The sequence below is a fragment of the Rhodococcus sp. NPDC057135 genome (genome assembly GCF_042670865.1).
In the GTDB taxonomy this organism is placed as follows: Bacteria; Actinomycetota; Actinomycetes; order Mycobacteriales; family Mycobacteriaceae; genus Rhodococcus_F.
This window is the reverse complement of sequence record NZ_JBHUUU010000007.1, coordinates 57,408-114,545: the sequence shown is the minus strand read 5'-3', so window position 1 is coordinate 114,545 and position 57,138 is coordinate 57,408. Positions and strand designations below refer to the sequence as shown.

Sequence of the window (57,138 nt, the reverse complement as noted above, 5' to 3'; positions counted from 1 at the left end):
TTGACCCAGGACGGCTCAGGGTGTTCTTCCTCTGACCTTCATTCTGCGTGCCTGGGAGCTTCACATGACACACGCCGCGCTGTCCGCTCGTATGGACGGACTCCGTAGTTCTGCAATTCGCGATCTACTCACCCTGACTGCCCGACCCGACGTCATCAGTTTGGCCGGCGGGCTACCCGACCCTGATTTCATTCCGCGGGAACGAATCTCGAAGGCAGCACACGACGCACTCGGTGACCCCTCGTCCGTCCAGTACGGCGAGACCTCTGGCCTGCGGCGCCTTCGTGAGGTGATCGCCGAGCGCGAATCCACGAAAATCGGACGATCACTCGACGCGTCCGAAGTTGTGATCACACACGGTTCTCAGCAAGGTCTGAGCTTGCTCGCGCAGGTGCTCCTCGACGTCGGTGACGTCGTGGTCGTGGAGGAACCGGCGTATACCGGTGCGCTGCAGGTCTTTCGGACGGCGCAGGCCCGTCTCGTTCCGGTCCGGCTGGACGAGGACGGGATGGACACCGCCGCGCTCGAGGCGAAACTCGACGCCGGTCTTCGGCCCAAAGTTGTTCACACCGTGAGTAACTTCCACAATCCGCGCGGCGCGGTGCTCTCCGCGCAGCGCCGAACGCACCTGGCTGCGCTGGCCGACCGATACGGATTCTGGGTCCTCGAGGACGACCCGTACGGCGAGCTGTACTTCGGCGACCAACCGCCCGCGCCGCTGGCTGCACTGTCGGACAAGGTGATTCGGCTGTCCAGTGCCTCCAAGGTGTTGGCGCCGGCGCTACGCGTCGGCTGGCTGCACGGCGATAGGCGAGTCTGCGAGGCCGTCGAACTGATCAAGCAAGGCGCTGATCTGTGCGGTTCTTCGCTCACCCAGCAGATCGCCGCTGACCTCTTCTCCGACCGCGAGTGGCTCGACGCGCATCTCGACAAGCTCCGGGCGGGGTACGGAGCCAGAGCGAACGCAATGGTCACGGCCGCCGAGACGGAATTGGGTGGTCGTGCACGCTTTTCCGAGGTCCGCGGCGGCATGTTCTGCTGGATGGATTTTCTCGACGACGTCGATACCACCGAACTCCTGGGGGTCGCACTGAAATACGGAGTCGCTTTTGTCCCAGGTTCGGCGTTCGCAGTCGAAGCGGACCTCAGCCGAAGCGCTCGACTGTGTTTCGCGACGTATCCCGAAGCCGTGCTGGTCGATGCCGTCGGCAGGCTCCGGGACAGTGTCAGCGCAGGTACAGCCTGACCTTGTCGATCGTGTTGCGGAGCAGATCGATCTCCGTGCTCGACGGTGGGGTGGTGACGGTGACGTGGTCGGCGACGGCCAGGTCCCATCCCGTCGACTCCCGTACCTGATCGACAGAGATTCCCTCGTGGACGCTGGTCAACTCCAGTTCGCCGCCGGGGCCCTGGTGTGTCAGGACGCCGAGGTTGGTGAATACCTTGGTCACTCCTGCACCTGCCGGCATGATGCCCTTTCCGCTGGCGAGGGCGCGGGCGGGGCTCGGTGAGGTGCAGAAGTCGAGCTCGGCCGGAAAGGAACTGAGGTCATGGCGACGCATCACGACGAAGATTTCGGCGGCGTTCGCAATGATCTCGACAGCCCCGCCCGCTCCGGGCAGTCTGACCGTCGGATTCTTCCAGTCGCCGATGAAACTCGTGTTCAGACTCCCCGTTCGATCGATTTGAGCGGCCCCGAGAAATCCGACGTCGACGTTGCCACCTTGCAGCACATAGCCGAAGAGCGCGGCCATACTCAGCACGGATTCGGCACCGGAGACAACCACGGAGTCGGCGATACCCTCGGCCATGGCTGACGGGTGCGCGCCGCACACCCCGGACTCGTAGATCAGCTCGACGTCCGGATTCGACGTGTGCCTCGCGAGATCGACTGCGAGCGTGGGTAGCCCAACTCCGGCAAAGACTCGGCGCTTACCGGCCAATTCGCGCGCCGCGACGGCGACGATGGTTTCGGTGGAGGTGGTAGCCCCGGTGTCGATCGTGGTGGTCATAGCCTGCTCCCGTAGTCGACTGGTGTGGAGAGTTTTGATCCGACCTCGAGATCGGTCCAGTAGTCTGCTCCGAGTTTGGCGAGATACTCGCTGTGACTGTCGAGTGCGTACACCCAATCGTCGAGCCAATCTCTCAGCCGTGAAGGATCTTTGGAAATTTCGGTCCAGCGTCGGTAGAAGCCGCAATCGCGGTCGTAGTATCCCTGTGCGTACGACGGGTGCGCGCCGCGTGGGCAGACGACAACCGCGTCGACTGCGTGCGAGGGAATCAGAGTTCGGCTGGGGTCGGACCTGATGACCTCGTCGTCGACCAGTTCTTCGACAACGACGATCGCCTTCTTCGCGGCGTACACGGCTTCTTGCTGCACCCCGGCGATGCCCCAGATCTGTGCGTTCCCGGACGCGTCCGCTCGCTGTGCACCGATGATCGTCACATCCGGATTCAGTGGCGGCACAACGTAGACGCTCCCGCCGCCGTACGGGTCGTCGACGAGTCTCAGTTGTGGGTTGAGCGCGGGCAGATCACTCCCGGCGTACGACCGTAGCGGGAAGAAGGGAAGCCTGGCGGCTCCAGCCTGATACCGGCAGACCATGCCGTAGTGGCTGTATTCCTCGACCTCGAGGGGGATCGGGTCCTGGTTCTCGATGCGTCTGCGTAACTCGTACAGAGAGCCTGCGGACCCGCTGGCGAAGAACGAAGCAACCAGCTTTCGGACGCAGCCGGCGGCGACGAGCTGATCGGAAACGATGTCCGGCGTCATCCGGCACAGCGTGAGGTCCTTCCTGCCCTGCCGGATGATCTCGTGTGCCGCGGCAAAGGGAATGAGATGCGAAAATCCTTCCAGCGCAACAGTCATGCCGTCTCCGACGTATCGACCGATGGCCTCTTTCATCGAGAGGGTCTTGTCCACGTGTGTACCTCTTCTTGTTCTCTCGCGCACTCGGTCGGTTTCGGAAACTTGACAGGGTCGGCCGGCGTGGCGCAACAATGTCGGGTGGAAATTCATCAGATCAACGCATTTCTCGCGGTGGCTGAGGAGCTACATTTCGGCCGTGCGGCGCAGCGGCTTCGGATAGCGCAGCCGCCACTGAGTCGAACGATCAGGCAATTCGAGAAACAGCTCGGTTCACCGTTGTTCGATCGAAGTACTCGAACTGTGCGGTTGACTGCTGCCGGCGAAGCGCTGCTGCTTCCGGCGCGCGAGATACTGGACGCGTGCCGGATGGCCGAGATCGCGGTGTCCGCGGCAGGCAAGGGAACGACTGGTCGCGTTCGCTTGGGTTTTGCGGGTACCTCGTCGCATCTGCTCGTCGGGCGGTGGGCGAAATTGGTGAGAAAGACGAATCCCGGTATCGAATTCGTGCTCGACAGTTCCGCTTTCGCGAACGAGGCGTTGTTGATGTTGCTCGATCGACGACTCGACATCGGGATGGTGCGGTGGACCGTCCCACCGCTCGGGATCACGTCGAGGTTGATCGCCGAGGAGGATTTTCTGGTTGCCATGTCGAAAGACCACCCGTTGGCGTCGAGGGACTCGGTTCGGTTGATCGAATTGGAGTCCGAGAATTGGGTGACGCTTCCGGCGGAACCGGGGTCGATTCTGCGGGAATCTCTGCTCACTGCGTCGAAGAACGCAGGGTTCCTCGCCCGAATCGTGCAGACGGCTCCGGATTCGATGTCGTTGATCGCGCTGGTGTCCGCGGAAATCGGATGCTCGTTGACCATCTCCTCGGTAGCCCGGAGCATCGTGAACCCGGATGTGGTCTTTGTTCCCGTCATGGATCCACCTCCTCCTCTTCAACTGCGTATCGCCTGGCGAGAGGGAGACGACAGACCTGCTCTTCTCGAAGTGTTGAAATTGTCCGAGCAGGCGCTGCCGTCGCTGGCTTAGACGGTTGCCCGACCTGAAGTAATTTCACCCGCTTCGGATTTCGGCGAATTCGCAGTATCGGCAAGGGTGTTCTCGAGTTCGAGTTCGTCGTAATCCGCCTGCTCGGCCGTCGAGAGTTCGCTTGCGTTGTATCCGGTTCTGCGGAGTAGGAGAAGGGTGCAGATCAGCGAGACAAGTGCGTACAGCCCGGACACGATCGCGACCCCGACGATGTTGCCGGACGTGTTGAGCATCCACTGTGCCAGTACCGGAGTTCCGCCGCCGACGATGAGGGAACACAGTTGGTACGCCGTCGACAGGCCGGTGTAACGGATGTTGGCGGGGAAGGCCCGAGCGAGAACGCCGGCGATGGCGCCGTAGAACATCGAGTGCGGGATCGTGGCCAGACACATTGCGACGACTGCGATGGTGAAGTTCCCGGTTCTGATGGCGAAGAACATCGCGGGCATGAGAACGAACTCCGGTATCACCATCAGACACATGGCTTTTCGCATGTCGATCTTGGAGACCAGGACGGCGCCGAACGGTTGGACGATGAACTGCACGACAAGCGCGATCGCGATGGCAGCGAGGAAGGTTCCTCGGTCGTATCCGAGTTCTTTCGTAGCCCAGGACAATGCGAAGGTGTTCTTGAAGTAGGTGACCTGTGCGAGGGGGAGTGCGCCGGCGCCGAGGAGAACCAGTACCCAATGCTTGCGCAACACTTCGGCGAGCGGAAGTTTGACGACCTTCTTGCGGGCGAGAACGGCCTTCATCTCGTCGGACTCTTCGAGTTTGAGGCGAATGATCATCCCGAGAATGACCAGGCCTGCCGAAACGAGAAATGGGATTCGCCAGCCGTAGAGGAGGAATGACGGCGTCGGCATCGAAGACAGCAGGAAGAATGCGATGGTGGCCAACAGATTTCCCGCGGGGGAGCCCTGTTGAGCGAACGCGGAGTAGAGGATGCTCTTGCCCTTCGGCGCGTTCTCGCTGGCGATGAGTACCGCGCCACCCCACTCACCACCGACCGCCACTCCTTGGATGACACGAAGGGTGACCAGGCCGATCGGCGCCCAGATCCCTACCTGTGCGTAGGTGGGGAGGAGTCCGATGCCGACGGTGGCGACGCCCATCATCATCAAGGTGATGACCAGAGTGTTCTTGCGTCCGATCCGGTCGCCGAGGTGACCGAAGATGATCCCGCCGATCGGCCGGGCGAGGAAGCCCGCCCACAGAGTGATGAAGGCGAGGAGCGTTCCGACTCCGCTCGGGAGAGTGTCGGAGAAGAAGATGTCGCCGAATACCAAGGCAGCCGCAGTGCCGTAGATGTAGAAGTCGTACCACTCGATAGTGGTTCCGATGAACGAAGCGATACCGGCTCTTCGTGCCTTGGCGTTGATCTCCTCGGAACTGCGAGTGGGTGAACTCATGCGTGGCGACCTTTCTCTGCATCATTCGCGGCGCCGAAACGTGGCGCGCCTGAATGAGATTCGCAGAGTGGTGTAGGTCACGTCCAATACCAAGTTGGTCGCCTATTGATACCTCTGGAGTATCAATAGGCGACCAGGATCAGCTCTTCCGGTATTGAAGACGCCTGGCGGGTGAGCCGGTGTCAGCCCGGGAGATCGGAGTGATTACTCGGACCAGTTGTACGTCCTCTCGACGGCCTTGTTCCACTCCGCGTACAGCCGTGCCCGTTCGGACTCGTTCATCGCCGGTTCCCACGTCTGGCCGACGGCCCAGTTGTTGCGGATGTCTTCGGTGTCCGCCCAATAGCCGATGGCAAGGCCCGCTGCATATGCAGCGCCGAGTGCTGTTGTTTCGTTGACCACCGGGCGGATGACGGGAACTCCGAGGATGTCCGACTGGAACTGCATCAGGGTTTCGTTGACCACCATGCCGCCGTCGACCTTCAGGGCGGACAGTTCGACGCCCGAATCCGCACGCATGGCGTCGATGACCTCGCGGGTTTGGTATGCCGTCGCCTCGAGTGCCGCGCGGGCAAGGTGTCCCTTGTTGACGAAGCGCGTGAGGCCGACGATGACGCCGCGTGCGTCCGGTCGCCACCGAGGTGCGAACAGTCCCGAGAACGCGGGCACGAAGTAGGCGCCGCCGTTGTCGTCGACACTTGCGGCGAGCGGCTCGATGTCCTTGGCGTTCTGAATGATTCCGAGATTGTCCCGAAGCCACTGGACCAACGATCCCGTCACGGCGACGGAACCTTCGAGTGCGTAGACGGCAGGGGCTTCGCCGAGTTTGTAGCAGACGGTCGTCAGTAGTCCGTGCTTGCTGTGAACCGGCTTCGTTCCCGTGTTGAGAAGCATGAAATTGCCGGTGCCGTAGGTGTTCTTGGCTTCACCCTCGGAGAGGCAGGCCTGACCGAAGGTCGCTGCCTGTTGGTCACCGAGAATTCCGGCGACCGGTACGCCGGCGAGATTGCCGCGAGCGCGGCCGGTGCCGTACACCTCGGAAGAACTACGGATTTCCGGGAGCATCGACATCGGGATTCCGAAGTCCGCACAGATCTGTTCGTCCCACTGGAGGGTCTCGAGATCCATGAGCATCGTGCGTGACGCATTGGTGACATCTGTCACGTGAACACCCTCGGTCAAATTCCACACGATCCACGTGTCGACAGTGCCGAAGCACAGTTCCCCGGCCTCTGCTTTGTCTCTCGCTCCGTCGACGTTGTCGAGAATCCAGCGGATCTTCGGCCCGGCGAAGTAGGTCGAGAGCGGTAGTCCGGTCTTGTCTCGATACTTGTCCGGCCCCTCGTCTCCGCCCAGCTCGACGCACAGTTGATCGGTGCGCGTGTCCTGCCACACGATCGCGTTGTAGACCGGCTTGCCCGTCGAACGCTCCCAAACGACGGTCGTCTCACGCTGATTCGTGATTCCGACGGCAGCGATGTCGGCGCGCGTGAGATCGACCTTCGCGAGCGCTCCGGCGACCACCTCCCGGGTGTTGATCCACAGCGCCACCGGGTCGTGCTCGACCCAACCGGCGCGCGGGAAAATCTGTTCGTGTTCTTTCTGCGCAACGCTCACCACGGCGCCGTCGTGATCGAAGATCATGCAGCGGCTCGACGTGGTGCCTTGGTCGATGGCGGCGATGTATTGATTCACTGTGCTCCTAGGTTCGGGCGCGTTCGCAGTAATCCGTGCGCTGTCGCAGTATGTGGATCAAGCTACTAGCCTGTAAACGGATTCGTCGTCGACTTACAGGAGACCGGGTTGAGTAAGCAGCAAGGTGCGCAGTTTCTCGGCCCGCAGCAGCGTGAAGCTGCTTGGGAACAACTTCAGACCGAGCAATTCGACGTCGTCGTGGTCGGTGGCGGTGTGGTCGGTGTCGGAGCTGCTCTCGATGCGGCAACCCGCGGACTCAAGGTTGCGTTGGTCGAGGCCCGTGACTACGCATCCGGCACGTCCAGTCGCTCGTCGAAGATGTTCCACGGCGGTCTCCGCTATCTCGAGCAACTCGAATTCGGCCTCGTTCGTGAGGCGTTGCGTGAGCGCGAACTCTCGCTGACCACGCTGGCGCCGCACCTGGTCAAGCCCCTGAAGTTCCTCTTCCCCTTGGCTCACCGCGTGTGGGAACGCCCGTACATGGCCGCGGGAATCTTCCTCTACGACCGGATGGGTGGCGCAAAGTCGGTCCCCTCCCAGAAGCACCTGACCCGGGCGGGCGCGCTGCGCATGTCGCCGAGCCTCAAACGCAGTTCGCTGACCGGTGGCATCCAGTACTACGACACGGTCGTCGACGATGCTCGGCACACCATGACCGTCGCACGCACCGCTGCACATTACGGCGCAGTCGTTCGAACGTCGACGCAGGTCGTGGGCTTTCTGCGCGAGGCGGACCGGGTCTCGGGAGTTCGTGTTCGCGACTGCGAAGACGGACGTACCGCCGAGGTCAAGGGGCATGTCGTCATCAACGCGACCGGTGTCTGGACGGACGAGATCCAAGCGCTCTCACGTCAGCGCGGACGGTTCCGGGTGCGGGCCTCGAAGGGCGTACACATCGTCGTCCCGCGCGATCGCATCGTCAGTGAAGCCGCCATCATCCTACGTACCGAGAAGTCGGTGCTGTTCGTCATTCCCTGGGGCAGTCACTGGATCATCGGAACCACCGACACCGACTGGAACTTGGATCTCGCCCACCCCGCGGCAACCAAAGCAGATATCGACTACATCCTCGGCCATGTGAACTCCGTCCTGGTCACGCCGTTGACGCACTCCGACATCGACGGTGTGTACGCCGGTCTGCGTCCGCTGCTCGCCGGTGAAAGCGACGAGACGTCGAAGCTTTCGCGCGAGCACGCTGTCGCCCGGGTGGCTCCCGGCCTGGTCGCCATCGCCGGAGGAAAGTACACGACGTATCGGGTGATGGCGGAAGACGCCGTCGACGTGGCTGCAGAAGACATTCCGGCGCGAGTGGCGTCGTCGATCACGGAGAAGGTACCGCTCGTCGGTGCCGACGGATACTTCGCACTGGTCAACCAGACGATGCAATTGGGTGAGCAGTACGGCTTGCATCCGTATCGCGTCAAGCACCTGCTCGACCGGTACGGGTCGCTCATCACCGAGGTCCTCGAACTCGGCCGGCAGACGCCGGAGTTGTTGCAGCCCATCACGGATGCGCCCGACTACCTACAGGTCGAAGCTGTGTACGCGGCTGCAGCCGAGGGGGCACTGCACCTCGACGACATCCTGGCCCGCCGCATGCGCATCGCCATCGAATATCCGCATCGCGGTATCAACTGCGCGCAGCAGGTCGCCGGCTTGGTGGCCCCGATTCTCGGTTGGGATGCCGCCACCGTCGAACGCGAGGTCGACACGTATCGAGCGCGCGTCGAAGCGGAAATCGAGTCTCAGACCCAACCGGACGACGAGTCGGCCGACGCCTTGCGCGCCGCAGCGCCGGAGTCGAGGGCCGAGATCCTCGAGCCTGTCGTCGTGGTGCCGGATCGGGTTTGAGTCGCCTGTCGTTTGTTCTCGGTCCGCCGTGGGTAGACGGGTGTCGAATCACCACCCGTGTCAGCACAGACCGGTCGAGCGTCGCCCAGGAGGATCCCAATGTTCGGTAATCGGTCGCGATCTGCTGAGGAACACATAGCTACCGGCTATCTGGTCACTCATCTGTGCGGGGCGATGGTGGGGCTGCAGCTCTCGCGGTCGCTCTCGGACTCGTACGGCGCCTGGGCTGACGGTGAGCTGGATTCGTTGCCGGGCGAGCTCGAGTACGAGATCGAACAGCTGCTCCAACTGATCGAGGACACGCAGGGCATATCGCTGCCGCGGTACTCGAAGATCGACGCGACGGTCAATCGGATCAGACGTCTCGTCCACGTCGACGCCATCTGGCGCAACCGCCTCGTGAAGTTGGCAACACTCGAGATCATGCGGACCGCTCTGTGTGGCAAGAGTGCGATGTGGGAGGTCCTGCGAGACATTCCGGCCGGGGAGACGGAGGAGCAGTACCGCGAGCTCAACGACCTGGTATCCAAGCAGATCACCACCGTGACGGCTCTGCATCACCGCGCAGCCACGGAAGCTTTTCAGGGGACGGACGGCCGGGAATCGGCGAGCGGCGGCGACCCCATCCGGTCGAGTAAGTAAGGTTTGTACCGTTCGATGAAGAATTCGATGAACGGTAGACCCCGAGGTGTATGGAGATGGCTGAGCGCGACCAAGCACTGACAGATCCCAAGGCAGTGTTCGCGGCGTTGGCGGAGATCCTGTACTCCGCAACAGAGAGCGCCGAGGTGTACTCCGCGATTTGTTCGGCGGCCGTCGAGTTGATTCCCGGTTGCGATCACGCAAGCCTGATGCTGCGACGGGGAAACACCAACGTCACGGTAGCGGCAAGCGACCAGATTGCCGAGTACGCAGACGATCTCGAGCGGGCCACGGGGGAGGGGCCGTGCATCGACGCCCTCGACACGGAGGCGCCGCAACTCGAATCGGACCTTCGCACACCGAGTCAGTGGCCTGAATTCGCTCGGAAAGTAGTGGCGGAGACACCCATTCGCGGATCGATGGGGTTCCGACTGATGGTCGATCGTCAGAAGTTCGGTGCCCTCAACCTCTTCTCGGATACTCCGGGGGCTTTCACGGAATCCGCTGCCGACCACGCGATCATGTTGGCGTCGTTTGCGTCCGTGGCAGTCACCGCGCTCACGCGAGGCGAGGATGCCAATTCGCTGCGGCGCGGTCTGGCCAGCAGTCGAGAAATCGGTCAGGCAGTCGGTCTGTTGATGGGACTACATCGTGTGTCCGACGACGAGGCCTTCGACATTCTGGTGCGAACCTCGCAGAACATGAACGTCAAGATCGCCGAGTTGGCACGTAAGGTCATCGTTCAGCATCGTTCGACTCTCGACTGAGCGCTTCGTTCGTCCGGGGCGAGCCGAGTAGTTGAGATCGCTTGCGATCCACAGTCTCTCGGAGAGTCGTCACCACAGCCGCCACTTCCGGGCGTCGCAGAGATTCCGAACGGACCACCAACCAGTAGGAAAGTCTGACCTCGATGTGAGCCGGTAGCACGCGAATCAAATCGTCGTGCTGCTCGGCCATGAAGCAGGGGAGCAGGCCGATGCCTGCGCCGGCCCGCGTTGCCTCGATGTGCACGAACACGTTGGTGGACGTGACGGCTTCTCTCATCGAGACCGTGAGCTTGCGAGCCAGATCGAGTTCGTCGACCTGCAGCATCGAGTCGATGAAGTACACGAGCGAGTGATCGGCCAGATCTGCGGCACTCTCGGGAACAGCATTCTGACGTAGATAGTCTCGGGATGCGTACAAACCCAGCGCATAGTCGGCCAGATGGACTGCCTCGGCGCGGTGAACTTGAGGCTTGCCGACCACAACCTCGATGTCGAGCCCCGAGCGTATCTGTGACGCCTTTCTGGTTGCGACAACTATCTCCACGCTGACACGGGGATGGCGTCTGCGAACCGCTGCGCCTGCGGGGGCCGCGATGTAAGCGCTGAAGCCGTCGGTGGCCGAGACCCGCACGACGCCGTCGAGTTGCTGCTGACCGGTGGAGTCGAGTGCCAGTTCGTTCACTGCGGCCTCGATGCGCTCGGCTGCGCTGAGGGCGTGTCTGCCCAGGTCGGTCAACTCCCAGCCGCCGGACGAGCGAACCAGGACACGGCCGCCGAGGCTCTTCTCGAGCGAGGCGATGCGGCGCGAGATAGTGGTGTGATTGAGGCCCAAGTCGTCGGCGGCGGTGTTGAAGCGCCCGGTGCGACCGACCGCGAGAAGCACCAGTAGGTCGTCTGGGCTCAGTCCGAGAGTCATATCTGCATTTTTGCACCTATATGGTGCGGGATTTGTCATTGTCGTGCCAAGAATCTGCACCGATACTCATCGAGTCACAAAAAATGTGCGAGCGGTCACATTCCTGATCGTGAAGAGCAGGCGAATCGCGAACTGAAGACGAGGGAGTCCACGATGAGCGTCGACAACATGCCGAAGCCCGAAAGCCAAGCCCCACCATCGGGGCTGAAGAAGGTGGTCGGCGCCTCGATGGCGGGCACCGTGGTCGAGTGGTACGAGTTCTTTCTGTACGGCACGGCGGCCACGCTGGTCTTCAGCAAGGTCTTCTTTCCCGGCGGCGGCAATGAGCTGGATGCGATCATCGCGGCTTTCATCACCTACGCCGTCGGATTCGCCGCCCGGCCACTCGGTGGGATCGTCTTCGGATACTTCGGAGACAAGTTCGGCCGGAAGCAGTTGCTGCAGTTCAGTTTGCTGCTGGTCGGTGCCGCGACATTCCTGATGGGCTGTCTGCCCACCTACGGTCAGATCGGTTACTGGGCACCGGCACTCCTGGTCACGCTGCGCTTCATTCAAGGATTTGCAGTGGGCGGTGAATGGGGTGGGGCGGTACTCCTTGTCGCCGAGCACAGCCCGAATCGATCTCGCGGGTTCTGGTCGTCCTGGCCTCAGGCCGGCGTGCCGATGGGCAACCTGGTCGCGACGGTTGTGCTGTTGATCCTGACGTCGACGCTCTCGGACGAATCGTTCATGAGTTGGGGTTGGCGCGTGGCCTTCTGGCTCTCCGCGGTCATCGTTCTGGTCGGGTACTACGTTCGGACCAAGGTCACCGACGCTCCCATTTTCATCGCGGCACAGAAGGAAGCAGAACTGGTCAAGGCAACCTCGTACAGTGTTTTCGAGGTGGTCAAGCGCTACCCGCGTGGAGTGCTGACCGCGATGGGCCTGCGTTTCGCCGAGAACGTCATGTACTACCTCGTGGTGACCTTCTCGATCACCTATCTCAAGGTCGTCGTCCATGCGGACACGGCGCACATTCTCTGGTGGATGCTGATGGCACACGCCGTACACTTCGCGGTGATCCCGTTGGTAGGCAAGCTATCCGACACGATCGGTCGACGCCCGGTGTACATGATCGGCGCCGTCACAGCCGGAACGTGGGGATTCTTCGCCTTCCCGATGATGAACAGCGGACACAACGCCGTCATCCTGTCGGCAATCATCATCGGACTCGTCTTCCACGCCTTCATGTACGCCGGACAACCCGCGATCATGGCCGAGATGTTCCCGACCCGGATGCGCTATTCCGGTGTCTCCCTGGGGTATCAGGTGACTTCGATCGTCGCCGGCTCGCTGGCTCCGATCATCGCAACAGCACTACTGAGCAAGTTCGACTCCTCGGTGCCCATCGCGATCTATCTGCTGCTGGCCTCCCTGGTCACCATCGTCGCAGTCATTTTCGCGCGTGAGACCAAAGGAATCTCGCTCGAATCCGTCGACGCCGCTGACGCCCGTGTTCTCGCCAACGAGCGGGCCGGTGTTCCCGCGTGACGCTCTCTGGCAAATCGGCACTGGTCACCGGTGGTGCGAGTGGGATCGGCGAGGCTTGTGTACGGATGCTCGCTGCCCGCGGCGCCCACGTCACCGTCGCTGATCTCGACGACGTCGCAGCGAAGGCGCTGGCCGAGGAGATCGACGGCACCGCATGGGCCGTCGATCTCCTCGACACCGACCAACTCGTAGATCTGGCGCTCGAGACGGACATCCTTGTCAACAATGCAGGTATTCAACGGGTCAGTCCCATCGAGGATTTCGACGTCGAAGACTTCCGGAAGATCCAGCGCCTCATGGTCGAAGCGCCGTTCCTCCTCGCTCGGTCCGTTCTGCCGTACATGTACCGCAACGGTTTCGGCCGCATCGTGAACATTTCCTCGGTCCACGGGCTCCGTGCTTCGGCATTCAAGAGTGCGTACGTCACGGCCAAGCACGGACTCGAAGGGTTGTCGAAAGTTGTTGCACTCGAAGGCGCCTCGCACGGCGTCACCAGCAACTGCGTCAATCCTGGCTACGTCCTGACGCCCCTCGTACAATCCCAGATTGCCGACCAGGCAAAGGTTCACGGCATCAGTGAATCCGAGGTGGTCGAGAAGGTGATGCTCACCGAGAGCGCGATCAAACGGATGGTCGAACCTGCGGAGGTGGCATCGCTGGTGGGATGGCTGACGTCGACCGAGGCGTCGATGGTGACGGGGGCGTCGTACACCATCGACGGTGGGTGGAGCGCCAGCTGAACCACTCAGGCTGCTGAGTTGTTCAGGCTGCCGGGTTCAGGCTTCGGGGATCTCGATTCCGAACTTCTCGCGGGTGATGACCTCGGGCTCGGGACCGCCGCGCACTCCGGTGTCGAGTGCGTCGATTGCGGAGAGTTCTTCGGCGGTGAGTTCGAAGTCGAATACGTCGAAGTTCTCCGCGATGCGTGAGGGAGTCACCGACTTGGGGATCACCTGGCGGCCTTGCTGAAGGTGCCAGCGCAGCATCACCTGCGCGGGAGACTTGCCGTGAGCGGCCGCGATCGCGCCGATGGTGGCGTCTTCGAGAGTCGAACCGTGGGACCCGTCGCGGTAGAACGTGATTCCGCCGATCGGTGACCATGCCTGCGACAGAATGCCGTGATCGGCGTCGGCCTCGAGCAAGGCCGACTGCCTGAAGTACGGATGGACCTCGATCTGGTTGACCGCCGGCACCACGGACGTTGCGCCCAAGAGTCGGGTGAGGTGGTCCGGCATGAAGTTACTGACTCCGATGGCACGGACCTTGCCGTCTGCCAGCAGCGTTTCCAGTGCCTTGTACGCGTCGATGGTGCGTTCGAACTCGCTCGGCAAGGCTTGGTGGAGGATGAGGAGGTCAAGGTGTTCGACACCGAGCTTGCCTGCGCTCTTGTCGAAGGCGTGCAGAGTCTCGTCGTATCCGTAGTCGGTGATCCAGACTTTCGTTTCCACGAAGATCTCGTCGCGATCGAGGCCGGATCGCCGGATCGCCTCACCGACGCCCTTCTCGTTGCCGTAGGCCGCAGCAGTGTCGATGTGGCGATAACCCGTCGACAGCGCGGACTCGACGGCGGCGACTGTTTCGTCCGGCGGTGTCTGGTAGACGCCGAAGCCCAACGCCGGAATGTCGAGACCGTTGTTCAGTTTCAGACTCGGAATGCTCATGTCGTCCACGGTAGCGGCGGCCGGGGGTTCCGCGGGAGTGACTGCTCAGCCGGGTAACGGCAGTACCTCCCTCAACAGGCAGGCATTCAATTCGGTTGGCAGGTACCGCCGATCGGTAGCGCCTGCGCTCGTTCACCTACCCAGCGGCCGATGTCGTTGAGCATCGCAGTACCGTCGGCGAAGGTGCCCGAGTCCGGCTTGGCTGCGATGGCGACAGCGAGTTGTCCGGTGCCGCTGTTGATGATCCCGAATTGGCGTACCAGATAGCCGCCGTCGGTGTCCGGACCCCACCCGCCCTTGAAGCGAGCGGCAGGAATCACTCCTAATCCCCACTGTTGGTCTGGGCTGATGCTGCCCATGAGTTCGAAGACTTCGGCGGCGTCGCTCCGGCAGGGCAGGGTGGCGGCGAATTGTGCTTGGACGGCAAGCGACCATTGTGTCTGGCCGAACGAGCTGAATTCTGGTCGTAGCGTGCGTGATTCCACAGCAGTGGACGCATCTCCCGAGGCTTCGAGGACTGACTCGACCTTCGCTGCAGCAGTTGCCGGATCGCCGAGATCGCGCCACAGTTCCTCGGCTGATTCGTTGTCGGAGGTTGTGACCGCCCGTTCGACCGCGGCGAGTTGTGTGTTGTCGGTTTCATGGAGGGCCGCGATGGACAGTGGGACTTTGATGGTGGACCAGGCGGCTCCGCTGTGCCACTCGCCGGCAACGAGTGACTGACCGCCGCCGACCGGAACGAGGGCGATACCCACCGCGCCGCCGAGGGTGTTGCTCAGGGCGTCGAACCCGGCGAGCGGCCCGACATCGTTTCCCGGGGCGCCGGGCGTCTCCGTCGGCTCCGGTGGAACGACAACGATCTCGGTGATCGTCTCGACCTTCTCCGACGACTCGGCCCGCGTCGGAATCGTGCAACCGGCGAGGGCTGCCGCAGAAACCGCGGCGAGTGCAACCGCCAGGAGGCGTCTGCGCGTCCCGCTACCAGCTCCGACGCGCTGCTCAATAGACATAGACCACCGCATTGTTTCCACCGGTACACGTGATGACCTTGGTGCCGACACAGTCCATCGAGTACCGAGTTCCCGTGACCGGACTGACCGCGCTGATGGAGACCGGGCCGCCGCGTCGGCCCTGGCTCACATACTGGTAGCGCACTTCTTCGGCGAACTCACACGACGTCACGCTGGTGCCGACGGCGGACGTTGTGAATTCACTGTTCGAGAACACTGATCCACAACGCGCTGCGTTGGCGGGAACCGACTCGTTGGGCGCGGGTGTGACGACGCCGTTTTGTGGCGCGGCCGCAGGTGAGGTGATCACCACGGTTTCCGTGCGCGCGGTGTTCTTGTCGGAATTGTCGTTCAGGACAAGGGGGAGCACCCAAACGAAAACCACGACGGCAACGAGTGCGACTGTGACAACTCCCAGGAGGACCCACAGCCAGGCATACGACTTCGGTGGCCGGGGCGGCATCGGCGAATACCCGGCGCCTTGACCGTATGCGGGCCGTGGCGGAGTGTAGGCCGGCTGATGTCCGGAGTACGGCGCGTGACCAGGTGTGACGCCTGGTGGTGGAGGAGGGGGTGGAGGGAGAGGTGTCGTGCGGTTGGGGTCGTTGTTCCAGGGATATGGCGATTGCGGTGTCGTCATTTCGGGCTGCTCCTCTGCCTACTGGATAGAAGTGGGCCGAGTTAGTCGTCGATCACCTCACATCGAAATTTCCGATTGCTAGGTTTCTGCGAATTGCCCGTCTTATTTATATACGACCGGTCTGACTTCTTTTGCTCTTGTGGCTCGTCAGTGCGTGAGCACTATCTTCAATCCGACGATCAGAGTTGCGACGGTGGCCAGGGCAAAGGCCGCGAGGTGTGTGCTGGTACCGACTTTCTCACCGTGAAGTCGGCTGATCACGTAACTGGTGGACCCGATGCGCAGGATCAAGACGATTTCCGCGATCAACTGCGCCGTCCGCGGTTCCAGGATGTTGAACCACGCCGTCGCGAGAATGACGACAGGAACAACCGCGGAGGTGAGGATCGGGACGGAATCGCGAAGCGAGTCGATTCTTTCCGCGGTGGTGAGGCGGCGGTCGTTGCGAATGCTCTCGCCGACGCTCTCCGCGAATGTGTGGGCGATATACGTCGACAATGCCGTGCCGACCACGATCGCGGCGCCCAGCGATTCCTGAGATTTCGTCACCGGTATGAGTGCGGCGAGGACAAGAATGTTGCCGTAGATGTACGCGGTGGTCCTCGCCGCCACACGTTCTTGTCCCAGCGGTGAACCGTGAGACGTGATCGGCCGGTTCAGCAGGGTTCGCAGGTCCCACTCCATGCTCAGAGCATGGCAGATCAGACCCTCGGGCTGTAGTGCATCGGATTATCTCGCTGTTCGAGCGAGGGCAGATTGCGCGCCGGCGTGTGGACCAGTGGTGCCTCGGCAGGGATCCGGCCGCTCGCTCGGTCCCATCCTGCGCGAGCGCGTGGCTGATACCGGTATCGCCACGGCACCAATCGGAAGACGGCGTTGACGCTTCGCCCGACAGTGGTGTGAATTCTCTGATCTCGGCTACTCCACGAGTAACCGAGAAGGTCGCGAACAGGTTGGTCGTACATGCCCACCGTCAGCCACACGAATCCGCGTGCGAGGGGAATCCGCGCGAGTCGCCACAACGGATCGGGAAGCCAGGTCATGTACGGGGGCTTTCCGAGACCGGACAGGTCGAGGACGTCGCGGGTTGCCTTGTTGTCTTCGAGTACGTTGCGGCACATGTGGTCCCAGTACTCCTGAAATGCTTCCCAGGTCTCGGGAACCGGGCGCATGCTCATTCCGTACAGGCGATACCACTGAATGTGTTCGGTGAAGAGCTGTCGTTTCTGGGCCTCGGTCAAGCCACCGGAGAAGTTGTCGGCCGTGACGATGGTGCCCATGAAGAACGTTGCGTGCGCCCAGTAGAAGGTGTCGGGATCGAGGGCGTGGTATCGGCGCCCCAACTTGTCGACGCCCTTGATTCGTGTGTGATATCCGCGGACTTCTTCGGCTGTCTGCTGCGCGCGATCGCCGTCGAACACCACGCCCGCAATGGGATACAGCGAGCGGTACAGTCGTTCCCAGCGCTCGTCGAAGAACTGCGAGTGCTCCTCGACGCCGGCGCCGAGCCCTGGATGCATGTTCTGCATCGAACCGGCCCAGACGCCTTGGAGCATCCCGCGCCAGTCGCCGAAATACTTCCAGGTCAGGGAATCCGGACCGAGAGGAACCGGGGTGCTGCTGTCATCAAGTTGACTACGCATGTTGTCAGATTAGGATCGACAACAGCGGTAGTCAAGGATCGAATACCGGTTGAAATCGAATTCCGGTTGCATCGAAGAACAAGTGTCGGCGAAGTGGGGAAGTTGTGAGCATCGAAGAACGCAGGGCCACTCGAAAGGCGACGTTGTTCGACGTCGGAGTGACACTGCTCGGTGCGGTCGACGGTCCGGCCGTCAACGTGCGTGCGGTCTGCAAGGCCGCCGGTCTGACCGAGCGGTATTTCTACGAGAGTTTCACCGATCGTGATCAGTACGTCGTCGCGGTCCACACATTCGTTGCCGAGCGCGCGCAGTCGGCGCTTGCCGCGGCAGTGGAGTCGGAGACGACATCCGAGGCCGTCGCCACGGCTGCGGTCGACGCTTTCGTCAAGCTCATGGTCGACGATCCGGCTATGGGGCGAGTACTTCTGATCGCTCCGCTCTCCGAACCTGTCTTGAGTGGACGCGGTATCGAATCGATGCCGGCGTTCGTGGATCTGGTGTACGACCAGTTGTCCGAGATAGCTGATCCGGTGGACAAGCAATTGGTGGCAGTCGGACTGGTCGGGGCGTTGTTCACGCTGTTCATCGGTTACCTCGACGGCACGATCGTGGTAGACCGCGAACGATTTGTCCGCCACTGCGTCAGGCTGCTGATCAACGCTAATCAGGCGTGAACGGCTGGCACGCAGGGCAGAAGAAGATATTTCGCTCGGTGAGCTGATCCGGTCCCAGGGTGTCTTCTCTGATGCGGGTTCCGCATCGGCGGCACGGTTTTCCGCGCCTGCCGTACACCCATGTCTGCCTACCTGGACGGGTGTCGCCGGTCGTGACCCGGATGCGACGCGCCTTGTTGACGTTGATGGTGCGGAACGACAAGTCCACTATCGCGTCGAGATTTCCGGCGAGGCGCGTCGGTGTTTTCGGGTGAATGCCTCGTAGGAAGCAGATCTCGTTGCGGTACACGTTGCCCAGCCCGGCCATTACCCGCTGATCCAGGAGCGCAATTCCGATCGGTTCGGAGTCTGCAGCGCGAAGATTCTGGGCGGCCACGGAACTGTCCCAGTCGGGCCCGAGCAGGTCCGGTCCGAGATGCCCGACAGCCTCTTGTTCCTGCCCGAGTTCGAGGATCTCGGTAATTCCCAGTGAAAAGCCCACTGCTACAGAGTCTTCGGTGGCCAAGATGATGCGTGCTTGATGGGCGGGTCTGCGCCAGCGCTCGCCGGGGCGATAAATCTGCCACTGACCTTCCATTTTCAGATGCGTGTGAATTGACGCCTCGCCCACTCGGATCAGGAGATGCTTTCCGCGGCTGGCGACGGAATCCACGCGATGGCCCGACAGATCAACGGTGGCATAACGAGGAACGCGGACGTCGCAGGTGGTGAGTACCTTCTCGGCTAGGGCCGCTCGCAGTTCGTTGGCAGCCCGCCACACGGTATCGCCCTCAGGCATGGTCGCCGCTCCCACACTTCAGGATCTCTACTGCCACGATCTCAATCATCATGACCTCAATCATCATGACCTCAATCCTCATGACCGCAACCGGAATCCGCGAGGGGTAGCCGCGAAGCCGGCTTCGACCAGGACCGGAGCGAAATCGTTGCCGTGGATGGTCTCTCCGTCGACCTTCTCCACTACCAACTTGTCGATAGCGCGAGAAGTCACCTTCTGAGCAAGTGACAGTGCTGCCATGCGCAACGTTCCGCCGTCGTCGGTGAATGTCAGGATCGTGCGACCGCCGCGCTCGACGAACAGAACCAACTCACCCTCCACCAGAACTACCAATGCGCCGGCTTTTCGTCCAGGCCGGTGCCCAGGGGATTCCTCGCCCCCCGACGCCGGCCACGGCAGCGCCGCGCCGTACGGGTTTGCCGGATCGCACGCCGCGAGAGTGACTGCAGCCGAAGAGGTGTGGCGTCCCTCGATGGAATCACCGAACGTGCGCAAGCGGTCCACCACGGGAGGCGTGGAGAACTGGGCGCCGCCCAAGGTGTCCACGAAGTATCCGCGTCGAGCGCGACCGTTGTCCTCGAACGTGCTCAGTACCTTGTAGATCAACGCGAAGCCGCCCGGCACGTTCTCGCTCATCACCGAACCGCGGGTGACCACACCGTACCGTTCGAGCAACAGATCGGCCGTGGCGTGCGCCCGGATGGTCGGATCCGGTTCGACGGCTGGCAGTTGGAACCACCGACCGGAGGCGGTGGCCGGCCCGGTGCGAGCGGGCGTGGAAGCGCGGGCCATTCCGCGGTACGGACGGGCCCGCGGAACACGGCGAGGTGATCGGTGACTGGTTGTTGTTCTGGTGGTGTCGGAGAGAAGTGCGCGAAGCGGTGCGACGGTGTCGTTTCCGATGTGGCCGAGCCACACCAACTCCCACAGTGCCGTCGTCACCGCACTGTCGACCGTGTCCGCAGCCGACTCCGTGGTTCGCAACGCGTCGACCAACTGGCGGAAGAAGTAGGCACCGCCGCCGGACAACAGGTCGAGGATGCGCTTCTGCAACTCCGAGACGTCGGTGTCGGCAGGTGAAGTGAGCGTGATCGGTGCCAGGTCGGCGGGGTGCAGCACTACCCACCCGTCCTTGCCGGAGATTGCTCCGGATCCGGACCACAGGACTTCACCGGTCGACGTGAGTTCGTCCAACATCGCGGGGGAGTAGTCGGCGACGCGACTCGGCAGGATCAACGATTCGAGAGCCGACGCCGGAATCGGAACTCCGGCGAGTTGATCGACCACCGTTGCAACACCGTCGATTCCGCGCAGCGTGCCGCCCACGTGCTGCCAACTGGGAAGGAATCGCCCGAGCGTTGCGGTGCTGACCGGCTCGACCTCTTGGCGCGCAGCAGCGAGCGAGCGGCGGCGTAGGCGACGCAGGACCTCGGCGTCGCACCATTCGCTTCCGGTTGACGCCGGACGGAATTCGCCTTCGAGGACACGCTTTTCGAGCGCGAGCCGACCGAGAACGTCACGTGCGACGGAAACACCGATACCGAACCGGGCGGCCGCGTCGGCGAGGGTGAAGGGGCCGTGGGTGCGGGCGTAACGGCTCAAGAGATCGTCGAGAGGTTGGTCGACCGGCTCGATGAACGCGGCGGGAACGCCGATCGGCAGGGGAACGCCGAGTCCGTCGCGAAGGCGCGCGGCGTCTTCGACGACGGTCCACCAGTTCTCACCCGCATACGAGACGTGTAGGGCACGTTTGTCGGCGACCAACTTCTCGAGCCACGAGACCGGATCCTCGAGACAGCGTTCGGTGACTTCTTCGGTGGTCAGCGGGCCGAGCATGCGCAGGAGGTCGGCAACACCCTCGAGATCCTTGGCCTTGCGGTCGGGCGCGAGCCGTTGCAGCTCACTTTCGGCCTGCTCGATCACTCCGGCGTCGAGTAGCTCGCGCAGTTCGACGCGCCCCAGCAGTTCGGCCAACAGCGTGGAGTCCAACGACAGTGCGGCAGCGCGTCGCTCGGCGAGGGGGCTGTCACCCTCGTACATGAACGCGCCCACATAGTTGAACAGGAGCGCACTCGCGAACGGAGACGGCGAGGCCGTCTCCACCTCGACGATCCGGATCTGCCGTTTCTCGATCTTGCCGAACAGTTCCTTCAGTGCAGGCAGGTCGTAGACGTCCTGCAAACACTCCCGCACCGTCTCGAGCAGGATCGGGAATGTCGGGAACTTGCGGGCGACGTCCAGCAGTTGTGCTGACCGCTGACGCTGCTGCCACAGCGGTGCACGTTTTCCGGGATTACGGCGGGGGAGAAGTAGTGCGCGGGCGGCACATTCGCGGAATCGGGAAGCGAACAGCGCGGAGCCGCCCACCTCCTGGGTGACCAGATCTTCGATGTCTTCTACGTCGAAGGTGAACAGTTCGGCGCCGGGAGGTTCGTTCTCGGTGTCCGGGAGCCGGATGATGATGCCGTCGTCGGAGGCCGTCGGGCTGGAATCGACGCCGTATCGTTCCTGGAGGCGTGCGCCGATCGCGAGGGCCCACGGCGCGTGAACCCGTTGGCCGTACGGGGAATGCAGCACCAGACGCCAGTCACCGAGTTCGTCGCGGAAACGCTCGACCACCAGCGTGCGATCCGACGGCACCTGACCGGTGGCATTCTTCTGCTCGCCGACGAGTTGAATCAGGTTGGTGGTGGCATTGTGATCGAGCCCGCCGACTCGGCAACGCTCGACGACGTCGGCCTCGTTACCGAGGGCCGTCTCGCGGACGAACTGTCCCAATGCCTGCCCGAGTTCGGCAGGGCGGCCGAGTCCGTCGCCGTGCCAGAAGGGCAAACGACCCGGCATGCCGTAGGCGGGGCTGACCAGAACCCGATCGAAGGTGATCTCCTCGATCCGCCAACTGGTGGCGCCGAGTGCGAAGACGTCGCCGACGCGGGATTCGTAGACCATTTCCTCGTCGAGTTCGCCGACGCGTGACGCTTTCTCGCCCACCATGTAGACGGTGAAGAGGCCGCGGTCGGGGATGGCGCCGCCGGAAGTGACGGCCAAACGCTGCGAACCCGGGCGCCCCGTCAGCGTGTTGGACTCACGATCCCAGACCAGGCGCGGACGTAACTCGGCGAACTCGTCCGAGGGGTACCGCCCGGCGAGCAGATCCAGAGTCGACTCGTACGCCGAACGGGGAAGTGTTGCAAAGGAACCGCTTCGGCGCACGGTCTCGAACCAGTCGTCGACGTCGATCGGTTCGAGTGCGGTGGCCGCTACCGTTTGCTGGGCGAGGATGTCGAGGGGATTGGCTGGAACGGCCATCGCTTCGATCTTGCCTTCGACCATGCGCTCGACCGTCACCGCGCAATGAATCAGGTCGGTGCGATGCTTGGGGAAGACAACGCCTCGTGATATCTCACCGACCTGGTGGCCGGCGCGACCGACACGTTGCAGGCCGCTGGCAACCGAAGGCGGTGCCTCGACCTGGATGACCAAGTCGACGGCACCCATGTCGATTCCGAGTTCGAGACTGCTGGTGGCGACGACGCATCGCAATCGACCCGATTTGAGGTCGTCTTCGATGAGGGCGCGCTGGTCCTTGCTGACCGATCCGTGGTGGGCGCGAGCAAGGAGAGGTTCCGCGCCGTAGTTGACCTCGGTGGGAGCCCCGATCTGCGCGGGTGGTCGTGGCAACTTGTCGACGACGAGGCCGGCGCGCTCGGCATGAATTTCGTTGAGTCTGGCCGTCAATCGTTCGGCGAGGCGGCGAGAGTTGGCGAACACGATGGATGATCGGTGATCGAGAACGAGGTCGACGATCTGTTCCTCGACGTGGGGCCAGATCGAACCGGCTTGCGGGGTGGGGGATTCGGAACCGTCGGCCGGCGTCGCGATTCCCAATTCGGTCATGTCCTCGACGGGAACACGGACGGTGAGGTCGAAGGTCTTGGCGGCAGGCGGCGCCACGATCCGAATGGGTGCCGAACCGGCGAGGAACCGCCCGACCTCCTCGTGCGGACGAACCGTGGCCGACAATCCGATGCGCTGCGCCGGACGCTCGAGCAAGCCGTCCAGACGTTCCAGGGAGAGCGCAAGGTGTGAGCCCCGCTTGGTACCCGCCACCGCGTGAACCTCGTCGACGATCACGGTGTCGACGCCGACCAGTGTTTCCCGGGCAGCGGAGGTGAGCATCAGGAACAACGACTCCGGCGTCGTGATCAGGATGTCCGGAGGCCGCTTGATCAACGAGCGCCGATCGGCCTGGGAAGTGTCACCGGAACGGACACCGACGGTGATCTCGGGCGGAGTGAGGCCCAGACGCTTCGCAGTCTGTGTGATGCCGACCAGCGGTGCGCGAAGGTTTCGTTCGACGTCCACACCCAGCGCTTTGAGCGGCGAAATGTAGAGGACTTTGGTGGTGCGTTCGCCCTCGTCCTTGGCTGCGAGCTGATCGAGCGCCCAGAGAAAAGCGGACAATGTCTTGCCTGATCCGGTGGGTGCGACGACAAGTGTGTGAGAGCCGCTCGCGATGGATTCCCAGGCACCGAGCTGCGCAGCGGTGGGAGCGCTGAAGGCACCGCCGAACCACTCGCGGGTTGCGGGCGAGAATCTGCCGAGGACGTTGGTCACGACCACCATATTGCCCCTTCCCACCGACAGCGTGTTCGTGCCCGCGGCCGAAGTGCAGAGCATACTATTTGCCCTGTTATAGCGATTCTCTTGTCCTCGAGAAGGCGAGTGCCTGATGGAAGCAGTCAAGATTGTCCTCGAGCTGGCGGTAGTGCTCGGGGCGATTGTCATGGGTACCAGATCGAGCGGTGTCGCTCTCGGTCTGTGGGGCGGCGCAGGTGTTGCCGTCCTCGTGTTCGTCTTCGGAGAGGACGTCGGCAGTCCGCCGGTCGACGCTCTCCTCATCGTCCTGTCCGTCGTTCTCGCGTCGTCGATGATGCAGGCGGCCGGTGGTATCGACTGGATGGTCACCATCGCAGCCAAATTGATCGAATCCCGACCGAAACAGATCACGCTGATCGCGCCGTTGGTGTCGTTCCTGTTCTCGGTCGGTGCCGGTACGTCCAACATCCTCTACCCGCTGCTTCCCGTCATCTACGACGTCTCGTACAAGAACGGTGTGCGGCCGTCACGGCCGCTGTCGCTGTCAGTCGTCTCCACCGGCGTGGCGTTGGCATGTAGCCCGGTGTCAGCGGCGATGGCGGCCATGGTCACGCTCACCGACGTCGCGCCCTACGATTTCGAACTCATCGACATCATCAAGATCACCTTCCCGGCGGCCGTGGTCGGCATCGTCCTCTCGTCCATCGCGGTCAACCGCCTGGGCAAGGACCTCGACGACGACCCGGAGATACAGGCGAAGTTGAAGTCGGGCGAGTTGGCCGGACCGGGTGCAGCGTCCAAGACCGAACTCGTCTCGACGAAGACCGGACGAAACGCGGCACTGATCTTCCTGGCCGGCGTTCTGGCCATCGTGATCTTCGGTCTGTTCAAGGGAATTCGCCCCGAAGCCGCCGACGGCACTCCGATGGGGATGACACCGATCATCGAGATGCTGATGTTCGTCGTGGGTACGTTGATCCTGCTGGTGTGCCGCCCGAATGTCGCCGACGTGCCGTCCTCGACAGTCTTCCGTGCCGGTATGGTCTCGGCCATCGCGTTGTTCGGTCTGGCATGGCTGACGGACACGTTCATCAGCGCCCATTCCGAGCTGATCACGAGCACCGTCGGCGACTGGGTCAACGCCGCGCCGTGGATCTTCGCGCTCGGTGTTTTCCTGGTCTGTGTGCTGACGACCAGTCAGTCGACAGCGACCAGGACCATTGTGCCGATCGGTCTCGCAGCCGGGATCGCACCCGGCCTCGTGAGCGGCATGTGGGCCGGAGCGTTTGCCGGCGTCTATCTGTTGCCGACTAACGGTTCTCAGATCGCGGCCGCGAACTTCGACCTCTCCGGCAGCACGAAGCTCGGTTCCAAGCTTGTCGACCACTCGTTCTTCCTGCCGACCATCATTTTGGCCGTGACGACGATTGCGGCCGGTGCGGTGTTCGGAGTGGTACTCGGCTGAGTCAGTCTGAGTGTTGCTGCTGAGTCAGCCTCAGCTGTTGCGGTAGTGGTCCCAGCTCGCCTTGCACGCATGGGCGAGTTGGTCCACCCGCTCAGCATCGGGTGTCGGCCAGTCGACGCCGGGTTCCATGATGTAGGCAGCCAGTTCGTCTCCCAGCAGGAATTCTCGTTTGAATTCGGCCTGTACCGCACTCAACGTGATTCCTGCCTCGGCTGTGCGTGCATTCAATTCGGCGAATCTGGCTCCGGCCGCGATGATTTCGAAACTGCCGAGGTATGGCTGATTGAGCGCCACCGCGTCCGGATCGTCGACCTGAAATCCCTTGCGATGTGAGACCGCGAGTGCGCGAATGAGCTCCGGATCCATCGTCACGGGATTGTCTGCGCGTCGATTACCGTCGTGATCGCCACGATTGGAGAGTGCGACGACGTCGGGGAGTCGATCTGCTTCCGGCCGTTCGACATTGACGGCGCCGTCGCGGCGAGTGGTGTGGTTCATCGTGTCGTGGAACGACAACGTCGTGAACGAACGGCCGAGTTCGAAGCTCTTCTCCACCATGGTTTCGATCAGTGCGTCGCGAGTTCTCTCGTACACGCCCAAACCGTGTTCGGCTGTCTCGGTGAAGGTCTCGGCGAGGTTCTTCCAGCCCGCGTCGTCGGTCGGCTCGAGCAGTAGTGGGTAGAACGAGAAGGTGACAGGGCGAACTGCGTCGACACCGGTGAGGTCCGCCTTGTTTCCCGCTCCGGCCTTGTGCACGCGGGCGAAGGCTTCGCGTAGCGACGCCTCCAGGTTTTCGGGCTTTGCACGGTTGGGATCACGAATCATGCGGGGGTGCGGGTTCTCCACGTACACGATGCGCGAATCGATTTCGGCCCAGCGGCGCACGATGGGACTGGTGGACATATCGGTGAAGTCGAATTGCAGTCGCTGGGTGAACTCGGGTGCGAGAAAGCGTGAGAGTTCTGCTGGAATCGCGGAACCCGAGTGTGGGCAACTGACAAGAAGGTCGGCTTCGGCGATGGCGTCGTCGAGACTGCGGGAGTCACGATCGGCATAGAACGTCAGGTCCTCCGGCGTGAACACGGTTCCGGCCGGGATGAGTACTGGTTCTCCACTGGTCATGATCCCCAGCGTAATCGAGCACGACCGTGCATACTCAGTATCCGCTGAGTCGTTCCACGAGAGCAGTTTTGATCTCCGGTCGACCAGCCGCGACCAGAGTGAAGGTGGCTTCACGCATGAGCCGCTCGGGGGTGTTGCTGCCGACCAGGGCGCGGCTTCCGGTCGCAGTCACGAGTGCGGCCGACGCTCGTATCGCAAGTTCCGACGCTCGGGCGCGGGCGGCTGACATGTCGCCTCGATCGCGCAAAGCGGAATCAAGTTCTGTGCGTGCTCTGGCGGCTTGTTCTTCGAAAGCGCCGGCGTCGACGCCGAGATCCGCAAGTTCGGTAACAGCGCGGCGGGTGATGCCCATGGCCATCGCGCCGTTGAGCCACAGGCCGGGTAGCTGGGTGCTCTGGAATTGTTCGTCGCTGACGACAGAACAGACGTCGGTATCGGGGATTTCGAAAGCGTCGAACACGATTCGGACGGTGTTGCTCCCGCGCGCCGCGATCAGGGGAAGCTCCTCGATCGTCAGCCCTGGGGCCTCTCCCACCGGTACAACGGAATGAACGATGGAATTGTCGAACTCGTCCCGCGCCGACACCAGGAGAACATCGACGATGCCCCAACCGGTGACGAAGGGTGCGATTCCGTCGAGGACGTAGCCGTCGTTCACCCGCTTTGCCCACAGGAGCGGCGGGCGGGGGATGGCGCCGGCATACGCAACTCCGCCGCGAATCGTTCCGGAAACGAGGCCATCCCAGTATTGTTCGCGCAGAGACATATTGGGACTGGCTGCCAGGGCTCCGACGACGCCGTGATGCTGCATCCAGGTGAACGTCGTCGCGAGGCAACCGCCGCACAAGGTTTCGAGGACGTCGACCAGTTCTTCGCTGCTGGGGCCACCGTCACCGAGGGCTGCGATGCCGTAGAAGCCGTCGGCGGCGAGCGCGTCGAAATGGCTGCTGGGGATTTCTCCGTCGGCGTCGACGCTGTCGGCGACGGGAAACAGAACGGTGTCGGCGATTTCGCGCGCAAGTTCCGGCCACATGGTCACGCTGTCAGGGTAAGCCGTGAGCGTGGGTTGTGGTGTGGAACTACAGCCGCGCATCTAGAACGAGGGAGGTGAGCTCACGATGAGGAATCTCGCGACCGCATCGGTGCGGTTGAACCACCGGTGCGGGATGGTCGAGGTGTAGAGGAGGGTGTCGCCGACGTGAAGAACATGATGCTCGTCCAGTCCCACCTCGACCTCGACAGATCCTTCGAGAACGTGAATGAACTCTTCGCCGGCGTGCTCTGTGTGCTCACCCGCCTCGGAATGAGGTGCTGCCGTGATCTCGTTGGGTTCCATGGTCCGTGAGCCGGTGGAGCAGAATCGAATCACCGAATCGTGTGCCAGTTCGAAGGTTCGCCCCTCACCGGCGCGGACGAGGCTGGACGGAGTTCGCTCACCCTGTGCCAAGAGTGCGTGCGCCGTGGTGCCGAGCGATTGCGCGAGGCGATGAAGGTTCATGACACTGGGTACTGCGTGGCCGTTTTCGGTCTGGCTCAGGAAGGGCTGCGACAAGCCCGACTTCACGGCAACCTCGCGCAACGTCAGTCCGGCTTCTTTTCGCGCCGTCCGCACGGCAGCCCCGATTGCGGTCGCTATCGCCTTCTGGTCGTCGTCCATGTGCCGAAGATAGCAGTGCTCTGGTGAAAGTTTTGATTACACAGACGAAACAAATTCGACCACGGTAAGAAATTATCGACGTGCTGAATAGTCCCGTACACGAAACACTTCCAGCTTCGGACGGAGATCGGCGCATGGCCATCCATCCAGTCGACCAGCGGCTCCCCATTGCCCGCCAGTCTGCTTTTGCTCTTCAGCACGTCCTCATCATGTACACCGGCTGCATCACGGTTCCGCTGGTTTTCGGTGCGGCAGTAGGACTGGACCGCAGCACGGTAGCGATGCTGATCAGTGCGGACTTACTCGTTGCAGGCATCATCACGATCATCCAGAGCCTGGGCGTCGGGAAAGTCGCCGGTGTGCGCCTGCCGATCGTCTGCGGTGCGACGTTTGCCGGGCTGACGCCGATGATTCTGATCGCCAAGGAGTACGGCCTGCAGGCCGTGTACGGGTCCATGCTCGTCGGTGGTGTTGTCGGCATAGCTTTGGCCGTACCGTTCGCCAAGATCGTCCGATACTTCCCGCCCCTGGTCACCGGCGTCGTCCTCACCGTAATCGGCATCTCGTTGATCGGGGTCGCAGGAGGCTTGATCGTCGGTAACGACCCCACCTCCCCGTCGTTCGCCGACCCGAAGAACCTGGCGCTGGCTGCGGCAGTCGTCGTAGTCGCGGTGGCGTTCATCTGCCTCGGCCGAGGGATGTGGACGCAGCTCGGTGTGCTGATGGCATTGGTGATCGGTACCGTGATCGCCATCCCGATGGGCCTGATCGATCTGAGCGGCGTCGGCGGCTCGGCGTGGGTGGGCTTCCCGATGCCGTTCCACTTCGGTGCTCCGGAGTTTCCCGTCACCGCCGTGGTGGCGATGAGTATCGTCATGGCAGTCGTTTTCGCCGAATCGACGGCCAGCATGCTGGCCGTCAGCGAGATCACCGGAAAGCCTTTGAAGAAAGCAGATCTCGCACGAGGGCTGGTGGCGGACGGTATGTCGGGAGTTCTGGGCGGGATCTTCAACGCATTTGTCGACACCGTCTTCTCACAGAATGTCGGCGCCGTTGCCACTACCCGGGTGTACAGCCGGTACGTGACCGCTACCAGCGGCGCCATTCTGATCGTCCTCGGTCTGATCCCGCGAATGGGTGAAGTGGTTGCCGCCCTTCCCGATCCGGTGGTCGGCGGCGTGGGAATCATCTTGTTCTCGACGGTCGCGGTGGTTGGAATCAACACATTGCGCAAGGTCGACCTCAGCGACCCGATCAACACCACGATCGCCGCCGTATCCGTGGGGATCGGTATCTTGCCGGAATTTGCGGAGGGCATGTTCGAGCGGTTCCCCTCCTCGGCCCAGATCCTCCTCGGTAGCGGCATCACCTTGGCTGCGGCCTCGGCTTTTTCGCTCAATCTACTGTTCAACCACACCAGGCTCGGTGAACTCGCCAGGCGATCACGCGAGAGCCTCCACCCCACTGCACAAACTGAACCCGCTACCAGCTCTGCAGGAGACGCCAGTGCCATCGTCACAGTCTGAAATTTTCGAAGTTCCCGTCGTCGACATCTCGCCTTACGTGCTCGGAGGCGCCGACGAGGACAGGGCGCGAGTGGCTGCCGAAGTCGACCATGCCTGTCGGACTGTAGGTTTCATGCAGATTCGGGGCCACGGCGTGCCGGCCGACGTATCCGCCGGTCTCGCCGAGGCCATGGACGACTTCTTCCGGTTGCCGATGGAGACGAAGTCGGGTCATCGTGTCGAAGGTGCGAATCGCGGATACAGCCCGCCAAAGAGCGAGTCGCTGAGCCTGAGTCTCGGCGTCGAATCCGCGACTCGGATGAACGACTTCTTCGAGGCGTTCAACGTAGGAACCGAAGCTCGATCGTTTACCGAACTCGAACTCTCGGAGGAGGATTACGGAATCAACCTGTGGCCCGCTGTTCGCGGATTCAGGGAGCGCGTAGAGGGCTACTACGCCCACGGCGTGCGTGTGGCACACACACTGACCACCATATTCGAAGATGCGCTGGGTCTGGCCCCGGGATTCTTCGAGTCGATCACCGACCATTCCATCGACGTACTGCGGATGAACAACTACGCATTGCCGCAGGGGACGGTGACATTGGACGGCGAGTTGAAGGGAATGGGGGAACACACCGATTTCGGGCTGGTCACCGTGTTGTGGGCGGATCAGGTCGAGGGTTTGCAAGTGCTCGGGAGCGACCGACGCTGGCACGACGTCTGGCCGGAAGACGATGCGCTGTTGGTCAACCTCGGGGATCTCACCGCCCGACTGACCAACGATCGGTGGATGTCCACTCTGCACCGGGTCGCGCCGCCGGTGGTGAACGGCACTATCAAGCGTCGGCGATCCGCGGCCTTTTTTCACGACGGAAACGTCGACGCGGTCATTGCGACTCTGCCGAGTTTTCAGGACGACTCGGGCTTGGAATACGAACCCATCACCGTTCGCGATCACATCAAGGCCAAACTGGCCGGGTCGAGGCAGGGAAGGTCCAATACCGCCGCAGTTCGTGAGGCGGCTCGGGTGCTTGCGGCGGCAGAGTTCGAGGTCAAGCAGTGAGCGCTCGGAACATCGTCTTGATACACGGCGCCTGGGCAGGTGGTTGGGTCTGGGATCGTGTGTGCGGCCCTTTGAAGACTGCCGGTTTCGATCCTGTCGTGGTGGAGCTTCCCGGCACGGGGAGTTGGAACCCCGACGACGTAATCGATCTTGCCGCTGTTACCGAACATGTTGTGGCAGTGGTCGAGTCACTGGACGGTCCGGCAGTCCTGGTCGGCCACTCGGGCGGCGGCATCGTGGCCTCACAGGTGGCCGAGCGGATACCTTCGCAAGTAACGGGTCTCGTGTACGTCGCAGGGATGATGCTGCCGTCGCAGATGGATTTCGGAATGCTCTGTGCAGAAGTCGGTTTGGCAAGTCCGGTCGGAATCTCGCGTTGGCTGGTCCCCGTCGGCGACGGCGACGCAACGGCAGTTCCGCCGGAAGCCGGTGCCGCCGTGTTCTTCCACGAAGCGCCGGTCTCCGATGCGATCGGTGCAGCGCGCATGCTGGTCCCACAATTGGAGTCCGCCCGCCTGATGGCCCCGGTCTGGACCGAAGAGCGGTTCGGAACCGTGCCGAGGCGCTATGTCGAGTGCACCCTGGATCGAACCGTGCCGATCGAGGCTCAACGTGCCATGCAAAGACTTGTCCCCGGCGCCCAGGTGGTCAGCCTGGACACCGATCACGCACCGCAGTTGTCGGCGCTCCCGGAGCTGATCGACGCGATCACCGATTTCACCCAGCTGGTGTTCAGCCGAACTCGACGCCTTGAGCCAGCGGCAGTTGGTCCGAGTAGTTGACGGTATTGGTGGCTCGGCGCATGTAGGCCTTCCATGAATCCGAACCCGATTCGCGACCGCCACCGGTCTCCTTCTCCCCGCCGAAAGCGCCGCCGATCTCCGCACCCGACGTTCCGATGTTCACGTTCGCGATACCGCAATCGGAGCCGTCGGCGGCGAGAAAACGCTCGGCTTCACGCTGATCGAGTGTGAAGATCGAGGATGAAAGTCCCTGAGGTACACAGTTGTGCAGCGTGATGGCGTCGTCGAAATCGGTGTATGTCAAGACGTAGAGGATGGGTGCAAACGTCTCCGCCCGCACCACCTCGGTCTGTGCGGGCATACGAACGAGAGCGGGCGTCACGTAGAACCCGGATTCGCCGACGCGGTCGCCGCCGCACACCACGGTGCCGCCGTCGGCGCGCGCGGCCGAGAGGGACTTCTGCATCGCTTCGAAGGCAGCCTCGTTGATCAGCGGCCCGACCAGAACACCGGAATCGAAGGGACTGCCGACCTCGAGCTGTGCGTACGCGGCCGCAACGCGCTCGACGACGTGATCGGCGATCGACTCGTGCACGATGAGCCGACGAAGTGAGGTGCACCGCTGCCCCGCAGTTCCGGCGGCGGAGAACACGATTCCGCGTACGGCAAGCTCGAGATCTGCCGACGGTGTGACGACTGCGGCGTTGTTGCCACCCAACTCGAGGAGGCTTCGCCCGAAGCGTTCGGCGACCCGCGGAGCCACAGCGCGGCCCATTCGCACGGAACCGGTGGCGCTGACCAAGGCCACCCGTGGGTTGTCCACCAAGGCCTCACCGACATCGCGTCCGCCGATGATCAACTGGTGCACGTCGATCGGTGCATCACAGTCGGCGAGGGCGCGTCGGAGGAGGGCGTCACATGCCAGTGCAGTCAGCGGCGTGGTCTCCGAAGGCTTCCAGACGACGGCGTCACCGCACACGAGAGCGATGGCGGTATTCCACGACCACACCGCGACGGGAAAGTTGAACGCGGAGATGACCCCGACAACGCCGAGAGGGTGCCACGTTTCCGTCAACCGGTGTCCGGGACGCTCGGACGGCATGGTGCGTCCGTAGAGCTGCCGGGAGAGACCGACGGCGAACTCGCAGATGTCGATCATCTCCTGTACCTCGCCGAGAGCCTCCGAGGTGACCTTGCCTGCTTCGAGGGTCACGATCTCCGCGAGGTCCTCCTTGTGGTCGGTCAGTAGGCTGCCCAGCCGGCGCACGACTGCGCCGCGCGCCGGAGCGGGGACGGTGCGCCAGGTGAGGAACGCGCGATGCGCCGCGTCGACGGCGTCGTCGACTTCTCTAGCGGAGTGCTGCCGAACGGTACGCAGTTGCGTACCGGTGATCGGGGTATGTGCGCTCAGGTCGCCGGCGGGCCACTCGACACCGCACGCGGCAAGGGCGCTTTCGGCGCGATCGGCGAGGCTCGAAGAATCAGGCAGGTTCACTGGGGAGTCCTCTGTTGTTGTGGGCGGGAGTGGTTGTAGGCGGGAGAAAGCGCGGCACGTGACGCCTCTTGTTGTGCGTGGTACAGCTCGAACGGATCTTCGATGGTGTGGTCGAGGGCGCCCTCCAGTCGATCCTGCCCGTATTCGGCGCCGGGCGCATCGGAAACGAATCCGGTCACCGAATCGAGATTGGATGCGAAGATGCCGGCCGCGGAGGCCGGTAGGAAGTCCTCGTAGACGATAGGATCGCGGACGAGCGTCGACCCTTCGTTTCGGTACGTGAAGTAGGCCAACCCCGCCGCATCGAGTCCGTCTTCGGAGTGCGGAAATTCGCTGTCCCAGTGTGCATCCTCCGGCCTGTCGATCAGTCGGTCGTAGATCTCTCGACCGCTGCGGGTCAACGCGATTCCGCGGGCCTCCACCTCACCGAATCTGACGCGGACCGGTTCTGTGGTGATCGATCCGTCCGGCCGGCGGAAGCGCCTGTCTTCGGCCAATGCGCGAAACGACGTCTGCCGCAGAAGCAGTGGCGGTCCACTCCATCTCGGCGGGCCTTGGATGCGGTCGATCATGGTGATGCCGCGCTCGGTCATGCGGCGGTACAACTCGTCGATGTCGAGTACCCGCGGGGTGAGGTGATTGACATGTGTCGAGCCCTGCCCCGCAATGTCTGCAGCGACCGGTGAGATCGCGGCGAGTTCGCGGTACCAGGCCGCGTCGATGGGATCGGTGCCGAGCCGAAACGCGGAGGTCGCCGCTTCGACGAAGTGTGTCGCCTCGGGCTCTGGCAGGCCGCCCTCGCGGCTCGATTGCCGTGCCCATTGAAGAAGTTCGGGAGAGAACAGGGTGCGGCGACGCAGAAACGCAGTGATCCGACGCTCGAGGTCGGTGTCGAAGAACCTGGAATCGGAGATGGTCAGTACCGAGGTGAAAACGCGAAACGGGTTCCGGGCGAGTTCGGCGGGATCGGTCGGGCGAAATGCTGTCGAGACAACAGGAATAGGGGAGTCCGTGAGCCGGAGGTCGTAGTAGCCGACCGGAAACATACCGAATCCGCCGAAGACGATGGCCACGTCACGCAGTTCGTCGAGGGTGCCCAGTCTGATGGCCCCGTGACGCTCGGCGCTGACCCGCGCGAGAGTGCCCAGACGCTCCGCAGAATCCGGATGTGCCGCGGCAAAATTACGGTTCACCTGCAGCGTTACGTCTACCAGCGTGTTGTAAGCGGGGACCTCCTCGCCGTACATCCGTGCAAGCGTCGCAGCGAACCGTGCACGTAGCTCCCAGGTTTCAACCATACGAATGTCCGATTGCGTTAGCCTGCGCAGGTGCGAGAAACAGAAACCAGTGACGTTGCCGGTGTTCCGGTCGACGAAACCGATCGACTTTTGATGCGTGAATTGGTCTTGGACGGGCGTGCCACTCTCGCGAGTCTTGCTGAGAAGGCTGGACTCTCGATCTCCGCAGTCCAGTCGAGAGTGCGTCGTTTGGAATCTCGCAAGGTGATTCGTGGGTACTCGGCGAAGATCGATCCGGAGGCACTCGGTCACAATCTGTCCGCATTTGTCGCCATCACTCCTCTCGATCCTTCGCAGCCCGACGATGCGCCTGCTCGCTTGCGTCATCTGCCGGCGGTCGTCTCGTGTCACTCGGTAGCCGGGAGTGAAAGCTACGTCCTCCTGGTCCGGGTGGCGTCACCTCGGGCGTTGGAGCGATTGCTGCAGGAGATCCGTACGGCAGCCAACGTCAACACACGAAGCACCATCATCCTACAAACTTTTTACGACGAATGACGGGCGTTCAGTAACTTTTACGGTCTCCTATCGACACTTTCGTAAAATTGACATAATCTTCGCGTATGAGTACTGCGATGCGAGACTTCGGTGACAGTGCGCTCTTTCCGGTCTACGAGGTGTTGAAAGCCAGCATCCTCGTCGACGGATTCGATCTGATTCTCGACGTCGAAGGGTCGAGGGGTTCCTATCTCCGCGACGTGCGGGACGGAACCGAGTATCTGGACATGTTCGGTTTCTTCGGCTCTTCCGCCCTGGGGATGAATCACCCGGCGATCACAGGCGACGAGGAGTTCCAGCAGGAGTTGGCCGTCGTGGCCTCCAACAAGCCGAGTAATTCCGACATCTACACCGAACCCATGGCGCGCTTCGTTGCGGCTTTCGCTCGCGTCCTGGGGGATTCGGCACTTCCACACTTGTTCTTCGTCGACGGCGGCGCCCTTGCGGTGGAAAACGCGCTCAAGGTTGCCTTCGACTGGAAGAGTCGGTTGAACGAAAGCCGTGGATTGTCAGGAGATCTGGGGACGAAGGTTCTGCATCTGAGCGAGGCTTTTCACGGCCGCAGTGGCTACACGATGTCACTCACCAACACCGAACCGGGCAAGGTCGCGAGATTCCCCAAGTTCGACTGGCCACGAATCGGTTCACCGTATCTCGCCGACGGCCGCGATGTCGAAGTGGCGGAGAGGCAAGCTCTGGGGCAAGCGCGCCAAGCGTTTGCCGACAACCCCGGCGACATCGCCTGTTTCATCGCAGAACCGATCCAGGGTGAGGGCGGCGACCATCACCTCAGGCCGGAATTTCTGCAGGCGATGCAGGAGTTGTGCCACGAAAACGACGCCCTCTTCATTCTCGACGAGGTGCAAACCGGGTGCGGAATCACCGGAACTGCCTGGGCTTACCAACAATTGGGTCTGCATCCGGATGTGGTGGCTTTCGGCAAGAAAACGCAGGTGTGCGGCATCATGGCTGGTGGTCGCGTGGATGAGGTGCGCGACAACGTGTTTCACGTCAGTTCCCGGATCAATTCGACGTGGGGTGGCAACCTCACTGACATGGTTCGTGCCCGGCGAATACTCGAAGTCATCGAGCGGGACCGACTGATCGACCGGGCGCGATTCACGGGTGCGCATCTCCTTGCCCGGTTGACCGAAGTCTGCGAACGGTACGCGGCGGCGACCGAGCCACGAGGTCGTGGGCTGATGTGCGCGATCACGTTGGCAGACAGCGACCTTCGCGATCGCGTCGTGCAGCGACTACGAGAAGACGAGCACGTGATGATTCTGCCCACCGGGAAGAGGGGAATCCGATTCCGGCCCGCGCTGACCGTGACGACCGGAGAGCTGGACGACGCAGTCGATGCAGTCGAGCGCGTACTTGCTCGCGAGACTTAGGGTCTCTGCAGCTCGCCCCACACCCGGTCCGGTGTCATCGGAGTGGAGTGCATCCGAACTCCACATGCATTCGCGATTGCGTTTGCCAACGCCGGTGCCACCGGATTGAAGGGTGCTTCACTCATCGATTTTGCGCCGAAAGGCCCCAGCTTGTCGTACGTGTCGGCAAACAGTACTTCGGTGATCGGCAGATCCCCGATCTGTGGAACGTGGTAATTGCGCAGCTGCGGATTGATCACCCGGCCTTCCTCGATGACGATCTCCTCCGACAGTGCAGCGCCCAGGGCTTGTCCCACACCGCCTTCCACTTGCCCTCGGAGCTGGGCCGGGTTCATGACGGTTCCGGCGTCGGCGGCCTGAACGGACTGCAGAATCTTCACCCGGCCGGTGTACGTGTCGACGGCGACGCGAAAACCGTGGACGTTGAAGGAGACCGAGCGGGGCGTTCCGTCGTGACGGCCGTCCGCGGTGAGCGGGCCGCCTTCGAGCAGTGTCGGGAAATCGATGCAACCGAGCGAGGATTCGACCCCGTTCGGCGATAGATCGCGGACCTGCGCTCCGTGCCCGCTCACTCGTACAGCGCGGGTCAGTATCCGCTCACGGAGGCGTTCGCAGGCGATCAGGAGAGCCTTTCCGGCAACTACCGTTCCCGTCGACCCGAAGGCTCCGGTGTCGTATCCACCGGCGTCGGTGTCGGATTGAACAATTCTGATGCGATCCACTGTCGTCCGCAATTCCGTGGCAGCGATCTGTTGATGAACCGTGGTGGTTCCGTTGCCGAACTCGGCAGTCCCGATGTTCACGACGTACCGACCGTCGGCCTCGAGTGTGACGGAGGTGTCGGAGAAGTGACCGCGCGGCGGAATCGTCGCAATCATCGCAATCGCCATGCCCTGGCCGGTCTTCCAACGGGACCCGGTCGGTGCCTGTTCTCCGCGTCCGCTCGAGAGCGCACCGTCGACGAGGTCGATGCACTGGTCCAGCCCGTAGCTGCCGAACTCGAGATCGCCGTCTTCGACGTGCCAGTCGACGAAGTCGTCTCCGGGCAGGACGACGTTGCGCCGCCGAAAATCGAAGGGGTCCATGCCGAGACGCTCCGCGAGCTGATCCATGGCCGACTCGACGGCGAAGATGATCTGACCGAGTCCATAACCACGGAAGGCCCCGGACGGAACGTTGTTCGTGTAAACCGCCTCGGCGTCGACGCGTTTTGTCGCAGCGCGATAGACCGCCATGGATTCGGCGCAACCGTGGAACATGACTCCGATCGAATGGTTCCCGTACGCCCCGGCGTCGGAAAGGACGTCGATGGCGAGCGCGGTGAGGGTGCCGTCGGCGTCGGCGCCGGCACGTACCGAGACCCGCATCGGGTGCCGCGACGGTGCGAGGGTGAACTGATCGCTTCGACTGAACTCGTAGGTCACGGGTCTGCCGGTTCGCAGGACGGCCAGTGCGACCAGATCTTCGGTGAGTAGTTCCTGCTTCCCGCCGAAACCTCCGCCCACCCGCTTGGCGAACACGCGGATGCGGCTGCGGTCGAGGTCGAAGATGTGGGCCAACTCGTCGCGAACCAGGAACGGCACCTGCGTGCTACTTCTGATGACGAGGCGGTCATCCTCGTCGAGCCATCCCACTGCGCCGTGGGTTTCCAATGCCACGTGCTGGACCCGTGCGGTTTGCCAGGTGCCCTCGACGACGGCAGCCGCATCCTGCAGCGCGCGATCCAGGTCACCGACACCATCGTGAAGTGCTGCAACCACATTGCGGGAGGCCGCGGCGATACGGGAACTCTCGTCCTTGTCGCCGTGCAGGAGCGGAGCGCCGGGGGAGCGCGCACGGTCGGGTTCGAAAACCGCGTCGACGACCTCGTAATCCACCTCGATCAGGGCGAGAGCACGCCAAGCCTGCTCAGGGGTTTCGGCGATGACCGCGGCGACGCGTTGGCCGCGGAAACGGAGAGTGCGATCGAACACCCGTGTGTCGTCGGGATCGTCGTTGCGGTCCTCGTGCCGAGCAGTCGAGAACAACACGTCCGGACTGTCACGGAAGGAGAGTACCGTCACGACGCCTGGCGCCGCTTCGGCTGCCAGCGTGTCGATCCCGGTGATGTGCGCGTGTGCGTGCGGACTCCCGAGCACCGCGGTGTGAAGCAAGCCGTTCGGCATCTCGCCCGGGGCGAAGTCCATCGTGAACTGCTCGGTACCCGTGACGATTCGAGTGGAAGCCGGCGCGGCGATCGAACGGCCTTGGGCCGAGCCCAACGCGGCCGTCTCCGTGTTCGCAGTACCCGCCAGGGCGTCACGAATCGATCTGTACCCAGTGCAGCGGCACAAGTTGCCCTTCATCGAGCAGGCGAGATCGGTCTTCTGCTCCGGAGACAGTGCCGATGCCGTGACCACCATTCCTGCTGTGCAGAAACCGCATTGGAAACCGCCCGCATCCACGAAGGCCTGTTGAGTGGGATGCAGACTCTCAGGTGTACCGAGACCGGCAGCGGTGACGATCTCGCGGCCGTCGACGCGATGGGCTGGAAAGATGCACGAGTGGGTCGGGTGCCCGTCCACGAGCACCGAGCACGCCCCACAGTCCCCGGCGTCGCACCCCTTCTTGACGGAGTTCGTTCCATGCTCGCGGAGGAGGGTTCTCAGGCACTGCCCAGGGCGGGGTTGGTCGTCGCGGGGAACTCCGTCCACCGAGTACTTCATTCCAGTTCACCTCGGATTTCTTCGGCGAGGAGCGCAGCCATCGCCTGCCGCCATGGCGCAGTTCCATGAACATCGGTGAAGTAGGCGTCTTCCGGAATCCTGTTGCGCAACGCATTCGCGAGTGCAGCGGTGTCGGGGAGCTTGTCGAATTTCAGAGCGTACGGACGTCGGGTGGCAGCGGTGACCGCCAGGGTGAAACCGTCGACGCCGCACCGGCCGGCCACTGCGACGGCCGAGCGCCCGAGCGACGTCTGCGCCAGTTTCCGCATCGCGGTGCGTGCGGTCAGTGCATGTGTGGGAATCCGGATACTGCGGATGATCTCGCCGGGGCCGAGAATGTTGCGAGAATCGTCGATGACGAATTCGACTACGGGTAAAGAGTATTCGGTTCCGTCCGGGCGCCAGATCGTCAGATCGGCATCGAGGGCAGCGCACAGCGTCGTCATTGCGCCGGCCGGGAAGGACAGTGCGATGTTGCCGCCGACTGTCGCGTATCGCAGCACTTTCCACGATGCGAGCAATGCATCGGCGCACTGGCGGAAGAGCGGAGCGGCGGTCCACGACGCGGGCAGTTCGGCGCGGCACAGTTCCTCGATCGTGCAGGTGGCCGCGATCTCGATACCGTGATCGCTGACCTCGACGGCTTCCCAGTCGAGGCCCGACAGGTCGACGAGCGTGGTCAGCTGTGGCTGCGGTTCCGAATACAGCCAGGTGCCACCGCCGATGAACCCGATTCCGGGTGATGCGCAGGGGATCTCGGCTCGGCTCCGCGGCACCAGTACTTCGTCGACACTGTGCAGATCCATCGCGCTGTCACGCCTTTCCGAGGAGGTCGCGGTGTGCTCGTGCGACATCCGAGGCCACGACATCCTCGTCGACGGTGGTGACTCGGCCGTCGGCAATGACGATTCGACCGTTCACGAGCAGTAACTTCAACGGGGGAGTCGAGCCGAGTACGAGCGCCGCCACCGGATCGGTGATGCCGGCATGGGCGACGGTGTCGAGCTTCCACACCGCCAGGTCGGCAAGCTTCCCGACCTCGATCGATCCGATCTCGGTGTCGCGGCCCAGAACTCGTGCGCCGCCGACAGTGCCAAGTTCCAGTGCTTTTCGCACGGTCATCGCCTGCGGGCCGCCCTTGGCACGAGCGAACAGAAGTGCGTGACGCGACTCCTCGATCAGGCTGCACGCTTCGTTGCTCGCCGCGCCGTCCACACCGAGGCCCACTGTGACCCCGCCGTTCACCAGATCCACGGCACGGGCAATACCGGCTCCCAGTCGCGCATTGGAGGTCGGGCAGTGCGCCGCCGCAGTTCCGGTTCGCGCCATCGTCTCGATACCGGCGTCGTCGAGATGGACTGCGTGGGCGTACCAGACGTCCGGGCCCACCCACCCGACGCGTTCCATGTATTCGACAGGTGTGCAACCGAAAAGCTCTTTGCAGAAGCTTTCCTCGTCCAACGTCTCGGCCAGATGCGTGTGCATCCTGACACCGGCTTCACGCGCCAGCGTCGCGGACTCGCGGAGTAACGACTCCGTCACCGAGAAGGGTGAGCAGGGTGCCACCGCGATCTGCAGCATCGATCCGGGATTCGGGTCGTGCCAGCGATCGATGACGGCCTGCGTTCCGGTCAGGATGTCATCGAGGTTCTCCACGACGTGATCCGGTGGTAGGCCGCCGGAACTCTGGCCGAGATCCATCGACCCACGGCACGGATGGAATCGGAGACCGACCTGTGCGGCAGCATTGATCTCGGCCTCGAAAACGTCCCCGGCATCGCGGGGAACGACGTAGTGGTGGTCGGTGGTGGTCGTGCACCCGGTCTTTGCCAACCAGGTGAGCCCGCCGGTGGCCGCCACGTGTACGGCGTCGGCGTCGATACCCGCCCAGACGGGGTACAGGGTGGTCAGCCACTCGAAAAGCGTCGAGTCCGCGGCCAGGCCTCGGGTGATCCATTGGTAGAGATGATGATGTGTGTTGACCAGACCCGGCGTGATCAGGCAACCACTCCCGTCGATCACTTGCGCACTCGGGTATTCGGGTGGCTTTCCGGCGCCGACGTCGACGATCTTGTTGCCAGAGATCACCACATAGCCGTCGGAGTACTCGGAGCGGTCACCGTCCATCGTGACCACGTGGGCGCCTGCGACGACGAGTGTTGCCCCTGGGGCTGATTCGGTCACGACAACCAACCGGCGTAGGTGGTCCACGACGGTCCCGCGTCCGGTGCGTCGGATCGGCTGACCGCAGCTTGGATCAGCCCGTAGGGACGATCCGCAGCGTGGAACACTTCGTTGTCGTTCTCCACACCGAAGCGGCCGAGTGCATATTCGAAATGATGCTTGTTGGGTGCCGAGAGTCGAACCTCCGCAATGATCGGGAATTCCTCGAGAATTGCCTTACCGATGTGGAAGAGCGTCTGCTGCAGGGCAAGTGAATGTACCTGTGCGAACTGTTTGACGATCTGTGCCTTGATGCCCACGTAGACCGATTCCCAATCGACGTCGGTGGTGACGAAACGCCACTGGGCGACCAACGTCGTTGCCATGACCCGGTCGTCGGTCGGCTCGAGAACGGTGTACGGATCTTCGAGAAAACCCGAGAACTCACTACCGGTCGATTTGAGGATCACCAGGTCCTTCAAGCCGCCGATCACCCATGTCCCGGTATCGGAGATGGTGATCGACGCCGTTCGAACTTCCTGACCCTTCCGGATCCAGGTGTAGTCGTGCTCGCTGCCGTCGACAACCGCACGCTCCCAGGCATATTCCTCGATCTCGATCCGCGCGCCACTGACCGGTTCGATGTCGTCGACGAAATGACGGGCGAGTTCGAGTCCGTACGTCTCGATCGAGATCAGACCCTTTTCCTTGGCGTAGGAATAGGCCGTTTGCTTCTGCGTGTCGGTCGGCAGAACCTTCGACTGATCACCGGTGAGGTACGCGTCGGCGAAATCTCCACGCAGGCAGGTGGAGACGTTGATGTCGTGAATCTCGTGACGGGGGGTGTCTCGGTAGATTCGGACTACCCGATTTTCCGCTTTGCCGTACTGGTGGCCCGATAGTTCGATGGATCCGCTCAACCGGTCGGTGTTCGTACTGCCGGTTGTGATGTTGTCGGTAGTCACGTGTTCAGCTCCCGCGATAGGTGGAATAAGCAAAGGGCGACAGCAATAATGGGACGTGATAGCCCCGTGCGGTGTCGTTCACCCGGAAGGTCACTGTCACTTCCGGGTAGAAGTTCTCTTGTCCGTTGGTCTCGAAATACGTTCCGGTGTCGAAAGTCAGGGTGTAGTGACCGGCGGTCAGGCCGCCCGGAGCAAGTTCGGGGATGCGGCCGTCGGAATCGGTCTCGGCAGTGGTGATCGTGGCGCCGCCTCGATCACGAAGTTCGACGCGAATCCCCGCCGCGGGATTGCCCGTCGTCGCGTCGAGAACGTGGGTGCTCAGGGACTTGCTCATGCTGCGCCTCCGGCGAGTGAATCGATCAGACGGGTAAGTCTGATCCGATTGATGGCGGCCAATTCGGTTCGAAGCACGGAACGCTCGGTCGCCGGGTCGTTTCGGAGACGGCCTCGAAGGATGTCGAGGAGCTCCGTTCCAGATTTCCCCGACGCGCAGACCAGGTAAACATGGCCGAATCTGTCCTCGTACTCGGCGTTCTTCTGCCGAAGTTCCGCGAGTACGTCTTCTGTCGCGGACGAAACGCCTGACTGTTCCCGGGTCGAGGACGCGCTCTCGCTTCGCTCACCGATTCGTGGGTGGCCGGACAGTGCGTCGTCGATCTCGGACTCGGGAAGCTCGGCCAGCACCGCATCTGCCGTGTCGAACAGAGCCTTCAGATCGGCGAAGGGGCGCGATGCGGCGATTTGCTCTGCCCACATGGAGGAATGGCAACACTGGAGCAGGGCCGCGACTGCCTGGTGGTCACCGAGCGCATCGAAGGCTCCGAGACCACTGGAATTCGTTGTAGGCATGTCCACAGGATTACTTGAGCATGTTACGGATCTGTAGCGCAGCAATTACGGGAGATGATGTGTCTCGATCTTGTTTCTCCGGCCGCCCTTTTCCGGTGGCAGATACATTCTTAGGTATGACCGATACTCCCAAGTTGTCTTCCGTCGTACCGTCACTGGCGAACCTCCGAGACATCGGAGGCCCCGAATCGAGCTTCGGTGGCACCGTGCGCACCGGGAGCGTGTTTCGTTCCACGGACCTGGCGTCGCTCAGTGCGGAGGGCGCACAGACCCTCGCCGATCTGGGAATCGTCACGATCTACGATCTGCGCACCGAATCCGAACGTGAGACGGCGCCGGACCTGACACCGGACGGTATCCGGGAACTCGGCCTGGACGTGTTGGCGGACAAGCAGTATCGCGCCATTCCAGCTCAGATGCAGCAGATGATCGCCGACCCGGCATTCGCTGCCGAAGCGTTGGGGAGCGGCCAGGCACTCGAATACTTCCAGGGAAGTTACCGCGATTTCGTGACCTTGCCGAGTGCCGTCGCGTCGTACCGGCAACTGTTCGTCGACTTGGCGCAGCCGTCCAGTTCGCCGGCACTCGTTCACTGCACCACGGGCAAGGATCGCACGGGTTGGGCAGCGGCCGCGTTACTGCTGTTCCTGGGTGCCTCCGAGGACGCGGTCTTCGCGGACTACCTCGAAACCAACAAGGTTCTGTTGCCGATGTTCGCGCCGCTCCTCGAGCGATTCGAGGCCAAGGGAATCGATCCGACCCTGCTCGAAGGTGTCCTCGGTGTCAGGCGCGAGTACCTGGAGGCGTCGATGGAAGAGCTTGCGCAGGTCCACGGATCGATCGAGGCCTACTTCACCGACGGCTTGAAGATCGACGCGTCGACTCAGGACCAATTGCGGAGCAACCTGCTCAGCTGATCAGGACCTGCTCGGCTCGTCGTCGCGGGCTCTTCGACGCCGCATCACGAGGCTGACGATACCGATTCCGATGGCAATGCCGAGCAGGTCGGCGGTGCCGTCCCAGATCGAACCCGAACGCGAAATGGGCAGCGCTGCTTGAAGAACCTCGGATGTCGCTGCGAAGATCACCAACCACACCGCCGTGAGCCACGCCGGGATCCGGGCGTGCAGCGAGGTGATCGCCAACACCGCGAACATCAACGTGTGGGTGATCTTGTCGGTGTTCTCCGGGCTCGACGGAACAGTGGAGCCCGGAGAGAACAGCATGATCAGAGCAATGACCACGGCTATCGCCAGCGGCCAGTATCGGCTGTTCTTCAATTCGTCTGCCCCTCGACGACAACGAGTCCGAGTGCACCTTCTGCGAACCTCGTGACGGCCTCGGCAGCTGTCGCCAGTGCCTCGGTGTGCCCGTCGCGGGCCCAGCCGGTGAGCAGGGCGGTGGAGTCGAGAGGCGTCAGAACGACCTCGGCGAGAAGCTCACCGGTGTTGGGTTGGCAGACGGCCCAGGAGTAGACGCTGTTTTCGTGCCACTGAACGCTCCGCTGACTCACGTACTCGGGGTCGGTGATACCGCCGTCGGCAAGCGCTGGGCGGTCGTCCACACGCTCGTCTGCGCGCAACGCCCGCAGATACCAGCCACCTGCGTTGATCTCGATCGGCTCCATCAGTCGGAGCCCCGCTCGCGGCGGCGCTTGGCTTTGCGTTCCCTGTCGGTGCCGAACAGCAGCGCACCGGCAAGGGGAATGGCGAGGAACCACAACCAGGTACCGGTGACGAAGAACAGGATCACCGCGAGAATCGGGATGACGGCCATGATCCGTCCGGACCAGTCGGGGTTGAACCCTCGCTCCGCCGGTGCGTCGGGAGGCGTCACCATCGACAGGGGAGCGGTGCCGGGGGCTTGATAGTTGCCCGGTAGATCGGCGAACACCGGAACGAGTTCACTGCGAGTTGTTGCGGCACTGACGATTCCGCTTCTCTCGTCGAATTCCGTGACGGTGAGGCGCCCTGCAGCGAAGTGCTCGCTCAGGAGATCGAGTGCCTGCTCGCGTTCTGCAGTGCCGATGCGAATGTCGGGGACGTCAGCCATCGTTACAGCCTACTCAAACGACTGTGCGCCTTTCCGGTAGTGGGGACTACCGGAAAGGCGCACGGGGCCGGAGGCCTTACTTCAGTTCAGCGAGAACCGTTCCCTGCGTGATTGCTGCACCCGGCTCGACGGACAGTCCGGTGACGACACCGGCTTTGTGCGCGTTGACGGGGTTTTCCATCTTCATCGCTTCGAGAACCGCGATCAGATCGCCTTCGGCGACTTCCTGGCCTTCGGTCACTGCGACCTTGACGACGGTGCCCTGCATCGGAGCGGTGACAGCGTCACCCGATGCTGCACCTCCGCCGGCGCCGCCGCGCTTACGAGCCTTCGGCTTCTTGCGGATCGCACCGGAGGCAGCGCCGCCGCCGTTGCCGAGCGAGAACTGGCCCGGGAGGGAAACCTCGACGCGACGTCCACCGACCTCGACGACGACGTTCTGACGCGGCAGAGCCTCGTCCTCGTCGTCGGCCGGGGCACCGGAACCGGCGTACGGCTCGATGGTGTTTTCCCAGTCGGTTTCGATCCACTTGGTGTAGATGTCGAACTTCTCGCCGTCACCGACGAATGCCGGGTTCTCGACGATGTGGCGGTGGAACGGGAGGACGGTCGCGAGGCCGTCGATCTCGAACTCGGCCAGGGCGCGCGATGCCCGCTGGAGGGCTTCTTCGCGGGTCGCTCCGGTGACGATGAGCTTGGCGAGCATGGAGTCGAACTGTCCGCCGATGACGTCGCCGGCGACAACACCGGAATCGACGCGAACGCCGGGGCCCGTGGGCTCGCGGTAGACGGAGACCGGGCCGGGGGCAGGCATGAAGCCGCGTCCGGCGTCTTCACCGTTGATGCGGAACTCGAAGGAGTGTCCACGCGGGGTGGGATCTTCCTTGATGGAGAGTTCTTCGCCGTTGGCGATGAGGAACTGCTGACGCACGAGGTCGATGCCCGCGGTCTCTTCCGTGACGGGGTGCTCGACCTGCAGGCGGGTGTTGACCTCGAGGAAGGAGATGGTGTCGCCCTGAACCAGGTACTCGACCGTTCCGGCGCCGTAGTAGCCGGCTTCCTTGCAGATGGCCTTCGCGGACGCGTGGATGCGTGCGCGCTGGTCGTCCGTCAGGAAGGGGGCCGGAGCCTCTTCGACGAGCTTCTGGAAGCGACGCTGCAGCGAGCAGTCGCGGGTACCGGCGACGACGACGTTGCCGTGCTGGTCGGCGATGACCTGAGCTTCGACGTGGCGGGCCTTGTCGAGGTACTGCTCGACGAAGCACTCGCCGCGACCGAAGGCTGCGATGGCCTCACGGGTTGCCGACTCGAACAGCTCGGGGATTTCCTCGATGGTCTGCGCGACCTTCATACCGCGTCCACCGCCGCCGAAGGCAGCCTTGATCGCAACCGGTACGCCGTATTCCTTGGCGAATGCGACGACCTCGTCGGCGCCCTTGACGGGATCCTTGGTGCCGGCCGCCATCGGTGCCTTCGCACGCTCCGCGATGTGGCGAGCGGTGACCTTGTCGCCGAGGTCGCGGATGGACTGCGGCGAGGGACCGATCCAGATCAGGTTCGCGTCGATGACGGCCTGGGCGAAGTCGGCGTTCTCGGAGAGGAAACCGTAGCCGGGGTGGATGGCGTCGGCGCCGGACTTCTTGGCTGCGTCGAGGATCTTGTCGAACACGAGGTAGGACTCGGCGGACGTCTGTCCACCGAGGGCGAATGCCTCGTCTGCGAGCTTCACGAACTGCGCTTCTGCATCGGGCTCGGCGTAAACGGCAACGCTGCCGTAGCCGGCATCCTTGGCCGCCCGGATGACCCGTACCGCGATTTCACCGCGGTTCGCGACAAGCACCTTCGTAATGTGCGCGCTGGCATGACTGGGCACTGAGCCTCCTGTGGTTCGCATAGTCTGTCTCCGCGGTGTATTCCTCTGGGATTTCACCATCGGGGGATTGGCATCACTTCGGAGTGTATGCATCGCTTCGGCGCTGGTTGTAACCGGATCGCTAAAGCCCACTCCGGCTTAGGAAACGGTTTCGAAAACTACCGATGAGTAGCTGTCGGAGGTGCCGGTGTCCGGTTCGGTGACGATTTCTTCGACGGTCCGGCGCAGTGCGGCCACGTAGGCGTGGACCGCGGCATTCGCCGTCTCGTTGCCTGGGTACCTGACTGCGAGGTTGAGGCCCTGGGGTGTGCGGTTGATCCAGATGTATACGTCGTGTGTGTATGCCTTGCTTCGGAGTGCTCTGGCGTTCCATTCGGGCCACTGTGCGGCCTCGGGTACAAAGCGAACGTCCATGTAGGACACCACGAATCGCGGTCGGATGGGCGTTCCGAGGTGCTCGCCGATCCGATCGAACGGGACAGCGGCGGCAGGCTTGACCGAAGCGATCGAGTCGGCGGCGCGCTTCGCGAGGTCGCCGAACGAACAGTCCGATCCGACCACGAACTCGACCGGGCACAGTCCGACGAACCAGCCCAGCGCACCCGCCCATTCCTGGGCGCTACGGGTGTGAACCGGAGTCACGACCTCGAATCGATCGGCTGCCGCGACTTCACGACCGACAGCGGCAAGACCGCCGAGTAGTCCGGCGAAGTACCCCACGCCAGAGGCTGCGCACGTAGAACTGAAGGCCTTGGACTGGTCAGCGTCGAGAAGCCAGGTCGACAAGCCGTTCTGAGATTCGTTTCCACGTTCACCGATCGGTAGCGGGAACTGGGGTAACCCGTCACTTCCGAGCGCGCCGCGCCAGATCTCGACCGCAGCCTTTTCGGCCTCCATATCGGCCATCTGCTCGCGTTCGACGGCACCGAAATCGACGTAGCTGCCCACGGGGAACAGATTCGCCGCACTGCCGGTCGCCGCCTCGCGGTACAGCGCTGCGATCTCGTGAGCGACGAGGACGATGGAAAAACCGTCGATGATCGAATGGTCCGCTGCGAAGAACACGGTGAACGGACCGTCGCCACCGCGCGGCGTCAACGTCGCGAAGACGTACGACGGCCAGCTGTGCGGCGACGCGTAGTCGTCGAACAGGCGGTGAAGGTGATCGAAGTTGTCCTGGCTGGACGCGTCGTAGCCGTGGCTGACGACCCCGATGTCGATGCCGCCGATCGGGACGGTGTGCCGGGTGATCTCGCCGCTCGAGGGTTCGAGGACGGTATGCGAGCGCAGAACTTCATGACGGTCGATCCACCGGCCGAGTGCAACTCGGAAGGCGTCGACGTCGAGCGGGCCGGAAATCTCGAAAGCTGTTCCCAGCCAAGACTTGTCGCCTGCACCGGCAGCGGAACGGTTGAGATGTGCCTCGTGAATGTAGGAGACGGGCCGCGGATCCGGAACCCAGGGCCCGGTTGCGCACGGCAACCATTCGACGAGTGCGCCGGCCGGAATCGCATAGTCGGCCAGTTCGGTGAACTCCATGTTTTCAGCTCCGCAAGTGCCGCTTGATGCGCGCGAGCATGGCCGACATTCCGCGCAGACGGAGCGGGCTCACGGCTTCTGCGAGACCGAGTGCCGAATAGAAGTCGTCGGGTACACCGAGGATCTCGTCGGCGCTGTGACCGTCGAGCCCCTGCGCGAGGATCGATGCGAAACCACGCGTGGTGGGAGCCTCGGGGGGAGCGCTGAAGTACAGGCGAACGTTGTCGCGGTCCGAATCGTCGACCGAGAGGAACAGCGGCGACTGGCATTCGGGGACCGGCTCCATCGCGCTCTGTTCGAGCTCCGCCGGCAACGGCGGCAGTTCTCGGCTGAACTCGAGGAGAAGGGTGAGCTTGTCCGAGGCTCCGACGGCTGCGAAGTCTTCGACGATCTCGGCCAGAGCTGAAGGTAGAGCGCTCATGACGCCGATACGGAGGAAGGAACGGCGCCGGGCTCTTCGCCCTGGACGATCGGGACGCGCACGGCATTGCCCCACTCGGTCCATGAACCGTCGTAGTTGCGAACGTTCGGGTAGCCGAGAAGGTGGGTCAACACGAACCAGGTGTGACTGGAACGCTCACCGATGCGGCAGTACGCGACGATGTCGTCGTCGGCCGACAGGTCGCCGTAGATCTCGCCGAGTTCCGTGCGGGTGCGGAAGCGGCTGTCCGGGGCCGCTGCCTTCGCCCAGGGAATGCTGAGAGCGCTGGGGATGTGTCCGCCGCGCAACGCACCCTCTTCGGGGTAGTCGGGCATGTGGGTGCGCTCGCCGGTGTACTCCTGCGGAGATCGCACGTCGATGAGCGGCCCGTCGCCCAAGTGTGCGAGAACGTCGTCCTTGAATGCGCGAATGGGAGCGTCGTTGCGCTCGACGACCGGGTAATCGGTCGACGTGATTTCGGGGACGTCGAAAGCGGTGTCGCGGTTCTCGGCGATCCACGCGTCGCGGCCACCGTCGAGCAGGCGGACGTCCTCGTGGCCGAACAGGGTGAAGACCCACAGTGCGTACGCGGCCCACCAGTTGCTCTTGTCGCCGTAGATGACCACGGTGTCGTCGCGGCTGATGCCCTTGCGGTTCATCAACTCCGCGAACTTTGCGCCGTCGATGTAGTCGCGGGTGACCGGATCGTTGAGGTCGAGATGCCAGTCGATCTTGACGGCACCGGGGATGTGGCCGACGTCGTACAACAACACGTCTTCATCGGATTCGACGACCTTGAGACCCGGCGCGCCGAGATTCGCCGAGAGCCATTCCGTCGAGACCAACCGGTCGGGATGCGCGAACTCGGCAAACGCGGTGGAGGGATCGGGGGCAACGGGCACGGGCGTACTCCTGAAGACGAATCGTTCGGTTCGAACACGGACTTGATCGATTCTATGCGCTGTGCGCAAGGCGAGACGCCTGGAAGCAGGTTCTGCCTGCTCGTACCCGTTGCCGAAACTAAATTCTCGGTGTTCCTGCTCCGACGCTCGAATCTCTCAATTGTTCGGTGACACTTCCGATCGGCGTCACGCCCCGGGCGCAGACCTCTCTCAGAATCCGGTCGAGCTCGGTGAGGAAATTCACCATGGTTTCGTTTGCGGTGTCGGTGTCCGGGAAGCGAGAGCGCAGCGAGAGACCGCGGTTCGTCCGCGAAATCCAGAACTGGGCATCGTCGGCGACCGTCACATTGCTGATGTGATGAGCGTTGAGGAGATCGTGATCGTCGGTGCCGGGCAGTTTGCGGTAGTCGATGTACGACACCATGAAGACGTCGGTGCGCGTGCGTCGAATCTTGTCGCCCAAAGCATCTCGAACCTGAGCCATGGTGACGCCTTCGAGCGTCAACGCAACTCGGAACGACGCGTGCGTATGTGCAAGGGATGCACCGAAATCCGCATCGGGAGTGATCTGCACCGTGATCGGCGCACTCGTGGTGAGCCAACCGATCGCGTCGGCCCATCGCGGATCTTTGCGGATGTGCAGCGGGAATTGCAGCGGAAGTGTCGACTGTCCGGTGTACGAGTGAACGGAAAGGCCCATCGCAGTGAGGATTCCGGTGAAAACGCTACCGCCGGCGGAGAGGCAGATCTCGTCGAACGTCGCCGTCAATTCCTCGTCGAGCAGCACGCGCACATCGGCGCCCTGCGGCGCGGGCTTTCCTCCTTCGACGCCGAGATCCAAGGGGAAACTCGGCGATGTACCGCCGCAGATCTCGTAGAACCTGGCCCACTCGCGGATTCGGGGGTCGTTGTCGACGGGAAGCAGAGCGTCGGCCTCCAATTCGCAGTACCGCACGAAACTTCCCGGGTCACCCAACCGGTTCATCACTGCGTCGACGGCCTCGCGGTCGCCGAGTTCGGGGAGGACGATCAGTCCCTCGTAGATCTGTCGCAGTTCCCCGAGGGCGATGACCAACGAATAGCCGTCGACGAGTGTGTGATCGAACGCGCTCAGAACCGTGTAGTGCTCTTCGCGTTCGACCGTGGCAAACGTGTAGGCAGGGAAGGTCAGAGGATCGCACACCGTCGTGAATCGCTTCTTGAGGTGCGCTCGTAGGTCTTCGGTGGAATCGAATTTCAGAGGCTCGGAAGTCTCGATGTGTGTGCCGTCAGGGTCGAGTCCCATTCGGGTGGTGGTGAACTCGCCCACCTCGAATCCCGTGTGCAGCGTGTCATGGCGACTGATGAACAGGCGCAGTGCGAGATCGAGTGCCGGCCGATTCAGTTCGCCGGGAAGGTCGAATGCGGCTGCCATCCACACACTCCGGCCCATGCCGTGTGTTCGCGCAGTTTCGAGATGAAAATGCTGGTTGTACGACGGTGGTACCTCCGACTCCGTGACGGCGCCGTCCGCGGGTTGGAGCGACCATTCGGTGACGATTCCGGGCTCGAGTCCGTATCGATCGATCGAGGTGACATGCATCAGGACACTCCCTCTGGTGCGGAGAACGAGTAGTCGCCCTGAGCTGCAACAGTTTTGATGATGTTGGAGACGTGCTCGGCGAAGCGGGTGGCCGACTCGTGGGCAATGGGGGTGTCGGGGTGTGACACGGCGATCCACGTACCGGTGTGCATCCGGTTGATCCACATCGACGCGATCTGAGTCTCTTTGCCGCCGACGATTCCCGTTGCCTTCGTCTCGACGTAACTGTATGGATCCGGCATGCGTCGACCGTCGATGTACGAGACGATCGGCGGCGGGGTGAGCGTTTTCGACAGTCCGCCGGGAGCGGAATCCGAGTCGGCCAAGCTCGACAGAACCAGGTCGATGACTTGCTGCACAGAGACATCGAGCAGTGCCTTGCCGTCGTGGTAACCCTGCTGCCCGACTTTCGCCAACTCGGTGAAACGTCGTTTGTCGTCGACGTCGATGCCGACGGGGATCAGATTGATGTACCAACCCTGCGCAAACGAGTCGGCCTCGGTTCGCGTGCTGACCGGCGAGAGAGCGATGTACTTGTCGCGCCCGGCCAATTCGAATTCCGCGATCGCAAGCGCGGCGAAGATCCCACCGATGAAGTTGGCGCCGTTGGCTTTACAGATCGCACCGAACTTCTCGCACTCGGTGTCGTCGGCCAGGTCGAAGCGTGAACCGATAGCCGGTTTGGGGGCGTCCTCGGCCCCGAGTGGGAGGGGAAATCCGGGGAACGAGCCGCCGCTGCGCATGAGGTAACCGAGCCACTGATGCACTGCGGGTGACTGCATCGTCAGCTCGGTTGTTCGCGCGCGCTCGACACGGCCGAATTGTGCGTAGCTTCCCGCGGGGCCCAGCTCGGGCTGTGACCCGGTCGTTTCCGCTGCGTACAACTGACGCAATTCTGCGTACATCAGGACCATCGAGTTCATGTCCGAGTGAGCGTGGTCGACGGCGTGAAACAGGGTGAAACTCGGCTGGGCTTCCGTGTCGGTGTGATCGTGCTCGACGGCGCCGAAAACGAATGCCGGCCACTGCAGCGCGCTGGTTTCCGTGGCGAACTTGGTGGCGACGAGCGCGCGAATCGCCTCGGATTCGGAGACGTCGTCGCCGATGCGGTACTCGAGTTCGATGCTCTCGACCGGCACGACGTGTCGACGGACCTCGAACGAGGTGTCCGCTGCGTCGGTGGTGGCCTCGTCGAAGGAGAACCAGCTGTGCAGTGTGTCGTGGCGTCGGACGTATCGCTGCAGGGCTCGCGTCATGGCGTCGCGGTCGAGGGTTCCGGCGAAATCGAAGGCGATACCGATCCACGGAGACTGAGGATCGCCCTTTTCTGCGGTGACGCGGGCGCGTCGCAGGTGGCGATCCTGCATCGTGGTCGGGGGTAGTTCTCGGTCGATCTCGGCTTCGGCGGCTCGCTGAGCGGAAGCATGCGTGACGCCCCATTCGATTACCCGTCCAGGAAGCGGGTGCCAATGGGTGATCAAGTTCAGATCCATCGAGTAGAACTCCTGCGTGTGTCGTCGAGAAGCCTGCTCTGAAAATGGGCAGACGACGAACTATCCCATCTGCGGGACTGAATTGTCCGAAATACTACAATCTAAACAAGAACAGGTTCTAGAAGGGTCGTGTCGATTAGAATCATTCGGTGCTTCCGGACCCTTTAGGTGACGCTGTCGGCGCCGACCACAAGGGCGGACGGCGATCAACTTCTCTGACGCCCTGGCTCGGTTTGGCCACGAGTCTGGCGGCGGCGTTCATGCAGTTGCTCGACGCAACCATCGTCAATGTCGCGCTACCGAGCATCGCCGTCGATCTTCAAGCCGGCGTCTCAGCGCAGTTGCTCATGGTCAGTGTGTACATCCTGGCCTTCGCGTGTTCCTTGATCACCGCGGCCCGGCTGGGGGACCTGTTCGGTCGCAGGGTTGTGTTTCTGACCGCCCTGTCCGTATTCGTCGCAGCCTCGTTGCTGTGCGGGCTTGCTCAGAGCGCGACGATGTTGATCGTCTTCCGCGGCCTGCAAGGGCTGGCGGCCGGTTCGATGTCGGCGCAGACGTTTGCCATCATCTCGGGTCTGTTCCCGAAGGCGAGGCATCCGCGGGTGTTCGGGATCTACGGAGCGACGATAGGGCTGGCAACGGTCAGTGGACCCCTGGTCGGCGGGCTGCTCATCGAATGGAATCTCTTCGACTGGGGTTGGCGCCTGATCTTTTTCGTCAACGTCCCCATCGGTATCGCCGCCTTGATCCTCGGGTTCTTCCATCTCGTCGATGCTCGCGCCGAGCATGTGCGCTCACTCGACCTGATCGGCGCTGCGCTGTCGTCGCTGGCGCTGTTCCTGCTGATCCTTCCCCTGGCCGAGGGGAGGGCGCGTGGATGGCCGGCAGGGCTGGTGGTGATGCTCGCGATGTCTGTGCCGGTGGCATTGGCCTTTGTGCTCTACGAATCGCGTCTGGGGAAACGAGGCGGCGATCCCGTCCTTCGTCTCGAGCTTTTCCGCGACCGAGCCTTTGCCGTCGGTGCGATTCTTGCCTTCGTGTTCTTCGGGACCTTGACTTCGCTGATCTTCACCATCAGCCTGACGCTCCAGTTCGGATTCGGATTCTCCGCCCTGAGAGCGGGAGTGATGACGCTGCCGTGGGCCGTCGGCATGGGTGTGGCGGCAGTTCTCTCGTCGGCGGTGTACCGGATGCTCGGAAACCGTGTCCTGATTCTGGGGATGGTGGTTTTTGCCGGCTCGCTGATCGCATTGTCGGTCATCCTCGAACACGAGGGAACTGATCCGCGCTGGCTGGCGCTCGCCGGGCCACTGCTTCTGGGAGGCGCTGGGCTGGGACTGTTCGTGGCACCTCTGCAAACCGCGATCCTCGCGACGGTCGAGCCGGCGCACGCAGGTTCGGTGTCCGGGCTTCTCCCGACCGTTCAGCAGGTCGGTAGCTCCATCGGACTGGCATTGATCGGCGTGGTGTTCTTCTCGCTCGTGGCAGGGCAGGCTCCGCAAGCGGTGCAGGGGGAGCGGCCTGAATACGTTGCACACCTCGAAGCGGCCGGCGTGGCCCCTGGTCTCGTCGACATCGCAGAAAAGGCCTTTGTCGATTGTGCGACAAGTCAATTGGCATCGGGAACACCGATGGAGGTGGCGCCGCAATGTCGCCGCGACGGCTCCGCTGGTGCTGGGGGTCAATCCGTTCAGGTAGCAGTTGATGCCGCGTACGCATCCACTCGGGCCGCTGCCGGCGAAGCGTTTCTCGAAGCTCAGCGCCGTGTACTCGCGATCATCGCAGCGATTGCGCTCGGCATCGGGTTGGCGTCGACTGCCCTACCTCGGGTCAATTCGCCAGTCTGAGAATTTGCCCTTGACTCGAACGGGTGTTCGAGTATCCTGTGTGTAGGGGATCGGGGGATTCTATGAGTGTCTTGTCGTCGGACGTGGTGTCTGGTTCTGCGGTGGGGTTGCGCGGACGCCTGTGGCAGTTGTCTGCTGCCGAGTTGCGCGCCGCTGCTGTCGAGGCGAGTGCGGAGATTCTGCGCCTCGAAGCCGTTCGTGTGGCGGTGGTGGACGAACTGTCGATGCGTCCGGATGATCAGGTGATTGCCAGCCGCGGAGTCGGGTCGTGGTTGGCGGCAAACACGATGCTGCAGGTTCGGGACGGGAAGAAGATCGCCGCCCTGGGTGCCGCGCTACGGCCGTTTCCGGCGGTGGCAGCAGGCTTCGATGTCGGGGATTGCTCGTTCGAACATGCCGTCTTGATCGTGGCGTTCTGCGAGTCCCCGCCGAAGGGGATGCCGGAGGAGGCGTTGCCTCGCTGCATCGATTTGTTGTTGGCGGCTGCGTCGGGTGTGGAGGCGACAACGACGAAGGTGCGGCACGTTATCGCAACTTTGGAGCGGGTGTTCGAGTCCGATGAGATTCCGCCGGCCGAAGACGTGGATCTCAATGAGTTGCGTATCGCGTCGACGCTCAATGGTCGGGTGGTGGTGCGTGGGGATTTCGACGCTCTCACCGGCGAAATGTTGCTGTCGGCGTTGTCGTATCTGACGATGCCGACCCCAGCACCCGATGGAACTCCCGATGCCAGGTCGGCGGCGAAGCGGACCGCGGACGGGTTCACCGAACTGATCCGCCGCTACCTCGACTGCGCCAAGACCGGTACCGATGGTGGTCAACGACCGCATGTGAACGTGCACATCAACGCCCGCGACCTCGCTGAGCATCGGGACTGCGCCGCAGCGCCTTCTGATGGTGAAGAGTCTCGGCCGGATCTTGATGTCGGGCACATGCCGTGGCTCGGGCCGCTGTCGGTGTCGCAGACGAGGTTGTTGGGGTGTGATTGTTTCCTGTCGACTGTGTTGCTCGATGATCACGGGGCGCCGTTGGATGCGAAACCCGGAAAACGATTGGTCACCGCCGAACAGAGAGTGGCGCTGATTGCCCGAGACAGGGGTTGCGCGTTCCCGGGGTGTTCGTGCGTGCCGGCGTGGACGGATGCGCACCATATTCGGCACTGGGCTAACGGTGGTCCGACGGTGATGAACAACCTTGTCCTACTGTGCCGTTCACATCACCGCTTGATGCACCGGAAATCGGGGTTCGTCGGCAAGTGGGAAATCCGGATCGGCGTCGACAACAAACCGTGGTTCATCCCGCCGCTCTCCATCGACCCCGGGCAGCACCCGCGGCCGGCGAACACCACCTTCAAAACCTGAAGTCGCAAACCTCTTCAGGGACGACAAAAAGACCAGCTTCGCATCGGCATGGACCCGATGCGGAGCTGGTCGTCGTGCTTGGGGAAAACGTGCTTGAAGAAAAACGCGTCAGAAGATGCTCTGCGTACGCCAGAGATCCGAGACGGAAACTCCAACGCGCTCGAGAAGTGTTCGCACCAAAGGTAATCCGATACCGATGACGCTCGAGGGATCGCCCTCGATCCTCTCCACGAACCAGCCGCCGAGACTGTCGAGGGTGAATGCTCCGGCAACTTGGAGCGGCTCGCCCGTTGCCAGGTATGCCTCGAGATCCTCGGTGGAAGGTTGCGCAAAATGAACGACCGTTGCGCTGTGATCCGAGGCCATGCGAACGATGCGGCCGTCGGCCACGCGCAGGACACAGTGCCCGGTCAAGAGGGTGGCGCTGCGACCGGCCATTGCAGCCCATCGCTTTCGGGCGATATCGACGCTGCCCGGCTTACCTTGAAGCTGCCCGTCGATCAGGAGCATCGAATCGCACCCGACAACCACGACGTCGGTGAGATTGTCGGCGGCGAGGCCGGGGACGATTTCGGCGGCCTTGGCTTCGGCCAACACCGTCACGACTTTTTCGGGAGCGGCGTCGGGGCCGAGGTTGTCGGCAATCTTGTCCTCGTCGACACCGGAGACACGGACAAGCGGCGAAACCCCGGCCGCCCGCAGAACTGCGAGGCGAGCCGGGGACGCTGAAGCTAGAACCAGTTGAGTCACGTCAGCAGATACTGATTGTCAGCTGCGACGGATCGCGGGGTTCAGGTACGCGTACGGCGAGAACGGCGCACGCGCGCGGTGGAACTGAGTCGGATCGCCCCAGGTCTCCGCGGGAACATTGGACTCGGGAGCCTGACCGCTGCCGGCAGCTGCAGCAAGCACGCTGACCAGTGCCGCGATCTCGACGTCGGTGGGCGAACCCTTGACGATCTTGATGACCGACGCGTCGGAGGTCGACGTCTCGGTCAGCTCGGTGAGCGGGACGTCCGTCGCGCTTCCCTCGACGACTGCACCGTTGGTCGGTGCAGTCTCCGCCAGTGCGACATCTTCGCTGAGAATGTCCTCGGTGGTTGCGGTCATAGGGGAATGTTCCCATGCTTCTTGGGCGGAAGGGAAACGGCCTTGCGCTCGAGCAGTCGCAATGCGGAGACGATTTGTCCGCGGGTGTGCGACGGAGGAATGACTGCGTCGACGTATCCGCGCTCAGCGGCGACGTACGGGTTGACGAGTGTGTCCTCGTACTCGTTCTGCAGCTTGAGGCGCAATGCATCGACGTCTTCGCCGTTCTTGGCGGCTTCGAGAAGCTGCTTGCGGTAGACGAATCCGACTGCTCCGGATGCACCCATGACGGCGATCTGAGCGGTGGGCCATGCCAGGTTGACGTCGGCGCCCAT

General features: G+C 62.8%; 52 protein-coding genes (1 of these 52 cut by a window edge). 17 read left to right on the top strand and 35 right to left on the bottom strand.

The window, feature by feature from the left end:
• The first annotated feature begins 64 nt into the window (after positions 1-64).
• Positions 65-1,246, top strand: coding sequence for a PLP-dependent aminotransferase family protein (locus tag ACFT1A_RS15225; protein ID WP_378447683.1), 1,182 nt, complete (start codon positions 65-67; stop codon positions 1,244-1,246).
• On the opposite strand, the gene ACFT1A_RS15220 is transcribed toward ACFT1A_RS15225, so the two are convergent.
• The gene (locus ACFT1A_RS15220; protein ID WP_378447682.1) at positions 1,227-2,012 is read right to left on the bottom strand and encodes a CoA-transferase subunit beta; all 786 of its coding nucleotides are present in this window, start codon (positions 2,010-2,012) and stop codon (positions 1,227-1,229) included. The two genes, ACFT1A_RS15225 and ACFT1A_RS15220, sit on opposite strands and share 20 nt — an antisense overlap.
• Positions 2,009-2,923, bottom strand: a complete 915-nt coding sequence (locus tag ACFT1A_RS15215) for a CoA transferase subunit A (protein WP_378447681.1) — start codon at positions 2,921-2,923, stop codon at positions 2,009-2,011. Before ACFT1A_RS15215 ends, ACFT1A_RS15220 begins: the two co-directional genes overlap by 4 nt.
• Before the next feature lie 84 nt (positions 2,924-3,007).
• Between ACFT1A_RS15215 and ACFT1A_RS15210 the strand changes: the two genes are divergently transcribed.
• Positions 3,008-3,904, top strand: coding sequence for a LysR substrate-binding domain-containing protein (locus ACFT1A_RS15210; protein WP_378447680.1), 897 nt, complete (start codon positions 3,008-3,010; stop codon positions 3,902-3,904).
• On the opposite strand, the gene ACFT1A_RS15205 is transcribed toward ACFT1A_RS15210, so the two are convergent.
• Together ACFT1A_RS15205 and glpK are read right to left on the bottom strand one after the other, a co-directional pair.
• The gene (locus ACFT1A_RS15205; RefSeq protein ID WP_378447679.1) at positions 3,901-5,316 is read right to left on the bottom strand and encodes an MFS transporter; all 1,416 of its coding nucleotides are present in this window, start codon (positions 5,314-5,316) and stop codon (positions 3,901-3,903) included. The two genes, ACFT1A_RS15210 and ACFT1A_RS15205, sit on opposite strands and share 4 nt — an antisense overlap.
• Positions 5,317-5,520: 204 nt before the next feature.
• Positions 5,521-7,011, bottom strand: a complete 1,491-nt coding sequence (gene glpK, locus ACFT1A_RS15200; RefSeq protein ID WP_378447678.1) for a glycerol kinase GlpK — start codon at positions 7,009-7,011, stop codon at positions 5,521-5,523.
• Positions 7,012-7,119: 108 nt separating this feature from the next.
• Here glpK and ACFT1A_RS15195 point away from each other — a divergent pair, with 108 nt between their 5' ends.
• The 3 genes from ACFT1A_RS15195 to ACFT1A_RS15185 all read left to right on the top strand — a co-directional run bounded on the left by ACFT1A_RS15195 (position 7,120) and on the right by ACFT1A_RS15185 (position 10,271).
• Entirely contained in the window at positions 7,120-8,862 is a 1,743-nt protein-coding gene (locus ACFT1A_RS15195) for a glycerol-3-phosphate dehydrogenase/oxidase (protein WP_378447677.1), read from the top strand.
• 99 nt (positions 8,863-8,961) lie between these two features.
• Complete coding sequence (locus ACFT1A_RS15190) at positions 8,962-9,504, top strand: hypothetical protein (protein ID WP_041814839.1); 543 nt, start codon at positions 8,962-8,964, stop codon at positions 9,502-9,504.
• Positions 9,505-9,554: 50 nt separating this feature from the next.
• Positions 9,555-10,271, top strand: a complete 717-nt coding sequence (locus tag ACFT1A_RS15185; RefSeq protein WP_378447676.1) for a GAF and ANTAR domain-containing protein — start codon at positions 9,555-9,557, stop codon at positions 10,269-10,271.
• Here the strand turns inward: ACFT1A_RS15185 and ACFT1A_RS15180 are convergent.
• The gene (locus tag ACFT1A_RS15180; RefSeq protein WP_378447675.1) at positions 10,240-11,187 is read right to left on the bottom strand and encodes a LysR family transcriptional regulator; all 948 of its coding nucleotides are present in this window, start codon (positions 11,185-11,187) and stop codon (positions 10,240-10,242) included. The two genes, ACFT1A_RS15185 and ACFT1A_RS15180, sit on opposite strands and share 32 nt — an antisense overlap.
• Positions 11,188-11,340: 153 nt before the next feature.
• Here ACFT1A_RS15180 and ACFT1A_RS15175 point away from each other — a divergent pair, with 153 nt between their 5' ends.
• Both ACFT1A_RS15175 and ACFT1A_RS15170 read left to right on the top strand, forming a co-directional pair.
• The gene (locus tag ACFT1A_RS15175; RefSeq protein WP_378447674.1) at positions 11,341-12,717 is read left to right on the top strand and encodes an MFS transporter; all 1,377 of its coding nucleotides are present in this window, start codon (positions 11,341-11,343) and stop codon (positions 12,715-12,717) included.
• Positions 12,714-13,457: a 3-hydroxybutyrate dehydrogenase gene (locus ACFT1A_RS15170; RefSeq protein ID WP_378447673.1), complete on the top strand. Its 744-nt coding sequence runs from the start codon at positions 12,714-12,716 to the stop codon at positions 13,455-13,457. Before ACFT1A_RS15175 ends, ACFT1A_RS15170 begins: the two co-directional genes overlap by 4 nt.
• Positions 13,458-13,493: 36 nt before the next feature.
• On the opposite strand, the gene ACFT1A_RS15165 is transcribed toward ACFT1A_RS15170, so the two are convergent.
• The 5 genes from ACFT1A_RS15165 to ACFT1A_RS15145 form a co-directional block, all read right to left on the bottom strand.
• Complete coding sequence (locus ACFT1A_RS15165; RefSeq protein WP_378447672.1) at positions 13,494-14,378, bottom strand: aldo/keto reductase; 885 nt, start codon at positions 14,376-14,378, stop codon at positions 13,494-13,496.
• Positions 14,379-14,464: 86 nt separating this feature from the next.
• Complete coding sequence (locus tag ACFT1A_RS15160) at positions 14,465-15,388, bottom strand: hypothetical protein (RefSeq protein WP_378447671.1); 924 nt, start codon at positions 15,386-15,388, stop codon at positions 14,465-14,467.
• Entirely contained in the window at positions 15,378-16,028 is a 651-nt protein-coding gene (locus tag ACFT1A_RS15155) for a serine/threonine protein kinase (protein WP_378447670.1), read from the bottom strand. Before ACFT1A_RS15155 ends, ACFT1A_RS15160 begins: the two co-directional genes overlap by 11 nt.
• A gap of 147 nt (positions 16,029-16,175) precedes the next feature.
• Positions 16,176-16,712 (bottom strand): hypothetical protein, encoded by a 537-nt coding sequence (locus ACFT1A_RS15150; RefSeq protein WP_378447669.1) that lies wholly within the window; start codon positions 16,710-16,712, stop codon positions 16,176-16,178.
• Positions 16,713-16,729: 17 nt separating this feature from the next.
• Entirely contained in the window at positions 16,730-17,671 is a 942-nt protein-coding gene (locus ACFT1A_RS15145; RefSeq protein WP_378447668.1) for an oxygenase MpaB family protein, read from the bottom strand.
• A gap of 104 nt (positions 17,672-17,775) precedes the next feature.
• Between ACFT1A_RS15145 and ACFT1A_RS15140 the strand changes: the two genes are divergently transcribed.
• A complete protein-coding gene (locus ACFT1A_RS15140; RefSeq protein WP_378447667.1) occupies positions 17,776-18,345 on the top strand; it encodes a TetR/AcrR family transcriptional regulator in 570 nt (189 codons plus the stop codon).
• Here the strand turns inward: ACFT1A_RS15140 and ACFT1A_RS15135 are convergent.
• Together ACFT1A_RS15135 and ACFT1A_RS15130 are read right to left on the bottom strand one after the other, a co-directional pair.
• Entirely contained in the window at positions 18,332-19,123 is a 792-nt protein-coding gene (locus tag ACFT1A_RS15135; protein WP_378447666.1) for a DNA-formamidopyrimidine glycosylase family protein, read from the bottom strand. The genes ACFT1A_RS15140 and ACFT1A_RS15135 overlap by 14 nt on opposite strands.
• Before the next feature lie 78 nt (positions 19,124-19,201).
• Positions 19,202-23,749 (bottom strand): ATP-dependent helicase, encoded by a 4,548-nt coding sequence (locus ACFT1A_RS15130; protein ID WP_378447665.1) that lies wholly within the window; start codon positions 23,747-23,749, stop codon positions 19,202-19,204.
• Positions 23,750-23,855: 106 nt separating this feature from the next.
• On the opposite strand from ACFT1A_RS15130, the gene ACFT1A_RS15125 reads away from it, so the two are divergent.
• Positions 23,856-25,187, top strand: coding sequence for an anaerobic C4-dicarboxylate transporter family protein (locus ACFT1A_RS15125; RefSeq protein ID WP_378447664.1), 1,332 nt, complete (start codon positions 23,856-23,858; stop codon positions 25,185-25,187).
• Positions 25,188-25,217: 30 nt separating this feature from the next.
• Here the strand turns inward: ACFT1A_RS15125 and ACFT1A_RS15120 are convergent, their stop codons facing one another.
• Genes ACFT1A_RS15120 through ACFT1A_RS15110 form a run of 3 tightly spaced genes read right to left on the bottom strand, consistent with a single transcriptional unit; the run spans position 25,218 to position 27,966 of the window.
• Positions 25,218-26,309 (bottom strand): N-formylglutamate amidohydrolase, encoded by a 1,092-nt coding sequence (locus ACFT1A_RS15120; protein ID WP_378447663.1) that lies wholly within the window; start codon positions 26,307-26,309, stop codon positions 25,218-25,220.
• A gap of 34 nt (positions 26,310-26,343) precedes the next feature.
• Positions 26,344-27,342, bottom strand: coding sequence for an acyl-CoA dehydrogenase family protein (locus ACFT1A_RS15115; RefSeq protein ID WP_378447833.1), 999 nt, complete (start codon positions 27,340-27,342; stop codon positions 26,344-26,346).
• A gap of 60 nt (positions 27,343-27,402) precedes the next feature.
• Positions 27,403-27,966, bottom strand: coding sequence for a helix-turn-helix domain-containing protein (locus tag ACFT1A_RS15110; protein WP_007727247.1), 564 nt, complete (start codon positions 27,964-27,966; stop codon positions 27,403-27,405).
• Between the two features lie 134 nt (positions 27,967-28,100).
• Here ACFT1A_RS15110 and ACFT1A_RS15105 point away from each other — a divergent pair, with 134 nt between their 5' ends.
• From ACFT1A_RS15105 to ACFT1A_RS15095, 3 genes are read left to right on the top strand one after another with little or no spacing between them, the layout of a single operon-like run.
• Positions 28,101-29,492 (top strand): uracil-xanthine permease family protein, encoded by a 1,392-nt coding sequence (locus ACFT1A_RS15105; protein ID WP_378447662.1) that lies wholly within the window; start codon positions 28,101-28,103, stop codon positions 29,490-29,492.
• Positions 29,473-30,537: an isopenicillin N synthase family dioxygenase gene (locus ACFT1A_RS15100; protein WP_378447661.1), complete on the top strand. Its 1,065-nt coding sequence runs from the start codon at positions 29,473-29,475 to the stop codon at positions 30,535-30,537. Before ACFT1A_RS15105 ends, ACFT1A_RS15100 begins: the two co-directional genes overlap by 20 nt.
• Positions 30,534-31,319: an alpha/beta fold hydrolase gene (locus ACFT1A_RS15095; protein ID WP_378447660.1), complete on the top strand. Its 786-nt coding sequence runs from the start codon at positions 30,534-30,536 to the stop codon at positions 31,317-31,319. The genes ACFT1A_RS15100 and ACFT1A_RS15095 overlap by 4 nt, the downstream gene beginning before the upstream one ends.
• Here ACFT1A_RS15095 and ACFT1A_RS15090 read toward each other — a convergent pair.
• Positions 31,270-32,775: an aldehyde dehydrogenase family protein gene (locus ACFT1A_RS15090; RefSeq protein WP_378447659.1), complete on the bottom strand. Its 1,506-nt coding sequence runs from the start codon at positions 32,773-32,775 to the stop codon at positions 31,270-31,272. The genes ACFT1A_RS15095 and ACFT1A_RS15090 overlap by 50 nt on opposite strands.
• Positions 32,772-34,073, bottom strand: a complete 1,302-nt coding sequence (locus tag ACFT1A_RS15085) for a 2-oxoadipate dioxygenase/decarboxylase family protein (RefSeq protein WP_378447658.1) — start codon at positions 34,071-34,073, stop codon at positions 32,772-32,774. Before ACFT1A_RS15085 ends, ACFT1A_RS15090 begins: the two co-directional genes overlap by 4 nt.
• Positions 34,074-34,103: 30 nt before the next feature.
• On the opposite strand from ACFT1A_RS15085, the gene ACFT1A_RS15080 reads away from it, so the two are divergent.
• Positions 34,104-34,568: an Lrp/AsnC family transcriptional regulator gene (locus tag ACFT1A_RS15080; RefSeq protein ID WP_003940830.1), complete on the top strand. Its 465-nt coding sequence runs from the start codon at positions 34,104-34,106 to the stop codon at positions 34,566-34,568.
• A gap of 65 nt (positions 34,569-34,633) precedes the next feature.
• Positions 34,634-35,962: an L-lysine 6-transaminase gene (gene lat, locus ACFT1A_RS15075; protein ID WP_378447657.1), complete on the top strand. Its 1,329-nt coding sequence runs from the start codon at positions 34,634-34,636 to the stop codon at positions 35,960-35,962.
• Here the strand turns inward: lat and ACFT1A_RS15070 are convergent.
• From ACFT1A_RS15070 to uraD, 6 genes are read right to left on the bottom strand one after another with little or no spacing between them, the layout of a single operon-like run.
• The gene (locus ACFT1A_RS15070; protein WP_378447656.1) at positions 35,959-38,667 is read right to left on the bottom strand and encodes a molybdopterin-dependent oxidoreductase; all 2,709 of its coding nucleotides are present in this window, start codon (positions 38,665-38,667) and stop codon (positions 35,959-35,961) included. The genes lat and ACFT1A_RS15070 overlap by 4 nt on opposite strands.
• Complete coding sequence (locus ACFT1A_RS15065; RefSeq protein ID WP_378447655.1) at positions 38,664-39,473, bottom strand: FAD binding domain-containing protein; 810 nt, start codon at positions 39,471-39,473, stop codon at positions 38,664-38,666. The genes ACFT1A_RS15070 and ACFT1A_RS15065 overlap by 4 nt, the downstream gene beginning before the upstream one ends.
• A gap of 7 nt (positions 39,474-39,480) precedes the next feature.
• On the bottom strand, positions 39,481-40,794 hold the full coding sequence (locus ACFT1A_RS15060) for an 8-oxoguanine deaminase (RefSeq protein ID WP_378447832.1): 1,314 nt from the start codon (positions 40,792-40,794) through the stop codon (positions 39,481-39,483).
• A 53-nt stretch (positions 40,795-40,847) separates the two neighbouring features.
• Positions 40,848-41,750, bottom strand: a complete 903-nt coding sequence (gene pucL / locus ACFT1A_RS15055; protein ID WP_378447831.1) for a factor-independent urate hydroxylase — start codon at positions 41,748-41,750, stop codon at positions 40,848-40,850.
• Between the two features lie 49 nt (positions 41,751-41,799).
• Complete coding sequence (gene uraH / locus ACFT1A_RS15050; protein WP_378447654.1) at positions 41,800-42,129, bottom strand: hydroxyisourate hydrolase; 330 nt, start codon at positions 42,127-42,129, stop codon at positions 41,800-41,802.
• Positions 42,126-42,644 carry a 2-oxo-4-hydroxy-4-carboxy-5-ureidoimidazoline decarboxylase gene (gene uraD, locus ACFT1A_RS15045; RefSeq protein WP_378447653.1) on the bottom strand — a complete coding sequence of 173 codons (519 nt, stop codon included), beginning with the start codon at positions 42,642-42,644 and terminating at the stop codon, positions 42,126-42,128. Before uraD ends, uraH begins: the two co-directional genes overlap by 4 nt.
• A 116-nt stretch (positions 42,645-42,760) precedes the next feature.
• On the opposite strand from uraD, the gene ACFT1A_RS15040 reads away from it, so the two are divergent.
• Positions 42,761-43,561, top strand: coding sequence for a tyrosine-protein phosphatase (locus tag ACFT1A_RS15040; protein ID WP_378447652.1), 801 nt, complete (start codon positions 42,761-42,763; stop codon positions 43,559-43,561).
• Here the strand turns inward: ACFT1A_RS15040 and ACFT1A_RS15035 are convergent, their stop codons facing one another.
• The 9 genes from ACFT1A_RS15035 to ACFT1A_RS14995 all read right to left on the bottom strand — a co-directional run bounded on the left by ACFT1A_RS15035 (position 43,562) and on the right by ACFT1A_RS14995 (position 52,506).
• Positions 43,562-43,924: a VanZ family protein gene (locus ACFT1A_RS15035; protein WP_378447651.1), complete on the bottom strand. Its 363-nt coding sequence runs from the start codon at positions 43,922-43,924 to the stop codon at positions 43,562-43,564. It lies immediately after the preceding gene.
• The gene (locus ACFT1A_RS15030) at positions 43,921-44,271 is read right to left on the bottom strand and encodes a hypothetical protein (protein ID WP_378447650.1); all 351 of its coding nucleotides are present in this window, start codon (positions 44,269-44,271) and stop codon (positions 43,921-43,923) included. The genes ACFT1A_RS15035 and ACFT1A_RS15030 overlap by 4 nt, the downstream gene beginning before the upstream one ends.
• Positions 44,271-44,696 carry a DUF1707 domain-containing protein gene (locus tag ACFT1A_RS15025; protein ID WP_378447649.1) on the bottom strand — a complete coding sequence of 142 codons (426 nt, stop codon included), beginning with the start codon at positions 44,694-44,696 and terminating at the stop codon, positions 44,271-44,273. The genes ACFT1A_RS15030 and ACFT1A_RS15025 overlap by 1 nt, the downstream gene beginning before the upstream one ends.
• A 76-nt stretch (positions 44,697-44,772) precedes the next feature.
• Entirely contained in the window at positions 44,773-46,569 is a 1,797-nt protein-coding gene (locus tag ACFT1A_RS15020) for an acetyl/propionyl/methylcrotonyl-CoA carboxylase subunit alpha (RefSeq protein ID WP_230812504.1), read from the bottom strand.
• Positions 46,570-46,707: 138 nt separating this feature from the next.
• Positions 46,708-48,108 (bottom strand): condensation domain-containing protein, encoded by a 1,401-nt coding sequence (locus ACFT1A_RS15015; protein ID WP_378447648.1) that lies wholly within the window; start codon positions 48,106-48,108, stop codon positions 46,708-46,710.
• A 4-nt stretch (positions 48,109-48,112) separates the two neighbouring features.
• Positions 48,113-48,529 (bottom strand): SufE family protein, encoded by a 417-nt coding sequence (locus tag ACFT1A_RS15010; protein ID WP_378447647.1) that lies wholly within the window; start codon positions 48,527-48,529, stop codon positions 48,113-48,115.
• Complete coding sequence (locus ACFT1A_RS15005; RefSeq protein ID WP_378447646.1) at positions 48,526-49,431, bottom strand: sulfurtransferase; 906 nt, start codon at positions 49,429-49,431, stop codon at positions 48,526-48,528. The genes ACFT1A_RS15010 and ACFT1A_RS15005 overlap by 4 nt, the downstream gene beginning before the upstream one ends.
• 118 nt (positions 49,432-49,549) lie before the next feature.
• A complete protein-coding gene (locus ACFT1A_RS15000; RefSeq protein ID WP_378447645.1) occupies positions 49,550-51,013 on the bottom strand; it encodes a condensation domain-containing protein in 1,464 nt (487 codons plus the stop codon).
• Entirely contained in the window at positions 51,013-52,506 is a 1,494-nt protein-coding gene (locus ACFT1A_RS14995; protein WP_378447644.1) for a condensation domain-containing protein, read from the bottom strand. Before ACFT1A_RS14995 ends, ACFT1A_RS15000 begins: the two co-directional genes overlap by 1 nt.
• A gap of 149 nt (positions 52,507-52,655) precedes the next feature.
• On the opposite strand from ACFT1A_RS14995, the gene ACFT1A_RS14990 reads away from it, so the two are divergent.
• Together ACFT1A_RS14990 and ACFT1A_RS14985 are read left to right on the top strand one after the other, a co-directional pair.
• Complete coding sequence (locus ACFT1A_RS14990; protein WP_378447643.1) at positions 52,656-54,353, top strand: MFS transporter; 1,698 nt, start codon at positions 52,656-52,658, stop codon at positions 54,351-54,353.
• A 62-nt stretch (positions 54,354-54,415) separates the two neighbouring features.
• Positions 54,416-55,714, top strand: a complete 1,299-nt coding sequence (locus ACFT1A_RS14985) for a DUF222 domain-containing protein (RefSeq protein ID WP_378447642.1) — start codon at positions 54,416-54,418, stop codon at positions 55,712-55,714.
• A gap of 108 nt (positions 55,715-55,822) precedes the next feature.
• Here ACFT1A_RS14985 and ACFT1A_RS14980 read toward each other — a convergent pair whose 3' ends face one another.
• The 3 genes in view from ACFT1A_RS14980 to ACFT1A_RS14970 are tightly spaced (at most 18 nt apart) and all read right to left on the bottom strand, a layout consistent with a single transcriptional unit that may run on beyond the window.
• On the bottom strand, positions 55,823-56,464 hold the full coding sequence (locus tag ACFT1A_RS14980; protein ID WP_007731146.1) for a nucleoside triphosphate pyrophosphatase: 642 nt from the start codon (positions 56,462-56,464) through the stop codon (positions 55,823-55,825).
• A gap of 18 nt (positions 56,465-56,482) precedes the next feature.
• Complete coding sequence (locus tag ACFT1A_RS14975) at positions 56,483-56,824, bottom strand: acyl-CoA carboxylase subunit epsilon (RefSeq protein ID WP_378447641.1); 342 nt, start codon at positions 56,822-56,824, stop codon at positions 56,483-56,485.
• On the bottom strand, positions 56,821-57,138 hold the 3' portion of the coding sequence (locus ACFT1A_RS14970) for an acyl-CoA carboxylase subunit beta (RefSeq protein ID WP_003940853.1). Its footprint extends 1,323 nt past the window's final position; 318 of the gene's 1,641 nt are visible here — the last part of the coding sequence; the start codon falls outside the window, past its right edge; the stop codon is at positions 56,821-56,823. Before ACFT1A_RS14970 ends, ACFT1A_RS14975 begins: the two co-directional genes overlap by 4 nt.

Excerpts from the sequence above, each read along its gene's own strand:
- ACFT1A_RS15225 (WP_378447683.1), top strand. The coding sequence starts at position 65 with ATGACACACGCCGCGCTGTCCGCTCGTATGGACGGACTCCGTAGTTCT.
- ACFT1A_RS15220 (WP_378447682.1), bottom strand. The coding sequence starts at position 2,012 with ATGACCACCACGATCGACACCGGGGCTACCACCTCCACCGAAACCATC.
- ACFT1A_RS15205 (WP_378447679.1), bottom strand. The coding sequence starts at position 5,316 with ATGAGTTCACCCACTCGCAGTTCCGAGGAGATCAACGCCAAGGCACGA.
- ACFT1A_RS15190 (WP_041814839.1), top strand. The coding sequence starts at position 8,962 with ATGTTCGGTAATCGGTCGCGATCTGCTGAGGAACACATAGCTACCGGC.
- ACFT1A_RS15185 (WP_378447676.1), top strand. The coding sequence starts at position 9,555 with ATGGAGATGGCTGAGCGCGACCAAGCACTGACAGATCCCAAGGCAGTG.
- ACFT1A_RS15180 (WP_378447675.1), bottom strand. The coding sequence starts at position 11,187 with ATGACTCTCGGACTGAGCCCAGACGACCTACTGGTGCTTCTCGCGGTC.
- ACFT1A_RS15175 (WP_378447674.1), top strand. The coding sequence starts at position 11,341 with ATGAGCGTCGACAACATGCCGAAGCCCGAAAGCCAAGCCCCACCATCG.
- ACFT1A_RS15165 (WP_378447672.1), bottom strand. The coding sequence starts at position 14,378 with ATGAGCATTCCGAGTCTGAAACTGAACAACGGTCTCGACATTCCGGCG.
- ACFT1A_RS15160 (WP_378447671.1), bottom strand. The coding sequence starts at position 15,388 with ATGTCTATTGAGCAGCGCGTCGGAGCTGGTAGCGGGACGCGCAGACGC.
- ACFT1A_RS15155 (WP_378447670.1), bottom strand. The coding sequence starts at position 16,028 with ATGACGACACCGCAATCGCCATATCCCTGGAACAACGACCCCAACCGC.
- ACFT1A_RS15150 (WP_378447669.1), bottom strand. The coding sequence starts at position 16,712 with ATGGAGTGGGACCTGCGAACCCTGCTGAACCGGCCGATCACGTCTCAC.
- ACFT1A_RS15145 (WP_378447668.1), bottom strand. The coding sequence starts at position 17,671 with ATGCGTAGTCAACTTGATGACAGCAGCACCCCGGTTCCTCTCGGTCCG.
- ACFT1A_RS15135 (WP_378447666.1), bottom strand. The coding sequence starts at position 19,123 with ATGCCTGAGGGCGATACCGTGTGGCGGGCTGCCAACGAACTGCGAGCG.
- ACFT1A_RS15130 (WP_378447665.1), bottom strand. The coding sequence starts at position 23,749 with ATGGTGGTCGTGACCAACGTCCTCGGCAGATTCTCGCCCGCAACCCGC.
- ACFT1A_RS15125 (WP_378447664.1), top strand. The coding sequence starts at position 23,856 with ATGGAAGCAGTCAAGATTGTCCTCGAGCTGGCGGTAGTGCTCGGGGCG.
- ACFT1A_RS15120 (WP_378447663.1), bottom strand. The coding sequence starts at position 26,309 with ATGACCAGTGGAGAACCAGTACTCATCCCGGCCGGAACCGTGTTCACG.
- ACFT1A_RS15115 (WP_378447833.1), bottom strand. The coding sequence starts at position 27,342 with ATGTGGCCGGAACTTGCGCGCGAAATCGCCGACACCGTTCTGTTTCCC.
- ACFT1A_RS15110 (WP_007727247.1), bottom strand. The coding sequence starts at position 27,966 with ATGGACGACGACCAGAAGGCGATAGCGACCGCAATCGGGGCTGCCGTG.
- ACFT1A_RS15105 (WP_378447662.1), top strand. The coding sequence starts at position 28,101 with ATGGCCATCCATCCAGTCGACCAGCGGCTCCCCATTGCCCGCCAGTCT.
- ACFT1A_RS15085 (WP_378447658.1), bottom strand. The coding sequence starts at position 34,073 with ATGGTTGAAACCTGGGAGCTACGTGCACGGTTCGCTGCGACGCTTGCA.
- lat (WP_378447657.1), top strand. The coding sequence starts at position 34,634 with ATGAGTACTGCGATGCGAGACTTCGGTGACAGTGCGCTCTTTCCGGTC.
- ACFT1A_RS15070 (WP_378447656.1), bottom strand. The coding sequence starts at position 38,667 with ATGAAGTACTCGGTGGACGGAGTTCCCCGCGACGACCAACCCCGCCCT.
- ACFT1A_RS15065 (WP_378447655.1), bottom strand. The coding sequence starts at position 39,473 with ATGGATCTGCACAGTGTCGACGAAGTACTGGTGCCGCGGAGCCGAGCC.
- ACFT1A_RS15060 (WP_378447832.1), bottom strand. The coding sequence starts at position 40,794 with ATGGACGGTGACCGCTCCGAGTACTCCGACGGCTATGTGGTGATCTCT.
- uraH (WP_378447654.1), bottom strand. The coding sequence starts at position 42,129 with ATGAGCAAGTCCCTGAGCACCCACGTTCTCGACGCGACGACGGGCAAT.
- uraD (WP_378447653.1), bottom strand. The coding sequence starts at position 42,644 with ATGCCTACAACGAATTCCAGTGGTCTCGGAGCCTTCGATGCGCTCGGT.
- ACFT1A_RS15040 (WP_378447652.1), top strand. The coding sequence starts at position 42,761 with ATGACCGATACTCCCAAGTTGTCTTCCGTCGTACCGTCACTGGCGAAC.
- ACFT1A_RS15030 (WP_378447650.1), bottom strand. The coding sequence starts at position 44,271 with ATGGAGCCGATCGAGATCAACGCAGGTGGCTGGTATCTGCGGGCGTTG.
- ACFT1A_RS15025 (WP_378447649.1), bottom strand. The coding sequence starts at position 44,696 with ATGGCTGACGTCCCCGACATTCGCATCGGCACTGCAGAACGCGAGCAG.
- ACFT1A_RS15015 (WP_378447648.1), bottom strand. The coding sequence starts at position 48,108 with ATGGAGTTCACCGAACTGGCCGACTATGCGATTCCGGCCGGCGCACTC.
- ACFT1A_RS15010 (WP_378447647.1), bottom strand. The coding sequence starts at position 48,529 with ATGAGCGCTCTACCTTCAGCTCTGGCCGAGATCGTCGAAGACTTCGCA.
- ACFT1A_RS15000 (WP_378447645.1), bottom strand. The coding sequence starts at position 51,013 with ATGCATGTCACCTCGATCGATCGATACGGACTCGAGCCCGGAATCGTC.
- ACFT1A_RS14995 (WP_378447644.1), bottom strand. The coding sequence starts at position 52,506 with ATGGATCTGAACTTGATCACCCATTGGCACCCGCTTCCTGGACGGGTA.
- ACFT1A_RS14985 (WP_378447642.1), top strand. The coding sequence starts at position 54,416 with ATGAGTGTCTTGTCGTCGGACGTGGTGTCTGGTTCTGCGGTGGGGTTG.
- ACFT1A_RS14975 (WP_378447641.1), bottom strand. The coding sequence starts at position 56,824 with ATGACCGCAACCACCGAGGACATTCTCAGCGAAGATGTCGCACTGGCG.